At 38.1% G+C, this 57,671-nt stretch carries 53 protein-coding genes; 6 read left to right on the top strand and 47 right to left on the bottom strand.

All coding sequences use genetic code 11. The annotated features are described in order from the left end of the window. Positions 1–144: 144 nt before the first annotated feature. From D3H64_RS05060 to D3H64_RS05020, 9 genes are all read right to left on the bottom strand, one after another. Positions 145–594 carry a hypothetical protein gene (locus D3H64_RS05060; protein WP_121565185.1) on the bottom strand — a complete coding sequence of 150 codons (450 nt, stop codon included), beginning with the start codon at positions 592–594 and terminating at the stop codon, positions 145–147. 163 nt (positions 595–757) lie between these two features. Then, the gene (locus tag D3H64_RS05055; RefSeq protein WP_121565184.1) at positions 758–1,174 is read right to left on the bottom strand and encodes a hypothetical protein; all 417 of its coding nucleotides are present in this window, start codon (positions 1,172–1,174) and stop codon (positions 758–760) included. A gap of 406 nt (positions 1,175–1,580) precedes the next feature. Next, positions 1,581–2,300 (bottom strand): transaldolase, encoded by a 720-nt coding sequence (locus tag D3H64_RS05050; protein ID WP_199700140.1) that lies wholly within the window; start codon positions 2,298–2,300, stop codon positions 1,581–1,583. Positions 2,301–2,665: 365 nt separating this feature from the next. Further along, the gene (locus D3H64_RS05045) at positions 2,666–3,565 is read right to left on the bottom strand and encodes a 3D domain-containing protein (RefSeq protein ID WP_121565182.1); all 900 of its coding nucleotides are present in this window, start codon (positions 3,563–3,565) and stop codon (positions 2,666–2,668) included. Positions 3,566–3,680: 115 nt separating this feature from the next. Next, a complete protein-coding gene (locus tag D3H64_RS05040) occupies positions 3,681–4,883 on the bottom strand; it encodes a hydroxymethylglutaryl-CoA synthase (protein ID WP_121565181.1) in 1,203 nt (400 codons plus the stop codon). Positions 4,884–5,149: 266 nt separating this feature from the next. After that, complete coding sequence (locus tag D3H64_RS05035; RefSeq protein WP_121565180.1) at positions 5,150–5,857, bottom strand: 5'-methylthioadenosine/adenosylhomocysteine nucleosidase; 708 nt, start codon at positions 5,855–5,857, stop codon at positions 5,150–5,152. A 58-nt stretch (positions 5,858–5,915) separates the two neighbouring features. After that, positions 5,916–6,569, bottom strand: a complete 654-nt coding sequence (locus D3H64_RS05030; RefSeq protein ID WP_121565179.1) for a metal-dependent transcriptional regulator — start codon at positions 6,567–6,569, stop codon at positions 5,916–5,918. Between the two features lies 1 nt (position 6,570). Beyond that, positions 6,571–7,338 carry an ABC transporter permease gene (locus D3H64_RS05025; protein ID WP_121565178.1) on the bottom strand — a complete coding sequence of 256 codons (768 nt, stop codon included), beginning with the start codon at positions 7,336–7,338 and terminating at the stop codon, positions 6,571–6,573. Next, positions 7,328–8,050: an ATP-binding cassette domain-containing protein gene (locus D3H64_RS05020; protein ID WP_121565177.1), complete on the bottom strand. Its 723-nt coding sequence runs from the start codon at positions 8,048–8,050 to the stop codon at positions 7,328–7,330. Before D3H64_RS05020 ends, D3H64_RS05025 begins: the two co-directional genes overlap by 11 nt. Before the next feature lie 291 nt (positions 8,051–8,341). On the opposite strand from D3H64_RS05020, the gene D3H64_RS05015 reads away from it, so the two are divergent. Further along, on the top strand, positions 8,342–10,027 hold the full coding sequence (locus D3H64_RS05015) for a hypothetical protein (protein WP_121565176.1): 1,686 nt from the start codon (positions 8,342–8,344) through the stop codon (positions 10,025–10,027). A 182-nt stretch (positions 10,028–10,209) separates the two neighbouring features. On the opposite strand, the gene D3H64_RS05010 is transcribed toward D3H64_RS05015, so the two are convergent. The 10 genes from D3H64_RS05010 to folB form a co-directional block, all read right to left on the bottom strand. Further along, positions 10,210–10,962 carry an aminotransferase class IV gene (locus D3H64_RS05010; protein WP_121565175.1) on the bottom strand — a complete coding sequence of 251 codons (753 nt, stop codon included), beginning with the start codon at positions 10,960–10,962 and terminating at the stop codon, positions 10,210–10,212. Positions 10,963–11,039: 77 nt separating this feature from the next. Continuing rightward, positions 11,040–12,416, bottom strand: coding sequence for an aminodeoxychorismate synthase component I (gene pabB / locus D3H64_RS05005; RefSeq protein ID WP_121565174.1), 1,377 nt, complete (start codon positions 12,414–12,416; stop codon positions 11,040–11,042). Continuing rightward, positions 12,403–12,999 (bottom strand): aminodeoxychorismate/anthranilate synthase component II, encoded by a 597-nt coding sequence (locus D3H64_RS05000; protein ID WP_121565173.1) that lies wholly within the window; start codon positions 12,997–12,999, stop codon positions 12,403–12,405. Before D3H64_RS05000 ends, pabB begins: the two co-directional genes overlap by 14 nt. 391 nt (positions 13,000–13,390) lie before the next feature. Further along, the gene (locus D3H64_RS04995) at positions 13,391–13,987 is read right to left on the bottom strand and encodes a DJ-1 family glyoxalase III (protein ID WP_158589226.1); all 597 of its coding nucleotides are present in this window, start codon (positions 13,985–13,987) and stop codon (positions 13,391–13,393) included. Positions 13,988–14,098: 111 nt separating this feature from the next. Beyond that, positions 14,099–15,505, bottom strand: coding sequence for a gluconokinase (locus tag D3H64_RS04990; protein ID WP_147429895.1), 1,407 nt, complete (start codon positions 15,503–15,505; stop codon positions 14,099–14,101). A 300-nt stretch (positions 15,506–15,805) separates the two neighbouring features. Further along, positions 15,806–16,534 carry a peptidoglycan editing factor PgeF gene (pgeF, locus tag D3H64_RS04985; RefSeq protein WP_121565170.1) on the bottom strand — a complete coding sequence of 243 codons (729 nt, stop codon included), beginning with the start codon at positions 16,532–16,534 and terminating at the stop codon, positions 15,806–15,808. A gap of 15 nt (positions 16,535–16,549) precedes the next feature. After that, positions 16,550–17,071: an NUDIX domain-containing protein gene (locus D3H64_RS04980; RefSeq protein WP_121565169.1), complete on the bottom strand. Its 522-nt coding sequence runs from the start codon at positions 17,069–17,071 to the stop codon at positions 16,550–16,552. 27 nt (positions 17,072–17,098) lie between these two features. Next, positions 17,099–18,478 (bottom strand): folylpolyglutamate synthase/dihydrofolate synthase family protein, encoded by a 1,380-nt coding sequence (locus D3H64_RS04975; protein WP_121565168.1) that lies wholly within the window; start codon positions 18,476–18,478, stop codon positions 17,099–17,101. A gap of 95 nt (positions 18,479–18,573) precedes the next feature. After that, entirely contained in the window at positions 18,574–19,644 is a 1,071-nt protein-coding gene (gene folE / locus D3H64_RS04970; protein WP_121565167.1) for a GTP cyclohydrolase I FolE, read from the bottom strand. Beyond that, the gene (gene folB / locus D3H64_RS04965; RefSeq protein WP_121565166.1) at positions 19,637–20,002 is read right to left on the bottom strand and encodes a dihydroneopterin aldolase; all 366 of its coding nucleotides are present in this window, start codon (positions 20,000–20,002) and stop codon (positions 19,637–19,639) included. The genes folE and folB overlap by 8 nt, the downstream gene beginning before the upstream one ends. Positions 20,003–20,766: 764 nt before the next feature. Here folB and D3H64_RS04960 point away from each other — a divergent pair. Together D3H64_RS04960 and tyrS are read left to right on the top strand one after the other, a co-directional pair. Further along, positions 20,767–21,933, top strand: coding sequence for a YSIRK-targeted surface antigen transcriptional regulator (locus D3H64_RS04960; protein WP_121565165.1), 1,167 nt, complete (start codon positions 20,767–20,769; stop codon positions 21,931–21,933). A gap of 716 nt (positions 21,934–22,649) precedes the next feature. Further along, positions 22,650–23,903 (top strand): tyrosine--tRNA ligase, encoded by a 1,254-nt coding sequence (gene tyrS, locus D3H64_RS04955; RefSeq protein WP_121565164.1) that lies wholly within the window; start codon positions 22,650–22,652, stop codon positions 23,901–23,903. Between the two features lie 157 nt (positions 23,904–24,060). Here the strand turns inward: tyrS and D3H64_RS04950 are convergent, their stop codons facing one another. From D3H64_RS04950 to D3H64_RS04925, 6 genes are all read right to left on the bottom strand, one after another. Beyond that, positions 24,061–25,134 (bottom strand): ABC transporter ATP-binding protein, encoded by a 1,074-nt coding sequence (locus tag D3H64_RS04950; protein WP_121565163.1) that lies wholly within the window; start codon positions 25,132–25,134, stop codon positions 24,061–24,063. 246 nt (positions 25,135–25,380) lie between these two features. Next, a complete protein-coding gene (locus tag D3H64_RS04945) occupies positions 25,381–26,271 on the bottom strand; it encodes an acyltransferase domain-containing protein (RefSeq protein WP_121565162.1) in 891 nt (296 codons plus the stop codon). Positions 26,272–26,431: 160 nt separating this feature from the next. Then, positions 26,432–27,277 carry a carbohydrate ABC transporter permease gene (locus D3H64_RS04940; protein WP_121565161.1) on the bottom strand — a complete coding sequence of 282 codons (846 nt, stop codon included), beginning with the start codon at positions 27,275–27,277 and terminating at the stop codon, positions 26,432–26,434. A 187-nt stretch (positions 27,278–27,464) separates the two neighbouring features. Then, positions 27,465–28,322, bottom strand: a complete 858-nt coding sequence (locus D3H64_RS04935; protein ID WP_121565160.1) for a carbohydrate ABC transporter permease — start codon at positions 28,320–28,322, stop codon at positions 27,465–27,467. 161 nt (positions 28,323–28,483) lie between these two features. Beyond that, positions 28,484–29,752: an extracellular solute-binding protein gene (locus D3H64_RS04930; RefSeq protein WP_121565159.1), complete on the bottom strand. Its 1,269-nt coding sequence runs from the start codon at positions 29,750–29,752 to the stop codon at positions 28,484–28,486. A 288-nt stretch (positions 29,753–30,040) separates the two neighbouring features. Next, positions 30,041–31,738: a DUF4091 domain-containing protein gene (locus tag D3H64_RS04925; protein WP_158589225.1), complete on the bottom strand. Its 1,698-nt coding sequence runs from the start codon at positions 31,736–31,738 to the stop codon at positions 30,041–30,043. 205 nt (positions 31,739–31,943) lie between these two features. Here D3H64_RS04925 and D3H64_RS04920 point away from each other — a divergent pair, with 205 nt between their 5' ends. Continuing rightward, positions 31,944–32,408 carry a DUF441 domain-containing protein gene (locus D3H64_RS04920; protein WP_121565157.1) on the top strand — a complete coding sequence of 155 codons (465 nt, stop codon included), beginning with the start codon at positions 31,944–31,946 and terminating at the stop codon, positions 32,406–32,408. A gap of 100 nt (positions 32,409–32,508) precedes the next feature. Here the strand turns inward: D3H64_RS04920 and D3H64_RS04915 are convergent, their stop codons facing one another. The 19 genes from D3H64_RS04915 to D3H64_RS04820 all read right to left on the bottom strand — a co-directional run bounded on the left by D3H64_RS04915 (position 32,509) and on the right by D3H64_RS04820 (position 51,214). Next, positions 32,509–34,197, bottom strand: coding sequence for an ABC transporter ATP-binding protein (locus tag D3H64_RS04915; RefSeq protein ID WP_233554889.1), 1,689 nt, complete (start codon positions 34,195–34,197; stop codon positions 32,509–32,511). A 120-nt stretch (positions 34,198–34,317) separates the two neighbouring features. Further along, positions 34,318–34,506, bottom strand: a complete 189-nt coding sequence (locus D3H64_RS04910) for a hypothetical protein (RefSeq protein ID WP_121565155.1) — start codon at positions 34,504–34,506, stop codon at positions 34,318–34,320. Between the two features lie 593 nt (positions 34,507–35,099). After that, a complete protein-coding gene (locus D3H64_RS04905; protein ID WP_233554888.1) occupies positions 35,100–36,059 on the bottom strand; it encodes a DUF1002 domain-containing protein in 960 nt (319 codons plus the stop codon). Between the two features lie 562 nt (positions 36,060–36,621). Then, complete coding sequence (locus tag D3H64_RS04900) at positions 36,622–36,906, bottom strand: PTS sugar transporter subunit IIB (RefSeq protein ID WP_121565154.1); 285 nt, start codon at positions 36,904–36,906, stop codon at positions 36,622–36,624. Between the two features lie 96 nt (positions 36,907–37,002). Continuing rightward, entirely contained in the window at positions 37,003–38,322 is a 1,320-nt protein-coding gene (locus D3H64_RS04895) for a PTS galactitol transporter subunit IIC (protein ID WP_121565153.1), read from the bottom strand. Positions 38,323–38,335: 13 nt separating this feature from the next. After that, positions 38,336–38,806: a PTS sugar transporter subunit IIA gene (locus tag D3H64_RS04890; protein WP_121565152.1), complete on the bottom strand. Its 471-nt coding sequence runs from the start codon at positions 38,804–38,806 to the stop codon at positions 38,336–38,338. Between the two features lie 204 nt (positions 38,807–39,010). Continuing rightward, complete coding sequence (locus D3H64_RS04885) at positions 39,011–39,652, bottom strand: triose-phosphate isomerase (protein WP_121565214.1); 642 nt, start codon at positions 39,650–39,652, stop codon at positions 39,011–39,013. 185 nt (positions 39,653–39,837) lie between these two features. After that, positions 39,838–40,680: a class II fructose-bisphosphate aldolase gene (locus D3H64_RS04880; RefSeq protein WP_121565151.1), complete on the bottom strand. Its 843-nt coding sequence runs from the start codon at positions 40,678–40,680 to the stop codon at positions 39,838–39,840. 14 nt (positions 40,681–40,694) lie between these two features. Beyond that, the gene (locus D3H64_RS04875; protein WP_121565150.1) at positions 40,695–41,219 is read right to left on the bottom strand and encodes a YjbQ family protein; all 525 of its coding nucleotides are present in this window, start codon (positions 41,217–41,219) and stop codon (positions 40,695–40,697) included. A 57-nt stretch (positions 41,220–41,276) separates the two neighbouring features. Then, the gene (locus D3H64_RS04870; RefSeq protein WP_121565149.1) at positions 41,277–41,720 is read right to left on the bottom strand and encodes a PTS sugar transporter subunit IIA; all 444 of its coding nucleotides are present in this window, start codon (positions 41,718–41,720) and stop codon (positions 41,277–41,279) included. Continuing rightward, complete coding sequence (locus D3H64_RS04865; protein WP_121565148.1) at positions 41,720–43,201, bottom strand: PRD domain-containing protein; 1,482 nt, start codon at positions 43,199–43,201, stop codon at positions 41,720–41,722. The genes D3H64_RS04870 and D3H64_RS04865 overlap by 1 nt, the downstream gene beginning before the upstream one ends. Before the next feature lie 1,018 nt (positions 43,202–44,219). After that, positions 44,220–44,708 carry a hypothetical protein gene (locus tag D3H64_RS04855; RefSeq protein ID WP_121565146.1) on the bottom strand — a complete coding sequence of 163 codons (489 nt, stop codon included), beginning with the start codon at positions 44,706–44,708 and terminating at the stop codon, positions 44,220–44,222. Further along, entirely contained in the window at positions 44,695–45,297 is a 603-nt protein-coding gene (locus D3H64_RS04850) for an ATP-binding cassette domain-containing protein (RefSeq protein WP_121565145.1), read from the bottom strand. Before D3H64_RS04850 ends, D3H64_RS04855 begins: the two co-directional genes overlap by 14 nt. A gap of 116 nt (positions 45,298–45,413) precedes the next feature. Beyond that, positions 45,414–45,767 carry a hypothetical protein gene (locus D3H64_RS10130; protein WP_147429894.1) on the bottom strand — a complete coding sequence of 118 codons (354 nt, stop codon included), beginning with the start codon at positions 45,765–45,767 and terminating at the stop codon, positions 45,414–45,416. A 1,224-nt stretch (positions 45,768–46,991) separates the two neighbouring features. Then, the gene (nth, locus tag D3H64_RS04840; protein WP_121565143.1) at positions 46,992–47,678 is read right to left on the bottom strand and encodes an endonuclease III; all 687 of its coding nucleotides are present in this window, start codon (positions 47,676–47,678) and stop codon (positions 46,992–46,994) included. 72 nt (positions 47,679–47,750) lie between these two features. Further along, entirely contained in the window at positions 47,751–48,113 is a 363-nt protein-coding gene (locus tag D3H64_RS04835) for an arsenate reductase family protein (protein ID WP_121565142.1), read from the bottom strand. A gap of 197 nt (positions 48,114–48,310) precedes the next feature. Next, complete coding sequence (gene pepI / locus D3H64_RS04830) at positions 48,311–49,198, bottom strand: proline iminopeptidase (RefSeq protein WP_121565141.1); 888 nt, start codon at positions 49,196–49,198, stop codon at positions 48,311–48,313. Positions 49,199–49,498: 300 nt separating this feature from the next. After that, the gene (locus D3H64_RS04825; protein ID WP_121565140.1) at positions 49,499–50,125 is read right to left on the bottom strand and encodes a hypothetical protein; all 627 of its coding nucleotides are present in this window, start codon (positions 50,123–50,125) and stop codon (positions 49,499–49,501) included. A gap of 285 nt (positions 50,126–50,410) precedes the next feature. Then, entirely contained in the window at positions 50,411–51,214 is an 804-nt protein-coding gene (locus tag D3H64_RS04820; RefSeq protein ID WP_121565139.1) for a MerR family transcriptional regulator, read from the bottom strand. A 133-nt stretch (positions 51,215–51,347) separates the two neighbouring features. On the opposite strand from D3H64_RS04820, the gene D3H64_RS04815 reads away from it, so the two are divergent. After that, on the top strand, positions 51,348–52,703 hold the full coding sequence (locus tag D3H64_RS04815; RefSeq protein WP_121565138.1) for an MATE family efflux transporter: 1,356 nt from the start codon (positions 51,348–51,350) through the stop codon (positions 52,701–52,703). 330 nt (positions 52,704–53,033) lie between these two features. Here D3H64_RS04815 and D3H64_RS04810 read toward each other — a convergent pair whose 3' ends face one another. From D3H64_RS04810 to D3H64_RS04800, 3 genes are all read right to left on the bottom strand, one after another. Next, positions 53,034–53,714, bottom strand: coding sequence for a phosphoribosylaminoimidazolesuccinocarboxamide synthase (locus D3H64_RS04810; protein WP_121565137.1), 681 nt, complete (start codon positions 53,712–53,714; stop codon positions 53,034–53,036). Positions 53,715–54,183: 469 nt separating this feature from the next. Continuing rightward, on the bottom strand, positions 54,184–55,371 hold the full coding sequence (locus D3H64_RS04805) for a phosphopentomutase (RefSeq protein ID WP_121565136.1): 1,188 nt from the start codon (positions 55,369–55,371) through the stop codon (positions 54,184–54,186). A gap of 499 nt (positions 55,372–55,870) precedes the next feature. After that, complete coding sequence (locus D3H64_RS04800) at positions 55,871–56,410, bottom strand: hypothetical protein (protein ID WP_121565135.1); 540 nt, start codon at positions 56,408–56,410, stop codon at positions 55,871–55,873. 507 nt (positions 56,411–56,917) lie between these two features. Between D3H64_RS04800 and D3H64_RS04795 the strand changes: the two genes are divergently transcribed. Beyond that, positions 56,918–57,529 (top strand): sigma-70 family RNA polymerase sigma factor, encoded by a 612-nt coding sequence (locus D3H64_RS04795; protein WP_121565134.1) that lies wholly within the window; start codon positions 56,918–56,920, stop codon positions 57,527–57,529. Positions 57,530–57,671 lie beyond the last annotated feature (142 nt).

Genomic DNA, 57,671 nt, shown 5'->3' with positions numbered 1-57,671 from the left:
GCTTTTGTCCCTAACACATGGTCTAAGCTCTAAAAAAATCTTTGTCCCAATGGTTGCTTGAATACCTTTTGTCCCTATCTCATGGCCTAAGCTATAAAGTAGTATAGGAGAGAAAACACTTTTTTTAAGCTCTTAGCTAGCTAACTAGCCCTTTAAAAGCAAAGGCTTTACTGGACGCCCCCTATGATCGTAAAGCAAATTTAAGATTTTCTTCCCATCATTCATCGCTAAAGTTAAACGATCTTGATAAGGCTCAGCTAGTTCTTCATAAAGATATAATTCTTCTGACACATCATATTTTTTCCGCAAGCTTTCAACTTCCGCTTGGCTACGTTTTTTAGCATGAGCAGCTGGTAACTTACCGTCTAGTCTTCTTTCTTCAATACGGTAGTAATAGTAATCTTCACCATAATAAATCTCTAAAGCTCCTGTATTCGTACGTAGCTTTTCCACATGATGAGGTTTCTCTTGATGGATTTCCCACCAAGCCTCTATACCCTTAACGGCTTCCTCTTCGCTAGCATATGTCCCGTGCTCTTTACGAACATCATCGCGTCTATTAACCCAATAAGTTGTATAAGCTTTTGTACTCATGACATCGCTCCTTTACCTTTTGTATAGATTTTACCCCATGAAGCACTAACGACAGAGCTTTAAAAATACTACGTTATTTCCTATCCACTTTCACATTTAGCAGCATCATTATTTATTATCCACTTTCACATTTATCGGCTTATGCTTCAGATGGACTTTATCTTTAAAATTCATCAAAATACGTCGTGTCCTCACAAGCTTCATCATCAAAAAGCCCTCGATCCCCTAATGTCAAACAATCTCCCTCTTCATCCGCCTCACTGGAACTTAGCTTGACAAATCGTTTGTTCCATCTCCAATAGTCCAAAAATCGATCCTTTAGCCAATCCGTCAGCTTTAGCATGGGATAAATACTACAGAAACCAATTCCGCCCAAAAGAAGAGATACGATCAAACTAGGTAAAGAGAAGTGCTCCCCAATAACCTCAAAAACAGACAATGCGTATATAAAAGGCGTGGCCAAAAAAGAACCGACAAGTAACCAAGCGCCCGCTAATAAGCTCATCAAGGTTAAGATAATCCACCAGGAAAAGAAGACATTAAGCGATAGGCAAAAACACCATCTTAAGAATCTATCCATCCACTTGTCGCCTCCTTTTTTAAGAAATCTTAACTATTATTAGTTTAATATACTTGGCGGATAAAGACCATAAGCCTTTAGTCTGAAGATCAAAAAATACCAATCTTCTTGAGCAAAAGCTATGTTCTCTAGGCCTATGAATCTCCATTAGTTCATCTCTATTACTTTCGTTTTAGACAATGCCCAAAAATAAGCCCACATTTTCCTTAAAAGTAAATCTCCTTTAACAAAAACTAGCTCTTTGAAATCAGATAAAAAACTGACTTTATAGAGGCATCTCATATAGCCGTCTTAAAAAAAGAAAATTGCCTTTAATAATAGGCTAAAAAAGCCCAAAGATTTGGTCACTATAAACCACCAAACCATTGGACTTTTCCTATTGTTAATTGTTAATGCAATGCTTCTATTACAAAATACTGAAGCCTAGAGACTTTATATCTTTCATGAAGCCTTGGACGGTTTCTAAAGAACCTTCTAGGGCTGTTTTCCCTTGATTTTGTTCATATTTTTTAATCACAGCTGGAGGGCAAGTGATGATATCTACCCCTAATTGTTCGGCTTGATAGATATTATACACTTCTCTAGTGCTGGCCCATAAGAGTTGACAACCCTTCTTTTCACGACAAATGGCTAAAGCTTCTTTCATCACTGGAATAGGATCGATCCCTGCATCCGCCAAGCGACCAGCGAATACGGACACAATGCTATCCACGCCATCTGTCAAATGATCCACCACTTCACGCACTTGTTCTACCGTAAAAATAGCCGTCACATTTAATTTGACCCCTTCTTGGCTCAATTCCTTGATCAAGCTAGCAGTAGATTCTCCCTTGGAATTGATCACTGGAATCTTAACATACACATTTGACCCTAAGCTAGAAATCTTTAACGCTTCTTGTCGCATGCCTTCCAAATCATCTTTAAAGACTTCAAAAGAGACGGGATAGTCCGTTATTTGTCGTACCACTTCACTAGCAAAATCGGTGTAAGAAGTCACTCCTGACTTTTTCATCAAGGACGGATTGGTTGTAAAGCCTGTCACTGTCCCTTGTGCGAGTGCTTCCAACATATCGTCTATACTTGCTCCATCTGAATAAATGGCCGTTGCTAATTCTGTCATTTCCATCTCTCCTTATGCCTATGACCTAAAAATTTCCCTTCAAGCCAAGCTAAGTTTGTATAAGAGCTTTTCTTAACTTATCCTCTTATCTCTATTGACTAACTTAGGGGCTTCCCTAGATCATAATTTGTATTTTTTGAACTATTCCCATGAACATTTTGAATATATATTTTTCATTTAGGGATTGTTTCTATTATAAGCTTATTTAAAAAGGGGGTAAAGCCTTCCAGACTTACTTTTTTGTCCATAGAAATGGTCATTTAGTTCTATTTCAATTCTCTTAGGACTTTTCATGCATTTCTAGCTTATAAAAAAGCCAGTTGACCCTTAGATCAACTGACTCCTGTTTTATTCACTATCACAAGAATAATTTAGTTTAAGACTGTAATTTGAAGCGTCCGACGTCCAAATGCTTGACAGTCTGCTATGCTTTCCATATGGATGTCAATGCGGTTCCCTTTAATCGCTCCCCCCGTATCCGCGGCTAAAAATTCTCCGTAGCCTTCAATATAGACACGAGATCCCAATGGAATCAACTGAGGATCCACTGCGATAACACGAGGATTTTTAGAAAGATCCACTCCACTGGCTGTCATATTGGATAAACCTGCTTGATGACGACTGTAAGCAGTCGCTTCAACAGTGATCACCCGCCCTTGTGGCTTACTTTTTTCTTCAGCTGTAGCATTAGTTTGAGGACTTACCGTTTCCTTTACTTCCTCTTTAGCTTCACTGTTTTTATTATCAGATTTTGCCTCTTGTTTTTCTGTTGCAGGAGCTTCTGTTGCAGGCTCTTGTCCTTGAGGAGCTACTTGATCCGCTTCAGAAGTTTTTGCTGATTGCTCCTCAGATTTTGGGGCAAGCTTACTTTGCTTCACTTCTGTTTGACCTTGTGTAGGGTCTGGTAGATTATATGTCGCCTTATCTCCATCTTTTTCTTCAACTGTCACGGTATGTGCTTCCTTATTATAAGTCAAAACCGTAGCTGGATGAATGATATCCTTATTTTGGATAGAATTGATTTGGGCTAAATGATCGACATCAACCCCCATTGCTTCTGCAATTTGAGATAAGGTGTCTCCCCAAACAATTGTATAACTTAGCTCTTTACCATTCGCGCCTTTTTTCAAAGACTTAGTAATCTCTTCACTCGTCCGAGGGGTCCAATGAACCGATTGACTTGACGCATCGGCTGTTGTTGGCACTTGAAGGACTAAAGCTCCTAAGAGTAGGCTCCCTACAAGCCCCTTAACCATTTTCGTGTTCATCATGATCTTCTCTTCCTTTCTTTGTGACAAGATCACTTTAACACGGATTAAGATTCAAAAAGGCTTTTTCATTCTCTAATAATTGACTAGTAAGATCCTTGTAACTTCTTGAGACATTTTAACAGATCTTGTTATCTTCTGGTAAAACCGTATAGATTCTATGCCCATTTTCGATTCCTTCAAAACGGAATAAAGCTGAATCGTAATAGACCTTTAATTGCTCTAAATCCCCATCCATCAACCTTTCCGAAGCTTTATACATAGCTTCATAAGCGGGCATGGAAAGAATGATACGCATTTGTAACATTTCGTCCAATTTTTCTTGGTGAAGATGTTCTTTATAGCCCTCAACCACTGTCATGGTAAAGAATTCGCCTACAGCTCCAGATCCATAACTAAACAGCCCAATCTCATCTCCTGCTTTCAATTGGTGGGACTTCACTAGCAAACTAAAGAAAGCAAGATAAAGTGAACCAGTATAGATATTCCCCACTTTTCGGCCATAGTAGGTTGAATATTCATACAATTCTTTTAATTCTTCTTCTCGTTTATTCCCTTCAATGAGCGGAAAGAGCGCTTTTTTCCCCATTTTGCTATAAGGAAGATGGCAACAAATAGCCTTAAGATCTTCATAGCCTTGCCCTGTCATCTCTAGATAGTCTTGACTAGTTCTCTTAAAGAAATCTATATAAGCTTCATTAGAAAACTTTCCATCGACTAAGGGATATTTACAATCCAAGGGGCGCCAGAAATCAGCAATATCATCTGCATAACAAGCTGAATTTTCCGAAATATAGGCCAGACGAGGGTCAGCTGAAATCAGCATAGCCACACTTCCAGCACCTTGTGTGGGCTCACCACCAGAATTTAAACCATATTTGGCAACATCAGATGCAATAACCAGAGCAGTAGCTTCAGGATGGCGAGAAATTTCTGCAACAGCAGCCTGCAAACCAGCTGTTGCCCCATAACAAGCTTGTTTGATTTCCATTGTCCGCACATTCTTCTTTAGACCCAAACTCTTTATCAAGAAAAGAGACCCTGCCTTCGAATGGTCCACTCCTGTTTCAGAAGCAAAAATCAGCAAGCGCAAGCGGGATAGTTTATTTTGTGTAACAGGATCAGGAGAAGAGATAATTTGCCAAGCGCTATTCATCGCTAAGGACACACTATCTTGACTCGGTGGAGTCACTGACATTTCATCCTGTCCAATCCCAATATGAAATTTAGCTGGATCTTGCCCCCTATCATGGGCTAAATCATCCATCTTTAACATATAAGATGGTATATACACAGACATTTGATCAATTCCGATTCGCATAGATCCTCCTACTTTCTAAAGAGCCGGCAAAGATAGCCACCCTTAATTCGCGGTTTTCATAACTAGATATTATCATAACACTACTATATACGATAAAGAACTAAAAAGAAAGCACCACCACTATGTGCGACCGAGAGCGTTTAGGAGAAAACCACTGGAGCCCTTTGACTCAGGACAAAAAGTCCTGAAAGGCAAAGGGCGAAGTGGACCTTTCTCCTGCTCAAGGAAGCACCACCACTATGTGCGACCGTGAGCGTTCAGGTCAGCTATTCACCATATATCTCAATAGTCTTCAAGACTAGTTCAGCCGCCAAATGTCCTACTTCTGCTACAAAGCGATCAAAATCCATACTGGTATTTTCTTCAGAATCGGCCCCAGCACTGTCAGAAATCGACCGAATCACTAATACAGGAATCTTGTACATATAGGCTATTTGAGCAATCGCACAGCCTTCCATTTCACAGGCTAAAGTTTCTGGGAAATGCTTTGTTATATTGGCTCTTTGTGTGTCACGACAAACAAAGGTATCACTTGTGACGATTAATCCGACATGATAGGCCCAAGCCATTTCTTTTGCAGCTTTTTCAGCAGCTTCTATCCAAATTGGATCACTTGGATAGTATACAGGCAAATCAGGTAATTGGCCATAAGGTCGACCAAAACTTGTAATATCTACATCAGCATAGGCCAAAGTATCCGCAATGACTAAATCTTTGATCTTCACATCTTTCATCACGCCTCCACTAGACCCAGTATTGATCAAATGATCTACCCCGAATTGTGTGATCAAAACTGTGGCTACAGCGCCCGCTGCAACCTTCCCTACGCCACATTGGACAACAACACAATCTTTTCCTTTTAATTGCCCCTCATAAAATACATGTGGCCCCACACTAATTTGCTTTGCATCAACCATTTCATCCAATAAAGTCCGACATTCTACATCCAAAGCTGCAATAATCCCTATTTTCATTGTCAATTCCTTTCTTTTCTCAGCTCTACTTCTCCTAACGACTAGTAACGAGATAAAACTAATGCTCTAAACGATCAACAAAAATATTATCTGCCGCTTGAGCACTTAAGGTAATCACATGGTCGCCTCTCTGGATCGTCAGTCGATTCTTTAAAGGAATATTTTCAACCACTCGGTAAATTTCTCCAAGTGAAATTTGTTGCACCTCTACTGCCATCAAAATATCAGGGTCATCAAGGAAGCGATGGATTCTCACTTGTTTACCCTCTTTAACCTCTGACAAAGGATGTAATTCCTCTTTGCGATACAGGCCATCCCTATCTGGAATAGCTCCTCCATGTGGACATTGTGTGGGAAAATTCAAAAAAGCTTCTAACTTATCAATGAACTGATCAGAGCAAGCATGTTCTAATACTTCTGCATCTTGATGAACTTCTGATAAACTATAAGCCAATTTTTCTACCAAGAAAACTTCTAAAATACGATGTTTTCTAATTAAAGCTGAGGCCACCAACTGACCTTCTTTTGATAAACGAAAACCACGTGACCGTTCTTTTAATACGAAGCCCTCTTTCACTAACTTGTTCATCATATCAGTCACGCCTGGAGGGGAAATTTGCAAGGTCTCTGCAATAAGTTTATTGGTCACTTTTTCATGGACTTCACTTAACTCCATCATGACTTTTAAATAATCTTCTTTACTTGGGGTCATACTACTTCTCCTTCTTTTTCATCCGCCAGCTAAAAGGGCTCAATGGGGTTAGCCATTCCATATTTCGCTGTTTAATCCACTCGATCATCAAAGCAATTATAGCATTTAAGGAAAGGATTAACAGTAGGGCTGCGTAAAGGCCTTTATATTGCCCCTTCACATAAGATTGGAGCAGGTATTTCCCTATCCCTAAATGCGTTCTGTAGTTTTCTGTCACAAAAATAATCATTAGCGTCATTCCTACTAACTGCCTTGCCATGAAAATCAAACGAGGTAAAACAGCTGGAAAGGCTACTCTCTTAACCCACATACCCGTTGAAAAATCTAGAGATCTAGCAATCCAAAAATAGCGTTCTGGCAACTCAACCAAGGATTCATAGAGAGGCATCCCCACATAAAATATACTCACAAAAACCAAAACAAGTAGTTGAGCTATAAAAGGATTTTTAATAAACAGGTAAAACAAAGGGAAAAAAGCAATACGGGGTAAATCATATAAGGTCTGCCCTATTGGCAAAAGATAGCGTCTAGCACGATAGGAAGTTGCCATCCAAAGCGCCATCAAGCTCCCCAGTGTATAGGAAATAAAAGAAGCAAGCAAGAGTCTCAAACAAGTCATCCCAAAATGTTTCCAAATAATCTGCTGGGTGAAAAGATAGGTCAATACGGTAAAAGGCTGAGGTAAGCACTCATTTTTATAGAGGATGGCAACTATAAACCAAGCAAAAATAAGCCATACTGTTCCATAGACGCAACGTTTAACAGTCATGAGTCGCCCCTCCTAAATATTTTTCTATTTTCCTATAGTATTGACGATAAGCCGGAGCATCCTCCTGCCTTTCCTCATCTCTTAAAGGATTTTCTTCAAAGGTCAAGAGCCGTCCCTTCCTTAATACGGCTACATAATCTGCCATAACAAGCGCTTCATGGATTCGGTGAGTCGCAAGTATTATAGTCGCGCCTTGTTCTTCCTTGATCTTTTCTAATTCTTTCCAGGTTTTTTTGGCTTCTTCAGGAGAAAGCACTCCTGTAGGTTCATCTAAAAAGATATACGGGGGATGCTTGACTAAAATCCGAGCAAGCGCTACAGCTTGTTCCTGACCTAGACTTAACTGATGGGGATAGCGATCCTTGTATCGAAGTAAATCTAATCTTTCCAAAGCTTCAAACAAGAGCCTATCCACTTCCCTTTTATCCAAAAATTGTTTATGAAAACCTAATCGTATGTTTTCTTCAACAGTCATCCAAGGAAATAAACTAGATTCTTGAAACAAAAAACCGATTTGATGAGGGTAAATTGTGGGGCTAATGTCTCCAGCTTCATGAGGCAATAAGCCCGCTAAAGATAAAAGAAGAGTAGATTTACCGACCCCTGTTGGACCAAGAATGGCCAAAAGCTTCCCTTTAGCTAGTTGAAAGCTCAAATGATCTAACACCAGACTATTCTCTTGACAAACCGTCCAGTCACTGACCTGTAACATGTTCTCCCTCCTTTATAGCTTGCTTGTTCTTCCGCAAAATTGCTGACACTTATCGTTACAAATGAGATTCTCTCCTATTTTAGCATTCTTTTGAAAGAAATGACTCTAATTTAACGCTTTCCTTCTGCTTTTATCTTTCACTTCAAAGCTCCACACAAGAAAATCTAAAGCTCTCCTCTCTAATGATTGAATCAGTAGCATTATGCTATACTATACTTATAAAGATAGGGCAAAATAAGCTTATTTTTAAAGCCAAGTATATTTTTAGCCACACCCAAAAGGAGGTTTTTTATGACTATCAACGATTTTTTCCAATCTCTCAATAGAAATTTTCAAGCACAAGGGGCAGTTTACCAAAGAAAAGTTGCTAAGCCTATCAAATCCTTGCCTAAAAAGCTCTGGCCTAGTTTTTATATCCTACTGACTTTGGCCTGGGCAATGGCCTACTTCGTCAGTTTGCCTCCTTTAAACTGGCAATCTTTGGATACTTGGGGCTTCTTTATTCCACTTGTCGGGAGCTATATTTTTCTCCATTATTTACACCGTACCATCACACATCCTTATCTCCCAGCTAAACAAGTTTTCAAACCTGTAAAACTCTATCTTAAAGCTGTTGCCATCCTATTTTTCATTGGCCTCCTAGTTCTTTTCTTCACTTCCCCTATTTTCAATGCCAAGGCTTACAGTCGGCTTATAACACCTCATGAGGGGAAATTTGAAAAAGCCATCACGGAAACCAAAATTGAACAAGTCCCAATCATCGATCGTGGAACAGCACAACGCTTAGGGAATAGGAAATTAGGAACCATTACTGACTTAGTTTCGCAATTTGAACCTAGCCCAGCTTATACCCAAATCAACGTCGCTAACAAACCCGTTCGAGTGAGTCCTTTACGCTACGCCGGTTTCTTTAAATGGTTAGCCAATTCCAAGCAAGGGATTCCTAATTACCTTTCTGTCGATATGACTGACGGAGAAGTGAAATTAATGAAACCAAGGCAAGCCATGAAATATACAGAATCAGAATATTTCTTCCGCCAAATTGATCGCTATCTTCGTTTCAATTATCCAACAAAAATTTTCGGCCATCCAAGTTTTGAAGTAGATGATAAGGGTGATCCTTACTATATTGCTACAACTTACCGGAAAAATTTCCTTCTCAGATCCATGGAGCCAAACGGAGCTGTCCTAGTTAACGCCATGGACGGTAGCCATCATTTCTATAACTTAAAGGATATTCCAAACTGGGTGGATCGTGTCTATTCGTCTAAAATAGTTGTCAATCAATTAAATCAACATGGCCTATTTAAAAATGGCTTCTTCAATAGCATACTAGCTAAGAAAGGAGCCACAAAAACAACTAAAGGATATAACTATATCGTTTTAAACGATGATGTTTGGCTTTACACTGGGATTACTTCTGTCACCAGTGATGATTCTAACATTGGCTTTGTCCTCACTAATATGCGGACAAAAGAAACGAAGCAATTTAACGTACCTGCTGCAGAAGAATACTCTGCCATGCAGTCTGCTCAAGGTGCCGTTCAAGAGAAATCTTACAAATCCACCTTCCCTATTTTAATCAATAAAAATAATCGACCAACCTACATCATGTCCCTAAAGGATAAAGCAGGACTAGTAAAAATGTATGCTATGGTCGATGCGCAAGATTATCAAAAAGTAGCTACCGGAAGTTCCCTTCAAGCCGTCATGGCCAACTACGACCAATCTCATCTTGCTAACTCCTCTGATGAAGATGAGAAAGAAGAACAAAAAACGATCACAGGTATCTTAGAAGATAAACAGTCTGTTGTCATAGATGGTAAAACAGTCTACTATCTCTTAATTGATGGAGAGGTTTACTACGCTCCTGTATCAATTAACGATCGACTTCCATTTGTCCAAAAAGGGCAAAAACTCAGCCTTAAAGTTGATCATAAGAAAAAGGCTCATGAAGTAAAACTAGAGACTAACTAAGGGAATTGGGGCAATTACTGTCACTCATCCTTCCATTTTTAATGGCATAAATCAAAGGAACAATTCCATTCTTCTATTGACAAGGCGAAAGTACTAAAGCCAGTAGCCTGACTTTGATACTTAACACATAATAAAGCGAGTATGAATGTTGATTAAGCAACATTCATACTCGCTTTTTACCTTTAACCTATCAAAATATTTCTTCCTTCTATAATCTTTAAAATAGTTTCATGATAGTGCTCTTGACACATTTGTGTTATCTCTCGCCTTTTATAACTGATATTATTTACATGATTCACAGGCATAATCCCCATCAGAGAATTCGTTACAAAACATTCGTCCATTTCTTCCAGATCTTCTCTTTTGATGATCTCTTCTCTAACTGAAAAATTTTCTAAAAGGTATCTTCTGACAATTCCTGGCAATAAGCCACAAGATACTGGCGGAGTAATGACTTGACTATCCTTCACAAAAAACACATTGCTAACTGTCCCTTCACAGACTTGTCCCTTACTGTTAAATAATAACAACTCATCTACGGCAAGATCTTTAGCATGCCTTTTTTCTAGAATAGAATCCCCATAATTCAAAGTTTTATGTCTAGTTAAAAAGGAGGTCTCATTTCTATAAACCTGACTAAAATCAAGAGAAAAGCCCTTAATGTACCGTTCTTTTGTATAGGGATTATCCCGTAATATCATCACTGTATTTTGAGAAGATATAATAATCTTTAGCGCATGCTCACTGCATTCATTTTTAGCCAAATAGTCCCTGATTTCTTCTTTTGTGACAGAACGCTTTATCCCCAAAGCCTTTAAGGACTGATTCATCCGTTGTAAGTGCCAATCTAAAAATAGAGGAATCCCTTTTTTAACAGCAATTGTTTCAAATACACCTAGGCCAAATTGATAGCCTTCATCCATAGTGATCTGCATATCTTCCTCCTTATTGCTATCCTTTCCTCCTAGTACTTGAAGTAAGTTATTTTAAACTCTTGTTCATTTTCTCTTCTCTAATCCTTTTCTTCTAGTACTTGAAGTAAGGCCTTTGCTTTTTGTAGAGTTTCCTCATATTCGAATGTCGGATCCGATTCACAAGTGATCCCACCACCTACACCCAAATAATAGTTTTGATCTTTATATAAGGCGGTTCGAATGATGATATTAAAGTCGCAAGAGCCATCCAAGGACAGATAGCCCAAAGAACCGGTGTAAATATTCCTGCGACTATGTTCCAACTCATCAATAATTTCCATTGCCCGAACTTTTGGTGCTCCTGTAATAGACCCACCAGGAAAAGTCGCATCCAAAAGGTCCATCACTGTCAGATCTTTACGCAGTTGCCCCTCTATATTAGCGACTAAATGAAAAACTGTCGCATAACTCTCTATTTTAAATAATTCGGTGACTTTGACTGATCCTGGCAAGCACACACGGTTAAGATCATTGCGTTCTAAATCAACGATCATTAATAATTCACTTTGATCCTTTTTGGATTCTGCTAAGTCTTTTTTCATTAGATCGTCTTCTTCTTTCGTAGCGCCTCTCTTCCTTGTCCCCTTAATTGGACGTGTCACAATCTTTCCTTTTTTCATCTGAAGGAAACGCTCAGGAGAGGAAGAGACAATCTTAAAATCTCCATAATTGCAATAAGCTCCGAATGGCGACGGATTTTCTTTTCTTAACTTTTCAAACATTTCATATGGTGATAGGCAACTTTTTACCTTTAACTGCTGGGTTAAATTTGCAACACAAATATCCCCTTCGACAATATAATCCATCACTTGACTTACCGCATTCATATAGTCTTGCTTTTCAAAATTGGCCGTAACTTGCTCTGCTTTTTTCAAAGACTTTCTATCTTTTACTAAGAGTGTATCCCTTTGAACTAGGCTTTGACTTCTTTGAATAAGTTCTTTTAATTCTTCTATTCCCGACTGAGCATCCTGTAAATGATCATTGGCAACAAGCCATAATTTCTTTTCTTGGTGATCTTCAATAATAAAATGATCATAAAATATCAATATACAATCAGGAATATCGACATCCTTTTTGCAATGAGCCTTGACATTTTCCTTTTTTCTTCCATAATCATAGGAAAAATAGCCAATTGCTCCCGAAGTTATGGGCAAATGAGTCTGATTGATTTCTTTATGTTCTTGCAAATACTTTTTCACATATACTTCAAAAGGGATTTCAGATAATTTCCCGTTAACTGTAAAACTCGTCCCATTGACTAGCTTCAAATATGGCTTTAGTCCAATAATGGAATAGCGCCCTAAATGATTTTGTAAAGAGGAATCTAAAAACACAGCATCTTTTTCCTCATGAAGTAGGCTAAAAATCTGATGAATCGGTGGGTACTGTTCCATTTGCTCAATCAACTGCATGATATTTCCTCCAAGACTTACAAATCAGTTGAAAATTCGCCAAAAGTTCATGCCCATATTCAGTTAAAATAGCTTCTGGATGAAACTGAACTCCATAAATGGGTAAATGGCGATGCTGTAGCCCCATAACACTTCCATCCTCACTAAAAGCTGTTACTTTTAAACTTTCTGGCAAAGATTCTTCTAAAACGACCAGTGAATGATAATGGGTTATCTGATAATTTTGCGGTAGATCGCGAAACAATCCTTTACCATCGTGCTTTAGTCTTGTTATCTTCCCATGTAAAGGCCGACTCCCCTTAACAACATCTGCTCCAAAGAAAAGCCCGATCGTTTGGTGCCCTAAACATACGCCCAATATTGGGATCTTATTTTTAAATTTTTCAATGACTTTTTGGGATTCTATGGCATCTTCCGGTCGTTTAGGTCCTGGTGACAAGATAATCCCTTCTGGTTTTAAGGTCTCAATCTCAGTTAAATCCATTTCATCTGCTCGCTTGACGAGAACTTCCTGACCTAATTCTTGCATATAAGCGGATAGATTGTATACAAATGAATCATAATTATCCAATATATAATACATAAAAAGGACCTTCCTCTCTTTCATTCAAACATTTACAGTCGTTATCCTAAAATGAGCCTAGGTCCGTAACCTGCATACATCGTATTATAAAGAGCCTATCCTAAAAATACAATGTGCTAAAGAAATGAATACAGATCTCCTCTTTCTCAAAGAAACATTCGTTTAAGCCCAATTAAAAATAGGCCTTTACGCTACACTTCCCCCTATTAAATAAGAATCCCCCAACTCATCAAAAGGCTAGAGTTTGGGGGATTTGGTTTAGATAAGATGCGCTGTAAAACTATGGGAGAAGTTCAGCACTTAAGGCATACTTTTGCTCATTTTATCGCACTAGGTCAGTTTTTTTTCAAAGCTTCTATCCTACTAAAAGATATGAGCTTGCTTTTTCTCCTTAGTCTATTGAAATATTTTTCCATTTCTCTGCAGGGAAAACCATTGGCCCCTGCATAGCTTGATAAATAGCTTCCGCTTTTATAGGAGAAGATACCGTAGCTAGAAGGGCTAAAGCAAATGGGAAAGCTGGAGCTGGTCCACGACTAGTCAGTATTCTCTTATCTAAAACAACTAATTGATCTTCTGGTTTTAAACCTTCAAAATACTTTTCTTCTAAACCTGGGAAAGCTGTAAAGTGTGTCTCTTTCAATAGTCCTGCCTTCTCTAAAACAATCGGTCCTGCACAAATAGCGGCTACAAGTCCTTCGTTAGCGTAAACCTCTTGGATAAATTCACGAGCCTTTAGATTGTCACGTAAGCTTTCAGCGCCTCCCATCCCACCTGGAAGGAAAACTGCTTTTAAGTCTTTTGGATCGAGCTCTTCCATTAACGCATCTGTTTTAATCGTAACCCCTTGTGCAGACAAGACTTCTTTCTTTCCATTTGTACTCAACAAGACTACTTTTTCACCTGCACGGCGGAAAACATCCACTGGTAATAAAGCTTCAATCGTTTCAAAACCATCCGCTAATAAAACCCCTAAACTATATACCATCCTATTCATCCTTTCCATAACATTTTTAGTCAACTATAGCTATTGCCCTATACTTCTTGACCTAGGGCGATTTTTTATTCATCTTGGCTATTTTAGCTAAGCCAGTTTATTTTAAGGTAGTTTCCCTAATCTACAATAGCTTTCATGAGCTTCTAAGTTAGGGTGCGTGCTTAACTGGCAAGCTGATTGTTTTCTCCACTTATCCAAACCTTCTGTATAAGCATAGAAAAATTTTGCTGCCCCATAAGCTGATGAATCTTCTTGAATTCTTTCAATTAATGGGCGATTTAATAAGTCTGCTAGGATCTGCTTTAAAGGTTGAAATCGCATAGCGCCACCAGAAATAACGAGTTGATCAGACTTTTCTCCCACTTCTTCAGTTAAGGCAACCAAGCGAGCAAGATTCATCATAAGACCTTCTCCGATAGCTCGCATAAAATCTTCAATCTGATGCTGCATCGAGACATGTAAAAATTCTCCCTTAACCATTTCATCCATCACTAAAGATCTCTCGCCTAATAAATAAGGCGTAAAGCTCAGTCCATGAGCGCCAATTTCTCCCTTTTTCATCAATTGACATAAGTCAGTAAAATCTCGATTAAAGAGTTTTCTAGCCCATTGGAGGACATTTCCTCCATTATTCGAAGCCGCCCCAATGACATATAGTCCTTGAGTTAACTCATAACAAAAAGTCCGACCTTTGTCATCTAAGGCAATTCGTGAGGACATTTGTCTCACAGCTGCTGAAGTGCCTACCGTAAGACTTGTCTCTACTTGACCGTTGTAACTGGCAAAAGTGGCTAAGCAGCCATCACTAGCTCCTACCATTACAGGTATGGACTCCCACTCAGGTAAATCGGGGCAAGATAAGGGATAAACCTTTGTTGAATCTACTAATCTTGGTAGTGAGTCTATATCCATATCCACTTCCGCCAAAATAGCTTTATCCCATTGCCTTTGATAAAGATTTCGTAAGCCAGTTGCTCCAGCACAAGCTTGGTCTACCACAAAATACCCAGTAAGGTATTCCATTAAAAAGGACTTGATCCCTGCTAGATAACGATAGTGTTGAAAAGCCTGTTTATACTGATCCTTAGCCCAAATAAACTTAATCATTGGAGACATGGCATGAATAGGCATACCCGTTTGCCTATAGAATTGTCGCCCAATAGCTGATTTTCGCATGGCTTTAGCCACTTCTTTGGAACGACTATCTGACCAGAGTAAAAGAGGAGTCAAGGGTTTAAAGTTTTCATCTAAAAGCATCCCCGAATGCATGGCAGAAGATAAGCTCAATCCCTTAATAGATTGAGTCGGGCAAAAATGACCTATCCCCTTCAACACATCCACCACTGCTTCTAAGAGTTGATAAGGCTCTGCTATACAAGATCCTCCTTCTCCATAAACAGCAGAAATAGTTTTAGCATAGCTAGCCGTCACTTCCCCCTCATCTGTCACCGCAAGGGCTTTAACAGTCGTTGTCCCTATATCTAGACCAATCACTACTTCCTCTTTCACTCCACTTCCCCCTCTCCTCTTCAAAATGCAAGATATAAATAGCCCAACAGCTATCCTTCTTTGGATCAGCCCTTTTCTTTCTAAGGCAATCCCTTCTGACTTGGATCAGCCCTATTCTGTCTAAGGCAATCCCTTCTGACTTGATCAGACATTTTCATATCAAATAAATTAGGCCTAGTTCATGCCCTTTTCTTTCTAGGGCAAATCACTTCCGATTTAATCAGACATTTTCATATCAAATCAACTGAGTCAAATTCAAGCCCCTCTTCTTTCTTAGACAATCTCTTCTAAAAAGAAAAATTAAACCATCATCACTAATAAACCATTCAAGCCATATGATGGCCCTTCTTTTCTGGCTGAATGCAATCGAGGATCTGTATAGGTCGATTCTTTGCAAGAAGAAATTTGCTCTTCTTTTAATCCCGCTTCTTTTAAAATGATCTTGTTCGCATGAGCCATCTGCAAGAAATATTTACCCGGCTCATTTTTTGCCAAGAAGAATTCATCACGGCTAGGAAAATCCTTGAAAGCTTCATAGACAGGTTGATCTACCTCATATATTTTAGGATCAATACAAGGGCCAATGTAGGCGAATAGGTCTCCCCTCTTGCTCCCAACTTCTTTTCCCATCAGTCGAATAGCTTCTAGACTAATCCGCTGCTGAGTCCCCCGCCAACCAGAATGGACAACAGCCAAAGCTCTTTTAACCGGGTCATAGAGAACAACTGGGGTGCAGTCGGCAAATTTTACCAAAAGCGCCTGACCTTTTTCACTGGTCATCAAGCCGTCCGTTTCTTCAAATTGTGGGTAGCCCATAAAATCTGTTGCTACTTTTCCATCCACTCTTACTACCCTGCTGCTATGAGTTTGTTGACAGGTATAGACTTGTTCAACATTCCCTTGCAGAGAATTTTTCATTGCTTCTAATGACTCCTGATAAGCGATGGGTTCTTTCTGCCCTCGTAAGTTATAATCTACTCCAGCTAAAGCTAAAGTTAATCCTTCTTTAGACCATTGTATTGGAAACATTCAACTTCCTCCTTTTTAATTGAGCCTATAACGTAAATAAGGCCGAAATTCTTCTGGGACTTCCTCATCAGGAACCAAGCGGCAGATGAGTTCTTTTTCTTTTAACTCTATACAATTCCCCTTGAAAATATAACGGCAATCCAAATGATAATGAAAAGGCTCATCTTTACTAGGGTTGGCTTGAATAGGGATCAGATTAAGGTCAATCAGTTCCAGATCTTTTACATCTTGGGGGACAATTTTTCTCCCTGTTTCTTCAGCCAACTCTCGGCAAGCTGTTTCAAAGGGCCATTCCCCCTGTTCAACATGTCCAGCCGGCAAGAGCCACTCCTTTTGGTAGGGATGAAAAACCATTAACAATTTCCCTTCAACAAAGGTCACCACACTTGCAGAAAGATGATAACTAGTCTTTCGATCGACCCACAATTCATCCCTTTGACTTGGCAATTGTGCTTTCAACACTTCTCCTTTTTTGACCTTGTCTAGGCTAAACTGATCTAAGCACTTATCGATCCATGTTTGATAGGCTTTTCCCACATCACCACCCCTTTTACCCTTTAAGCATTAAATCAAGCGTGTCTTTCCATCTTGCCTTTTATGAAATTTCATGACCAGTGGACGAATTTTCTTCAGTAAATGGAAGGAGCCGAATACGACAAGAACAACCCTTTTCTCTTTCTCTATTTGCTCGGCTAACTGATAGGCTGAAAGAATTGCCTCTTCTGGATCCTTGATGACTTGTTGACTTAAGTTAGGGAAAACTTCCTTATACAAAGCCCCCAGTTCATCAGCTTTCATGGCTCTTTCTGGATGAAATGCTTGGGTCACAATAAGCTGATCCAAAAAATCAAGATAAGGCAAGGACTCTAGCACTTGCTTATCCTTCAAAAAAGCAGAAACACCGATAATCGTGCATCCTTTGAACCATTCCTTCACACTAAGAGATAATTCCTTGATTCCTGCTACATTATGCCCGCCATCTAAAATGGTCAAAACAGGCCCGTCTAGGCATTCAAATCGACCTCTTAGAGTCAAATGACTAAAAGCTTTCTCAAAATCCCTATGAGATAATTCTAAAGACTTTATATCCGCATAATCCTTTAAGAAACAGGCGACCGTCCGTAAATTTTGCAATTGATAATGACCTAGTAAAGAAAAATGAAACTGATAAGAAGACCAATCCGGATAACGCAGGTCAATTTTTCTAAGTGGCCGCTTCTCTCCATTTGAAATCCACTCATCACTATAGTCCTCTACTCTTATCTCAATAGCTGATCCATCCGTCAGATAAGCTACTCTTTCTTGACAAATTCTTTCAAGAACTGCTTGAGTTTCAGCTTTTTGAGGGTAGGCAGATATCACCCGATCTCCTTGCCTAATCATTCCTGCCTTATTCTCTGCAATTTCCTTGACAGTTCTTCCTAATATATTCATATGATCCAAACTAATAGGCGTAAATATCGAGTAATTTACCCGATCAACGGCATTAGTCGCATCTAAACTACCGCCCAAGCCACATTCCAAAACTAGAGTATCCACAGCCTGGTCTTTAAAGTAAAGAAGAGCGATACAAACAGCTACTTCAAACTCTGATAAAGCCGTTTGATCGCCCAATAGCTTCTCCACTAGCCCTAAAATTTGTTTTTCATAGCGCTCGAAACTTTCTAAACTTATCCATTCCCCATTCATTTGAATCATTTCTCTTGGATGATCAAAGTAGGGACTCGTAAAATAGCCTACTTTCTGTCCCTTTACTTCCAAAAAGGCCCCGATCATACTTGCCGTAGACCCTTTTCCATTAGTTCCACTCAAATGAATGATCTCATAGGCATGATCTGGATGATTCAAGGCTTCTAAAACCTTTTTCATCGAAGATAAACGATCTCCTTCTCCATACCTCGTCTCGACTAAATGGATGCTAGTCCTAGCTCTTCTATCGACCATTTCTCTCCTTCTTTCTCGCGCTAGTCTCTATAAGTTCCTCTTACTAGGCTCTATAGCATTTTACTCACTCTCGTTTTACTAACAAGCGATTAATCCTAGTCCCTATAACGGTTGACGGTTTGAAGAAACTCCTTGCGCAAGTCCCTATCCCGATCAAATTCTCCGGTAAAGAAAGTGGTTCGAGTCACTGAATTGGTTTTCTTCACGCCTCTCATTTCCACACACATATGTCTGGCATCTACCACTACGGCCACACCGTAAGGGTCTAAAATATCTTCTAAAGTATCGGCAATATCCTTGGTAATCCGTTCTTGTAAATTCAACTGACGAGAGACATGGTCAACTAAACGTGGTATTTTACTCAAGCCAATGATCCGCCCAGCCTTAGGAATATAGGCCACATGAACCTTCCCAAAGAAAGGTAGCATATGATGTTCACACATGGAATAAAAAGGAATATCATTCACTGATACCATTTGCGCATTTTGTGCTGTTTCAGATTCAAATAGCTTGTAGTTGGTAAATTCCTTTTCAGTCGTGCTGGCTAAAATTTCATCATACATTTTAGCCACCCGTTTAGGCGTTTCAAGTAAACCTTCCCGATTAGGATCTTCGCCAACTGCTGATAATATCTCTCTAACCGCCGCTTCAATACGCTCCTGCTTTGTTTTTTCCATCGTCCATTCTCCTATACACTGTATTTCTTGCTTCTCACCCTTGAGCTGAATAATAGTGTTTAAAACCTCTTCTTGACAAAAAAATTCGTCTGTCCATACATCCGTCAAAGGCACTAATACAAATAAACGTTTATACATTTCCTTATGTGGAACAATTAGCCGTTCATGCTCTATAGTTTGATCTCCATAATATAACATATCTAAATCAATCGTTCTAGGACCCCAATGAACTAATCTCTCACGCTTTAAGTCCTGCTCAATTTTTTGCATCCTATCCAACAAATCTAGTGGCGGTAAAAGCGTTGATAGGCGTACAGCGATATTCAAGAAAGCTCCTTGTTCTACCCCTCCAACTGGACTGGTCTCATAAACACGAGACACTTTTTCGACTTCAATCTGTGGATCTTCAGCTAATCGCTTCACAGCTTCTTTCAGATAGGCTAAGCGATTCCCCAAATTAGAACCAAGAGAAAGATAGACCTTAATCATTGAGGTCATCCCCCATTTCAACTTGCACGTAATCTAAAATGCCATCAATAGGCAAAGCGATTTTACGCAACTTGACATTCACCTTGCTCAATTGACCTTTTGTATCCCATGCCTTAATGGCCTCTACTATTGACTGGGCCAATGTCTCAATTAAATCCGCCCGACTGTTTTCGACCTCTTCTTTTATAATGTCATAAAAATCTGCATAGGAAACAGTATCCTCAATAGAATCACATTTAGGTGTCTTTTTGACTTCTACAAGTAAGTCCAATTCTATGGCTTGACCTAATTTCTTTTCTTCTTCAAAGACCCCAATATGCGAATGGAACTTCATGTTTTTCATCAAAATCCGATACATCCTCAATCGCCTCACTTTCGCTCTTCTTTTTCATTTTTCATTCAAATCTAAAAAAGCCTCATCCTCCCTTGATTATACAAGTCCATAAAAAGCATAGCAACAATAGAAATTTCAAATACATCCCTTAAAATAGATACTTGCTCCAGGACATAGCTTAACGATCAAACGGCTTTATTAAGCTCCCTTATCTGTTCCTGAAAATTCTTGCATTTCTTTCTGAAATATGCCAAGTGCTTTCTTCCATAAGTTAAAAATTTGTTGACAAAACGATTTTTATCCATCACTTTCCGCCTCTTTTTTTGAGTCTATCTAGGATAGTCCATTAAGATATGCTATACTTTATAGGAGAAAAAGTGCGAACGTTTGCTCTACTGGGGGACGAACTCTTGCAACCATTTTCTTTCAAACAAGTCTCTCCCTTCTTCTTCAATTAAGCACGTCTTACTTTTGTACTCTACTGGTTCCTATACAGAAAGAAGGGCTCATTTGCTGGATAAATGATCATCCCCTCTTAGATCGAAAAGGAGAACTTCTCATAGAGATAGACCTTTATCTCTATTGGTCATTTTCATTCACTCAAATAAACGAATTAAAAAAACTTTTTTTAGAATGATTCAAAAATATTTCTTCTGTCGTATAGTTTATGACAATAATACAGTCAAGTAAGAGTATCCTTATTTGTATTTTCTCAAAAGGGATAATTGGGAACCATTTTACATTCATCACTCGCATCAACATTTTCAACAAAGGAAGGATAACCGCCGATGAATTTTATTTTCTTTAACGCTTTACAGGCCATCCTACCCGTAGCTTTAACACTTCACCCAGACCCTAACAACGAGTCCGCACCTTCTAAAAATACTTTCCCTGCCGCAGATTTGTATAACTTCGACCTCCTTGCCGATTATGGTAGAGAAAACCAAAATACCCTACAATTTGTTCCTGGCTTCTACAACGAGTGGTTTGCCATAGCTCATTATAATATGGACACTGTCATTGTTGGCCCTTTCCTCTTATCGCCATTAGAAGGCCGACCAATCACCAAATCCTTTAACCACCTTTTATCCAAAGAGGACGCCAAACGACTCAAACACGAATTGTTGGCTTTGCCTTTACTCTCTCTTGAAGGTCTTTCTGAAATGCTCATCCTCATCAACTTCTGTATGACAGAAAAACTATCTAACTTATTGCCGAGCCAAATCAAAAAATATTCTGATCTCATTCAATGGGAACATATCCAACAAACCTTGGATAGCTTTGATCATCCTCGTTGCAATCAAACCCAACAATTTTACCAATTCGAAATTAACCTCGTGCGCTATTTGCAAGGTAAAACTGATGTTCTAACAGAAGGTACTCCATGCCCAAACAAGCGCCCTGTAAAATCACTCAAACGCCACCAAAACTACACCACTTTTCTTCTTGAATTGATGAACAGAGTGGCTTTAGCTGAAGGTGTATCGGCCAAAAAAAGTTATGCTCTACGTACAAACACATTAAAGGCTAATGCTGCCAGTAAAAGTCCGGAAGAAAGCGTGAAAATTCGTTTTCAAGCCGCAAAAGATTATCGTGATTTAATCGAAGAACTCGCACCAGATCACAGTGATTGCTTGGTGGATCATATTACCAATTACATCCACTCCCACTTGACTGATTCTTTAAAAGTCTCTGAAATCGCTCGCCATTTCTACATTAGCGAGTCCCAACTCCGTAAACGATTTAGAGATGAAATGGGACTTTCCGTCTCTGAATATATTGGTCAAGAAAAAATCAAATGCGCCAAAAAACTTCTCACTCAAGCCACTAGCTTAAGCCTGAAAGATATTGCCAAACAGCTAGGTTATTTTGACCAATCTCACTTTTCCAGATCTTTCCGATCAGCAACCGGACTTTCGCCTAGTGAGTATAAACGGTCTAAGGTCACTTTCTAAGTTTTTATTGGCTCTATTCTCTCCCCGCACAGCTGACTTTCTTTTTTTAGGGGAAGAGAACGAGCCTAAGTCTATCTCTGGGCAAGGGAAAATAGACTAACCTTCCCCCTAGCGCTCTTTTCAAGCGTCAACAGGTTCTATTTAAGCTGGATAGGGTTTCAGCTCTTCTTTCAGCTTGGCAAGGCTCTAAATTCTCCCTTGCTTTCCCTACAAGTCCGTGCTACAATCAACACAAAACATAGCTTATTGATCGATTCTTTAGTGAAGCTTCTCAGCGTTCAGAGAACTGGCGGAGGGTGCAAGCCAGACAGGGAGCTACATCAATTACAAATCTAACTAGTATCAATCGTCCGCCTAGCGTTAATAGGCCTTGAGTGCAAGCTATTTTGGCTTGAATTTGGGTGGTACCGCGTCTTGACGTCCCTAGCATATGCAGGGGCTTTTTTTATTGATTAAAAATCTTTTTAGCACTGCCCTCTAAGCCCTAGCGACAAAAAATCATACCCCACAACTTCTTTAGCTTTTTCCTTAGATCTAGCTCAATTTTTTAAGACGCACAAGCTGTATTCGCTTTTCTGGATCTTATAAAAGAAGATTCCTACTATAAAAATCGTTTAAGCTTATCTCTATCTCTTGCCTAAGTTATGGCAGACTTCTGATCCCATTCAGATGATCATTTATTCCACTTCATTTATACACAAAAAGGAGAGAAACTTATGGATATTATTGAAGAACTCACATGGCGTGGCGCCATCAACCAACAAACTGACGCTGAAGGCCTAAAGGAATTGTTAAATGAAAAAAGTGTGGGCTTGTACTGCGGAGCCGATCCAACTGGTGATAGTCTCCACATTGGCCACCTCATTCCTTTCATGATGATGAAACGTTTTGAACTAGCCGGCCACAGACCACACATCTTGATTGGTGGTGCAACTGGTTCTATCGGAGATCCTTCTGGTCGCAAGTCAGAACGCCAACTACAAACCATGGAAGTGGTCAAACACAACGTCAAGTGTCTAACAGAACAAATGCAAAAACTATTCGGCGACAGTGCCCAAGTAACTTTCGTCAATAACTATGACTGGTTATCCAAGATCTCTCTTTTAGACTTCCTGCGTGACTACGGCAAATTTGTCAACGTCAACACCATGTTAGCCAAAGACATCGTGGCCAGTCGTTTAGAAACTGGGATTTCTTACACAGAATTCACCTACCAAATTCTCCAATCTATTGACTTTTTGACCCTCTACCGCGAAAAAGATATCCAACTTCAAATAGGTGGTGGAGATCAATGGGGAAATATTACTGCTGGAATCGATCTTATCCACCGCATTGAAGGCTCTGACGTCAAAGTTTACGGCCTAACTATCCCACTCATGCTCAAAGCAGACGGCACAAAATTTGGTAAATCAGCTGGTGGAGCTGTTTGGTTAGATCCAAAGAAAACTTCTCCTTACGAATTCTACCAATTCTGGATCAACCAAGACGATAGAGATGTCATCAAATATCTAAAATACTTTACTTTCTTGACAAAAGAAGAGATAGCCGAATTAGAAGAAGAAGTGGCTAAACGTCCTGAAAAACGTCTAGCTCAACGTCGATTAGCTGAAGAAGTCACTCGATTTGTCCACGGAGAAACTGCTCTTTTAAGTGCACAAAAGATTACTGAAAAACTCTTCTCAGGAGAAATTCGTGATCTCAGCGCTGATGAAATTGCTGAAGCTTTTGATAAAATGCCTCATACAGAAATTTCTTCAGAAGCTACTAACATTGTCGACTTCCTCGTCAACAATGGCTTTGAGTCTTCCAAACGACAAGCCCGTGAAGACATCAAGAATGGCGCCATCACCATCAATGGCGAACGCCGTCGTGAACTCGATATCATTATTGATCCAAACGAAGCCTTTGACGGTAAATTTGTGGTTATTCGTCGTGGGAAGAAAAAATACTTCCTTGCTGTTGTCAAATAACCCCTTTTGCTGGAGGCTAAATTCCGCAACAACTTAACCTATATTCAAAAAAAATGATCAAAAACCTTTACTCCAAAAGGCTTTTGATCATTTTTATTATTTGACCCTATACTTTTTGTTCTTGTGAAATGTGGAACGCTCCTCTTCCCCCTCAACCTTATACCTCTCTTAATTGTCCCGCCAACCGTTCTTCATTTTGGGCATCAAACAAGAGAACGCTTCTTAAGTCTCTTATCCCTAAATCAAAAACTTGCTTCATCTTGACTATCTGCCCTGCTTCCACTTGAACACGGACTGCTTGCCCACTAGAATCTTCTAAAAAGACTACTTGATGATCCCCATAATTTTCAATCAATTGTACTTGCCAATGGTCTCCATCTTTTAATAGGAGTTGATCTGGTCTAATCCCAATAATCACTTGGTCTAGACCATTCATCACCATTCCTGTCAACTGATAACTTTTTCCCAATATATCTACTCGCCCTTGTTTTATGGGACAAGTCAAGCAGTTAATCTGAGGTAGGCCAATAAATTCAGCTACAAAGCGATTCGAAGGATTGGAGTAAATCTCTCTAGGACTACCAATTTGTTGAATTTTCCCTTCGTTCATCACCAACAATTTATCCGCTAAAGTCATCGCCTCTATTTGATCATGGGTAACATAGACCATAGTTGCGCCAGATGCTTGCTTTAACTTCGCTAACTCTACTCGCATTTTCGCCCGCAAAATGGCATCTAAATTAGATAGGGGTTCATCAAGTAAAAAGGCAGCTGGTTTTCTTGAAAGAGCTCTTCCAACAGACACTCTCTGCTGTTGTCCTCCTGAAAGATCTCTTGGCTTTCTATGACATATTTCCTTTAATCCCAAGACATCCAAGACTTGCCCTATTCTGTCTTTGATTCGTTTGGGATCCATTTTTTTCAATTGAAGAGGAAAGGCCAAATTTCCTTCAACTGTCAAATGGGGATAGAGGGCATAATTTTGAAAGACCATCGCCATCTCCCGATCTTTCGGATCCATCGCCTTTATAGAGCGCCCATTCACTCGAATATCTCCATCTGTCAAGTCTTCTAGGCCTGCTATTAAGCGTAAGACAGTTGATTTTCCGCAACCACTTGGACCAACTAAAACCACCAATTCTCCATCTTCAATCCTTAAATTGAAGTTATCAACCGCTGAAGTCCCATCTTTATATAGCTTTTTCAGTCCAATCAACTCAATACAAGACATGCTCTCCCTCCTTTTCCTATCATTTCTTCCTTTACTGAATGGGTAAAAATTTATATAAACCCTAAGCCTATAGTCGCCACTAAACAGAATAGCTAGCAACTTTATCTGCCTTTATTCCAATAGCCACAGCCTAGCTAAAAACTAAAAATTATATGTTCGTCTTAAAGCTATCGCTACTCCAAAGCCTATACTGAAAAATCACAGTTAGCTTAAGCCTATAGTTAACCTATACCCAATACTGAAAAATTATATTCGCCTTATTCCAATAGCTGCACCTAGAATCTCCCTATCTTCTTTAGCCAACCTTTGCAGGCTCGAATCCCGCATGCTAATTGGGGACTCTTCAAAGAGACGTTTCAAGGCCATATCAGGCCAAGCTGTTTGAGCAAAGATTTGAAATAAACTTTGAAAAGCGATAATCCGAGAATTCTTCCCTAAAGCTTTAGTTAAGCCAGGATACAATAGCCAAGAGAAACAATAAAATTCTTTAGCAGGGAAATCTGGAAAATAGTGAGGGAAAAATCTCTTAGCTTGATCAAAAGAAGCTTTCGCTGAGGGCAATGAAATATCTTCTTCTTGCATAATATGCGTTGCTAAAACAGGTCGTCCTTCTCCTATGAATTCCCTTTGTTCTTTTGTGAAATCGATATGATAATAAGCCTGATCTGCCTGCCATTGGAACAATTCAAACTGTAAGGCTCCCAACTTAAAAATTTTCAAGGCAAAGATACGCAAAAGCCACTGGGCATCATCAAAGCTTAATCCCACTTGAGCGTGTCTTTCCCAATATAAACGCTCTCTCAAGTAAAAATCTTTTAGACTCTCCTCTAAAATCTCTAAGGGGATGCCCTTTTGCTGGTAAGCCAAAACTGTGGCTGGGAAATACATCAAAAGAGTCAATAATCGGTCTTCTGCTGACATGCTTTCCAATTCGAAGCTTCTTTTCGTTAAACCATGAGGCCACCCTTCTTTCATGACTCTCAAAGCTAGCTCTTGACGTTTTTCATAAGAGCTTTCTAATTGTCTCAACCATACATTAGCTCGTGGGCTTTTTCCTTCTATTATTTCTTTTAGATCCCTCAAAAAGCTAGCTGAATCATTCTTATCAAAGTATTGTTTTAGATAGGCTAGACACATTTTATTTCCTCCATTTGTCTGCATAAAAATCATTCAAGTTTTCTAAAAGAGAGAATTTATTCTAGTTCCAAGCTTACGCAAGAAGATCAGTCAAACTTTCTGAAAAAAGGCATTGATTCGATCTAGGTCAATCCATTGCGAAAAGCTCTCTCCCTTTCATTTAACTTTTCACTGACCCACTGGTAAGACCGGATATTAAAAATCGTCTAAATACTAGGGCAAAAAAAGCTGGAGGTATAATGGCTAAAATTCCAGCAGTAGCCACCATGCCGTAATGAATCGTATCCCGAGTCATGAATTCTGACATCACCAAGGTCACCACTTTATTTTCTTGTGAGCTAGTTAAAATCATCGGAATTTGGTACTGGCTCCAGCTCATTAAAAATAACATCAAAACTGCCGCAAGCACTATGGGATAGGCATTCGGTAAAATAACCTTAAAGAAAGCTTGATTTTCACTACATCCGTCTGTCCGAGCGGCCTCCCAAAGTTCTTTTGGCATAGCCTTGAGATAGCTATAGATCATCCAAGTACTAATCGGTAAAAAAGACGAAATATAGATCAAGCTGATCCAAAAATGGTTATCTAACCAACCATAATGGGCAAACATCGCATAGATAGGAATAATCGTCGTCATCACTGGAATGACAATCGTCAACAAGAGCCCCTTTAACAAAATCTTCCTTCCCCAAAAACGGAAACGGGAAAAACTATAAGCTGTCATTAAAGCAACCGGCAGGCCAATACAAACAGTCAAGAAAGCCATCGATAAAGAATTAACCATTCCTTGACTCACATTCCTAAAAGCATTTGATTGTGGGTTGAGTATTTCTTGATAATTCCCCCAGTAGACTTGACTAGGAAAAATTTGACTCGTTTCTTGAAGCATTTCACGTTCAGGCGTCACACTTAAAATAAAGGCCCACACAAAAGGAAGCAGGTTAAATAACAAAAATAAAAGCACTGTCAGCCAATACAAACCATTGATCAACTTTCCTTCTTTCATAACATCCCCCTTTACACTCCCAAAATAAGGCAATTCAAATTCTTAGGAAGACTAGCTACTCACTTTAAGTTAGTGAAAATAGTGTAGTGATCAGCTTAGCGAAGATTCTCTTTTATACACAAGTCTAAGCCGAATACATCTTCTAGAAAACTAACAGAAAGCTAGCCTTAATCAGCAGTCAAGTTATCTAATCTTCTCCAGCCATTGATTTTATGTATATAAAACCTATCAAACCAGACAAGATCATAATCAAATAGGTAATGGCTGATCCGTAACCAAAGTTCAAGAAAGAAAAAGTATTCATATAGTTATAGACCAAGAGAGTCTGGCTCTCCAAGCGGTAACCAGATAAAGCAACCATCTCATCAAAAATATTTAACCCAGCCATCGTAAGCTGAATCAAGACAACAGTCAAATGTGGAAGGAGGAGAGGCAAGGTAATATAAGTAAAGTTTTGCCTAGTATTAGCCCCATCTACTCGAGAGGCTTCATATAGTTCATGAGGGATTGCTTGAAGACCAGCTAACAATAAAATAGCACAAAAAGGAACCACTCGAAAAACAAGAACCAATGCCGCTATTGCCATTAAAGTTAGCCTTTGATTCGTCAACGCTAGAGGATGTGTTATAAAGCCAAAAGAGAGCAAAAGTTTATTTAACAAACCATAGCCAGGATAAAAAATAAACTGCCATATAATCCCATTCACTATAGGCGGTAAAGCCCATGGAATAATGGCTATGGCGGTTAAGATAGGACTCAATCGGGACTGTCGATTCAGCATCAGAGCAACCACCAAACTTGCCCCTAAACCCAAAATAAGAACGAAAGCCAATATATAGGCACTATTAGCTAAAGCTCTATAAAAATCAGCGGAATGAAGAATGACCCTATAATTTTCCCATCCGATATATCTGACATTGGTAGGATCTGTCAATTTCAAACGGTAAAAACTATACAACAAGGTTCGAATAATTGGGTAAACAACAAAAACTCCCATAATGACTAACATAGGTGAAAGAAAGAGATAGGGTTTAGCTTTTTTCATAAAAGGCCTCCTTTTCATTAAGCATTGCGTTTCTTTTTGACTAGTTATGTTTCCTCTTTTGAAAAAGGGTTAGTCAAGCTACTAGTCCTCTTTCAAAAAAAGGTCGACCCCTCAACAAGCAAACGCATTATTGAGCGATCGACCAGCTTTATCTGTTCATTCTATTTTTGTTTCACTAAAGCATCGATCTTTTCAACCATCTTATCAGCAGCTTGTTCTGGGGTCAATTTCCCATTAGCCATTTCATTGATCGTATTAAAGATGGTTGTAGACATTTCTGTGTAATATTTTGGTACACCATGTGGGAATGGCGTTTGAACCCGTTGCGCCATTTCTAGCATGGCTTTAGATTCACGAATTTCGCCCTTAGCTACTACTGCTTCCAAAGCAGATGTCCGTGTTGGCAATATTTCTACCACTTTAAACAATTGTTCTTGTGTCTTCTTTTGTGTATACCATTGAACAAATTTCTTCGCAGCTTCCTTATTCTTACTGTAAGGAGAAACCCCAACAGCTTCTACATAAGAGACCGTCTTATCCGATAGGCCTTCTTTACCTGGCAATTGTGCCACGTTTACTTGGCCGACTACTGAAGAATTTTCTTTGCTATCACAACGAATAGCATAGAAAGAAGGAGCTACTGCATAAACTGCTTCCCCCTTTTGCAGGTATTGGTATTTGCCTTCGTTCGTTGTCCGATAAGATGGGTTAATTAATTCTGCTTTGTTCAAGGCATCGATGTAACGCAAAGTATCCAAAGCATTTTCTTTGTTCAAAGTGTTATCATCGTTAAACACTTTCCCATTGCGGGCATAATTTAAAGTAAAGAAAGATGTCGAAGTATTTTCATCTGCCGCCATTGGCAAAGCTACAGGATATTCTACTCCTGCTTTTTCTTTTAAGGCCTTAGCATCTGCTAAAACTTCTTTAAAAGTGCTAGGGGCTTTATCCAATCCCGCTGCTTTAAAGCTTTTTGTATTGTAATACGCCATACGGTATTCGTTTGAGTAAGGAATAGCATAATAGTCCTTCCCTACTTTGAAAGTTTCAAGGGATGGAATATCTTTTTGAGTTTCAGCATCCACCTCTAATTTATCTAACCAACCAGCAGCTTGGAATTCCCCTACCCATGACCAGTCTACTTCATAGACATCTGCTGCTGCTTTTTTACCAACTGCAGCGGTAGAAATCTTATCACGAATATCATCCCAACTTGTTTTCATGACCTTAACCTTGATACCCGATTCTTTTTCAAATGCTGTGAGCATTTCATCACTAGGGGCACCATATTCTGGGATCATAAAGGAAATTTCAGGTTTATCTTTCCCCTTATTATCCGTTTTTGCCTGTTGACCTGCTCCAGAAGAACAAGCAGTTAACAATGTAGCAGACATAGCTAGAGACAACAAACTTTTGACAAATTTCTTCATCCTATTCGCTCCTCGATTGATTTATTTTTTCTTCCTCTATTGTTTTATCATTGATGGAACTTTTCGACAATACAAGCGCTCACTTTTTCCTTCAATTCTCATCAAATCCGTTCCCTACTGCCACTATTCCTTAAATCCAGTCCCTTTCCCTTACTGGCAAAATTTCTCTCACCCACTTCCTTTGTTGCTCCTTTTAATGCACAGGCAGCAAAGAGAGCAACGATCTAAAAAAGTCATTCTTGCTGATTTTGTTTCCTAAAATTAGCCCTACTAACTTACTTTACTGTCTTATCTCCTTAATATATCCAGGCAAGCCCTCTTGAGTTGAGTCACTGCCTTATAATCCTCATTATAGGTAAAATTGATCCTATCCTCTTTCTCATCATAAGTCATTTGGTCAGCATCCCCAATTAAAGGTTTTAAGAGAGTTAAGACATAGGCTCTCCCTTTTTTAGCTTCTACCGCCTTCAATAATTGCCAATCTTCTATACCCATTTTCATATTTTTAAAGCGAAGGCTAAATTCAGGTCTCCCATCTCTAGCTGGATAAACAAAGAACATATCTCCTGCAGCCCATTTATAACTTTTATAAGTAATATCCTTATTGGGATCCTCTGTCCATAAACAATAATTCCAACGTAAAAATCCCTTCACTTCAAAAGCATAGGTGAAATAGCCAATCAGGTAGCTTTCCATCAAATGACTTCGAATAAAGACATTGAGATTTTGAGGGAAGCAACAATTGTACCAGGTCATTTCCTTACGATGTTTAAAAATTGCTGAGTCTTCCTGTCCCATCCGTTCAATTAAAACAGATGATATGACTGAATTGGAATCAAAATTTCCCTCATAGTTCTCCAAAAACTCTCCATGTAAACAGGCATGCTTAAAGACAATGGCTTGATCGGAACAGGATGTTAGGAAAGCTTCAAAGGTCGCAAAAATTTCAGGATTGTTCGGTTCATCCGCAATGACTTTTACCCTATCCCAAAGGCCTAATTCCTGCAAATGCGCAAAAACTTGTCTTAAATATTCCTTTAGTTCCGCCTTACTTGTGACAAAGTTATAGTGCCCCTTATCCAGATCATAAACTTGTAAACGAATAGGATCTAAATAATCTTCAATAGGTTTACCAAAGCTTCTGCCATCCCAATTCCCTAAAATACCAAATAAATTAATTTCTTCGGCCATCCCTAGACGTTCGCACAGGCTTAAATAGCGATCCATTGCCTTAAAGTCTAATTGTAATTGTCCAGACTGACGACTAAGCCCCACAATATTGTACTCAAATAAACTAGAAGGATTATCCAGCACATGGTAACAATCTTGCCCCGCCCAGGAATAATCCGAAATAATCAGATCACAAACCTTTTGACCTGCTTCAGCCAGAGCCTCCATAAAAGTTTCTATCAAACGGAAATGCTCGTCAGACCATAAATCTAGCTGATAATATCTCGCTAAAGAAGAGGGGTGTTGCCATAAATCTAAAAAGAAGCTTTCCTGCTGAGATTTATCCTTTAAATCGTCTAAATCAAACTCTGCTATTTCAACTAACAAGGAACAACTATCGACTAGTTCTTCTTCTTCGTAGCCTTTGCGTTGAAGCAATTGAGCCGTTAACAGGTATTTCCCTGCTGTAGCCCCCTTTACATCAATCCAAAAAAAATGTTCTCCCTTTGGTAAAAATCCAGCACTTTGGTGAAGAATGCGATCCTTCTTCTTTTGACCATCATCATCTTCCACATCTCCCTCAAAGGAAACTCTGGCATCTAGGCCATCAGCTACTAAACGGATACGGAAGCGTTCGATCAAACCGCTCCAAGGCAAGCTAGTGTCCTCATTCAAATTCACCCAGGATTTACAGTCAAAGGAAAGAGACAACTGTAACCCCAATTCCTGATTTTGTAAGGCAAGGACATCTTCCAATAGCTCTGCCCCCATTGCCTGATGGGCTGTTTGTCGACAAGTTGGTGATACAAATTTCATACTCATTCCCCCTCTATAGTTGATCTAGGACTAAATCCCCTAGTCGGCCTTCCTATAATGAAAGGCCTTTCTCTTTTTACATTATCATTCTATCATAGATCGAAAAAAAGATGGACGCCATTCAGGCTCCCTTTTTAATAGCTTGTGATTCATGATACAATGGGAGTACTTATTCAAACTAGTCAAACTATTCGAGGAGGAACTTATGGAATCTTATCTTTTCCTATTCTTAATCTTGCTCATAGCTTATCTTTCCAAAAACAATTCCCTTATTATAGCGACACTTGTCATTGTTTTTCTCAAATTATTGCCTTTTTCACAACGTATTTTTTCTATTTTACAAGCTAAAGGCATCCATTGGGGTGTCACCTTTATTACCATTACTATTTTAGTGCCTATCGCTACAGGAGAAATCGGTCTAAAAGACCTCCTCGAGTGTTTCAAGAGCCCTATTGGTTGGATAGCGATTACATGTGGGATTGCGGTCGCCATCTTTTCCTACCATGGCGTGAATCTAATCGCTCAAAGTCCTCAAGTCTCTGTTGCCCTAGTCATTGGCACCATCATCGGAGTCGTTTGCTTCAAAGGATTAGCAGCTGGTCCCATCATCGCAGCTGGTATCACTTACTATCTCTATAGCGGTCTAATGTTCTTGATGCATTTAAAATAAGTCTAAGAAGAAAACAGTCTCAATCCGGCAAAAAAGCCTTAGATAATGAGCTACCCCCCTAAAAATGGAGGTTAAGTTCCATCTTTAGGGGGGTAGTTCTTTATGCTTCTTCCTCAGCGTACATTGACGATTGCATGATATATAACTCTCTATAGTACTCATCCTTCTTCATCAACTCATTATGTGTGCCAAATGAGTGGATTTTCCCTGATTTAAGCACCAAAATTTTATCCGCAAATTTTACACTAGCCAATCTATGGGTAATATAAAAGACGGTTTTTCCTTGCGTCAAATGCTGAAAATCTTGAAATAGTTCATACTCTGCTTTGGCATCAATTGAAGCTGTCGGTTCATCTAAAATTAGGATAGGTGCGTTAGAGAAGAAGGCTCTAGATAGGGCAACTTTCTGCCACTCTCCTCCTGATAATTCTTTTCCTCCCTCAAATTTTCGACCGAGCATTTGATCTAATGGCATATTATTTAAATTAAATCGCCCTTTATCAAGCGCTTCAACAATATCCTCATCATTAGATAATCTTGTTAGATCTGACAAGGCTACATTTTCCCTTAGTGAGATATCAAATTTAGAAAAATCTTGGAAAATGGATGTCATCTGTTTTCTATAGTCTGTCCACTCATATTCTCTAAGGGACTTCCCATTCACTAGGATATCCCCGGAATAGTTAGGATAGAAGGCACACAACAACTTAACCAAAGTTGTTTTCCCAGCTCCATTTTCACCCACTATCGCAATTTTTTCTCCTTCAGCTACTTTAAAGTTGATGTCGCTTAATACTACATCAGACGTATTGGCATAAGAAAAGTTAACATGTCTAAATTCTATAATGTCGTCACTAGAATGTTCTTCAGCATTAGTAAACGTTAAACCTTGATCCATCCCATCATCTATTTCAATAAATTTAAAAAACTTTTCCATATAGAGCAATGTATCATAGAGGAGCGAACTATCTTCTACAAGTCTAGCCATACTATTTATAGCATATACGATACCAGTAGAAAAGACAACAATAACACCTAGGTTTAAAACCCCTTTTTTAATTTGCATCATCATATACCAAAATATCGAAATGATGATTAGACTATTCAAGCTTATAAATACAGCTGAATTCGTAAATTTCTTTTTCCGATCACCCTGCAATTTCCCAGTGATTGATGTAAAGACATCTGTGTATTTCCCTATAAAAAATGCATACAGATTATAAAGTCGAATATCTTTAATGTGGTTATTACTCAAAAGGACCTGACTATAATAATCTAACTGACGAGATTCTTCACTATTTGACACCAATGTTTCAAATGCCTGTTGTTGGATGCGATAAGCTATAATTCCTTGGGGCACTAACACCAGCAGCATGAGTATACTTACCAATATATTGACAGAGCTAAGCATGATTAGCATAGAAATAAATACAATAGCATTGGATATTAAACTCGTTCCAAACACCAATAAATTAACTGGCCGCCAACTGGCTTCTGAACTAAGCAGTTGTATATCATTGTAAAATTCACTATCTTCAAAATAACTGATGCTCTGAAGTCTCTCAGATTTACGCATCAATTCCGTATTTAATTGATAGGTTAATAAATCTGTCATACGACCTTGTATCATCACCAGCAAGGGAGAAATGAGATTGTTCAGAAAGAACGTCAAGCCCCAAACTGAAACTAATAGAGTAAGATGGATAGCATTCAAAGAGACTATTTTATTGACAATAACATTTGTGACATAAAGACTAACAGAAGGGAGAACAGATTGTATAGGGATCATTAAAATCATCCATACCATGACAGCTTTTGAACTTTTCCATACAAACTTTAAACTTTTTAAATACAAACTAAGATAATTAAGTATTTTTTCGTCATAACCCATCCACCTTTTTCTAAAAATTTAGGCTAGAACCATTCCTGCTTCAAGTGAATAGAGTTTATCTTGATATTGCACAGTTGCGCCAGTATCTGACACATACCTCACAATACAAGGTTTGTTTCCTTTTTGGAAATCTCCAAGTTTTGTATAGTGGCGCTCATGATTTCCGATATCATCGAGACTAGTATATAAACCAACAGTATTATCCATTATGATCCCTCCTAAATGATAGAATATAGTATGTTCCCATTATAAAAATTAATGCCCTAAGAAGATCAAGCCTTAAAGAACTATTCTATGTTCACAGCTTTACTTTATATGGGTGAACTAAGTATTTTGAAAGAAGCTACTGTTTGCTAGTAAGGGTATTGATAGAAAATACTTACTGATTGAGAAAATATTCCTCACGCATGCTGCAAGGCTTCGCATCATTATTTACTTAATTCTTAATTTTTATTTTGATTTAATATATGTTAAGTTAAGATACTCTTTATGTCAAGTATTATTTTAAATAAAGTGCCAAAAATTTAACTTGGCATGGACCTCTGCATTTCTGTTTTGCCTCCATTACAGTTTATCAATGTCATGTATTTTTTCAGTCATCGTCGCATTTCATTTTACAGTTCAGCTGAGTTTTAGCTTGAAGCTAGATATCCCAGCCTATAGAAACACCCCCTAAAGTTGAATGTTGGATTCACCTTTAGGGGGTAGTTTTGCTCGTTAGAAAGTTATTTTGCTCTAAATAGCCAACACTATCTAACACAATATTCATTGTTAAGTACTCTATACGTATATTATTTTATTTAACGGAAAAATTCTCGAATGGCGTTGATGAGATCCTTCCAAAGCTTTCTCAAGAAGTTTTGAGTTTCTTCTTTCTTTTTAGGGTCTACCTTATCCCATTTTTTCTTGGCTTCCTTGATCAATTCTCCACCCTTATCTTTCAAAGATTGGGTTAAATTTTTCAATTGGCGAATTTGGGCATCGGATAATTGAAGTTGACTAAATTGATTCATTTGCCCTACAATTTGTTGAATGTTTTCTTGGCTCAACACATCTCCTAAATGGTAGTTGTTAATGATGTTGACCACAATTTGCTTGACTTGATCCTGATCAATTTGACCGTCATTTTTCTCTTTTTCTGCTTGGATTTGTCGTTTAATCTCAGCAATAGCTGCATTAAGCTCTTTATCAGAGAAGCCTTCTTTGCCCTTATTTTCTTTCGAAATAGCTGACAAAGTATTTAATTCGTTTTGCGCTACTTGGACATTTTGACTATTTAAAGTATAGCCAGCAGCTTGGAAAGATTTATACACCCCAGCAAGCGCCCCTGAGCCGTCTACAGCTTTGACAGACGCCACTTTAATATTAACATCTACTGCCCCTGCTGTAATCGCAGCATTTTGGTACTGAGCCTCTGTGATAGCTGTAATTGTTTTTGGAGTCACGATTTCAACCGTAACCTTCCCATTATTTTTAGCTGGTGTAATGTAGGTTGACGAATAAACTTGACTATAAGGGTAGTCATCTTGCAAAAGACTGTTCAACTCATTGATGTAAACTGGGACTTCCTTTGCCCCATCTTTCACACCAAGTGCAGACTTAGTTTGGGCTAATTCTTCTTGATTTAATGACTCGCCATAAGTCATCATAGGCTCAATGTCTACTTTATCAGCAAGAACTGGTGTTGCCTGTAAGAGTACGGCACTAGCTACAAAAGCAATTGAGCTGGTCAGTAAACTTTTCCAGGACTTTTTCATCATACTATCCTCTCCTTTACTTGGTCATTATAGCACACTATCCCCCTAATCTTGATAAGGAAAGAAGCCCGCTGTCTTTTTTTAGTCCAATCTTTACCTTTCTCCCATCTGTATCTTAAGAAAGCAAGACTAAAGACGAACTGTTAAGATGAACCGATCGGCTAAACTAGACAAGCCAATAAGCTCATTAGATGTCAAATACTCTAGAAATACCAAATTTTCCTTGAATAGATTATGGATTAACATCAATTTTATCAAATAATAGAATACGAGTGAAAATCCACAATCGAACACTCATCTATCCCAATTCTCCTCCATACAAAGGACAAGCTATTCAATAAAGTGCGTCATATTCTTGCCCAAGCACAAGAATATGACGCACTTTTCTTTTTCGGCTATTTGCTCACTAGACTTTTATCCCCAATTTCCTAAAATTTCTCCATCTCCCTATTTGAAAGAACTTCTCTTCTTCATAGGTCTTCAATCAATAGGGCAAAGACTTTTTACTCACTTGCCTTTTGATACGCTTTGTCTTTACTCCTTAACTAGGAATAAGTTTAAAAGACTATTGGCGAAGGACAGATTCTAGTTGCTCAAAAACTTTTTCTTTCCCAACACCCGTTAAAATAGGGATCCCCATGATCACCTTGTCTTTGATCTTATCCGGAACAGCAGTTGTCGAGATAACCACATCATAGTCATCAATATGATTAACCTCAGAAGCAACTTTGGATTGAGTAATGGCCACTTCTTTGTCCAATCCCTTTTCTAGCAACCATTTTTTAACAGCAGCTACAACTACTGTAGAAGTCGCAATACCAGATCCACACATAATCAATAATTTTTTCATTGCTAATCCTCCTCACCAGTCAGCACTTTTCTGCTTGAAAGACTTCGCTCATCAGATTTTTTTCTATCAGGAAAACTCCCTCTACATCAAGATCCGCTAAGCCTTCTTTTTATTAGTATAGTACAAACCTACCAAGCTTCCTACAAAGATCAAGCCTATAATCACCCATGGCAAGCTCTTAGCAGCAAAGACAAATAGCCAAGTTGGCCATAAGCCCCCTTCAACCAAAGCTGTAATAGAATTATTCCCACCCAAGTCAAAGTTAGCTGCTTTAGCTGCACTTGTTACTAAAGGAGCTACCCATGAGGTGATGTAGAAAATAGAGGCAATATAAGCCGTCCCTGCAACAACTGTACGGACGATATTTCCTTTAAATACAGCCGCCATCAAACAAACGGCAAATGGAATAGTCGCTAAATCCCCAAATGGTAAGGTCTTATTCCCCGGTAAGATAAAGGCCAAGGCAATCGTAATTGGCACTAAAATCAAAGAACTGGACAAAACAGCTGGATGGCCTACAGATAAAGCAGAGTCCATCCCAATATTTAATTCGCGACCTGGGAAACGTTTTTGAATAAAGGCATTAGCCGCTTCAGAAATAGGCGTCAAACCTTCCATTAACAAGGCCACCATTCTTGGCAAGAGAACCATCACCCCGGCTAAAGTAACCCCTAGTTGTAAAGTCTTTCCGATAGGGAATCCAGCTAATAAGCCCATCACAATACCAATGATCAAGCCCATCACAGTAGTTTCTCCGAAAATGCCAAATTTTTCTTGAATAGATTCAGGATTAGCATCAATTTTGTTGAATCCTGGAATACGATCGAATAACCAGTTCAAAGGAATAGCAATTAAGAAACCAGGCGCAGACGTCCCATGTGGAAATGTAATATTTGGAAAACCGTAAAATTCACCAATTGTTGGCGCAATGATATCTCCCAATAGATACATGAGTAATAAATAAGTAACCATCGCAAATAAACTTAATGGGTATTGATGTGTCACGGCAAAGACAAGTGAAGCTACAAAGGCAGCATGCCAGAAATTCCAGATATCCACCATCAAAGTCTTCGTCCAACCCATCACTAACAAGACTAAATTCACCGCTATACCAATTGGAATAGCAAGACTTCCTAGCAAAGTCCCATAAGAAATAGCAGAAGCAGCAGGCCATCCCACATCAACAGTATTCAAATGCAAACCAAAACGCTTAACCATTTCTTGAGCAGCAGGGCCTAAATTTCCACCTAAAAGACCGATGACTAAATTTAACCCAATAAATCCAATCCCTACTGTAATACCTGCATTAAAAGCTTGACGAGGTTTCGTCCCTAAAGCTAATCCAAATATAAATATTAAAATAGGTAAGACAATTGTAGGACCTAAGTCTATAAACTTTTGTACAACATTTAACATTATCGATCACTCCTTACAAGAAAATACCATGACTGATTAATAAGTGCTTTAATTCTTCTTTTCCGTCCTCTGTTGCTTCTATTGTTAATAGTTCTTTTACGGCTTTTTGATCTTGGAAAAATTCCATTAACTTACTTAACATTTCTAAATGGCCATGGGCGTCTTCTAGGGCTAACATAAAGATTACTTTCACTGGAACTGTTTCTGTTAAAGAACCCATTTGCAAAAATTCAACAGGTTCTTTTAAGGTCATTACCGCAATTTTTGAATGAATCACATGTTGATTATCCGTATGAGGAATGGCTACACCAATTCCATTAATCGCTAATCCAGTCGCAAAGTGCTCTTCTCTATCCAAAATAGCTTCAGAAAAACTTTCTTTGACATCCCCCCTTTTATAAAGACTATCTGCTAAATAGCTTAAAGCTTGCTTGCGGTCGGTTATGTCTGCTTTTTGTAAAGCTAGTACAAATTGATCTTCCATGACATAACCCCCTTTCTATAAAAATTACTCGCTGGGAAAAAATTTCCTGTATTTTCCTCTTAAAACAATAAACTGATATTCTTCACTTAAAACGATAAACTAATATTCTTTTCTTAAAACGATAAACTGATATTCTTCACTTAAAACAATAAAGCAAAGACTGGACACAAGAGAGTATTCCATTAAAATTCCCTTTGCCACTAGCTATCTCAAACTAGCTAGCATGGCTCTTAACATAGCTTTTGGATTTTCAGCTTTAACAATACCGCTAGTACAACCAGTCCCATCAGCACCTAAATCCATCACATAACGGACATCTTCAGGGCTTTTAATTCCAGCAGCCTGCATGATAAGAATATTGGGATCAATAGAACGAATGGCGTTTATTGTTTCTTGTACATATGCCACCGGACTCACTTGTCCTGTACCAATCTGACCTGTTTCTTCACATAACAAAATATCAGGGTGCAAGATAGCAATAGCTCGAGCTTCCTCCAAACTATCCGCACAAACAATGGAGATCATGCCTAACGCTCGTGTTTTGTGAATACTTTTGACTAATTGATGTAACGTCAAAGGACATTCCGCATGATTTAAAAAACTAGCTCTTGCTCCTGCTTCGTATAGGGATTCTCCTAAAACTGCGCCCATCCCTCTTCCGGGATCAAGTCCATCCATATGTTGAGCTGTGACGATTATATTTTTAGTATGACTAGCAATTAAATGAATATCCGCATAAGGCGCCGTAAAGTATATTTGTATGTCTTTATCCTCTGCCAAGCGATCTGCTTCTAGGGCTAAATCCAGTAGAGCTTCCCCGTACAGATAAGACTTTGGATTCACCATAAAAAATGGCTTAGTTGCTTTTACACTTTTCTCCACTTGTATCCTCCTTTCTTGATAAAAATGGGAATAATCCAGATGATCCCCTTAACAGTATTCACACTATTCTACAACTAGCTTTCAAATTAAAAGCTTCTATAAAATGTTTCAATCTTTAGCTATCTCACTGCTTTCGACACGTTGACTTTCTACTCCTTATAAATTTTTGTATGGAAAACTTCATAATAATGCCTCAGTGTATTTTCCATGGCTAACTGCCCTGTTCTCTTTAAATCGATCCAATTATTAACTTCTGCATCCTTTTGAACGCTTGTAAAAGCAGCCGTAATAAAGTCAGTGTAGATATTAATCTTAGAAATTCCAGATATTGCACAGCGACTCAAATTATCATCGCCACTGGAAGAACCTCCATGGAGTACTAAAGGGATTGAACAAACTTTTCGAATTTTATCCAAAGCTTCAAAACTGATTTTAGGAGTCCCCTTATATAAACCATGTGCTGTACCAATAGAAACAGCCAATGAATCCACCTGAGTCAAATCAACGAAACGTTTAACACTTTCAGCTTCCGTATAAATGGATCCTGTACTCCCAGTCTTATCCACTAATTCATTCGCCCCAACGTGTCCTAATTCTGCCTCCACTTGTACCCCTTTGCTCTTCGCTAAATCGACAATTTCCTTTGTTAAACGAACGTTTTCTTCAAAACTTTGACTTGAAGCATCGATCATGACCGAATTAAAGCCCAGTTCGATCGCTCGTTTAATGAAATCTTTATCTTCTCCATGATCTAAATGAAGAACAATCGCTGCTTGAGAATGCTCTTGAAAATAGTTTCCAATCATCGCAGCTTCTTCTAAAGATATAATGCCCTGATGCTTTTCTGCATAAGAAAGAATCAGAGGCTTTTTTTCTTTCTCTGCTACACGACAATAAGCTCTGGCAGAATCACTATCAATAAAGTTACAAGCAGGAATAGCATAGTTTCCTATTTTAGCTTCATAAAGCAATTTTTTAGCATCAACTCTCATGCTTTAAACCTCCATTATTTTTCCCCAATAATGATCACACAATAATGGCGCTCTCTTTCTCTTGTTTGATCAAAATCGACAAAATACACATATCCCGTTTTTCCGAGCCCTAGTTTCCCATCTTTCAGATCCAGGTTTACACTTGACCCTAGCAAGGTCGCTCTTAGATGACCATCGCCATTAAATAAATCACTGATCTCATCATGTGGTAAATAAGCCTGATGATTCGGCCAAGAGCGCACGGCAGCTAAATGTTTTGGCCCTGGATATTGATATTGATAAGACCGACTATGCATCGGTATGAGGCGATCCAAGACACGATTTAAATCCGCTTGGAGAAAATCATCACCATCTTCATTTTGATCATGAGCAAATTCTTCTAGAAAGATAGAACAAGTGGTATGAGATGTTAAAATCGTTATAAGCCCTTCTTTTATCCCACTTTTATCTACTATTTCTCTGACTTCCTCAGTAATATCATGGTAGCTAACCTTTCCCTTTGCTGTAACCACTCGACCATAACTTTTATATAATTCCATTTTCTATCCTCCTTTCGTTAAACTTTTCCTAGCAATGTTACATTCTCTGTCAAATAATTAACCTTCATCAAAAACTTGAGATAGATAGGCCTCTAATTCTTCAACATTTCGTAAGGCCAAGACATCTGATTCGATTTCCTCCTCAGCTAACCAATTGATCATACGCAGAAGATCTCTACGTCCAAGATCTCGTCCATCTTTCTTCACTAAAAAGGTAACTATTAGATAAACATCCTGTATGTCCTCGCTCCACATGAGTGGCTTTTGTAAAAGGAGTAGATTGATACGAGACCTCTCTATTCCCTCCACTTCAATATGAGGGAGTAGAGTATGTCGACCTATCTGAAAATTTCCTAGATTTTCTCTTCTATCCAACTCAGCTATCCAATCTTCTTGACTAAATTGACTGGGCAAATATTTTTTCATCGTTTGAAACGCAAAGTTACAATAAGCCAATCTATCCTTTAAGTGGTCTACATAAAAATAATCTAAGCCTTTCATCACTCCCTACGTCCTTCTTTCGTTAAAGCATCTATCATCTCTTGAATCCTCATACAATCTTTCGTTGTTAACATGGCTGATATAAGTAATGTCGGTATGGCAATTTTAGGAGAATAAGCAATCGTGGTTAAGACCAATTCAATATCGGACATTTCTTCTAAAATTTGGTCTATTTCATAGCGAGAAACTACCCTTATAACTTCTAATTCAGGAAATTTCTTTTTAACTTTCACCCGAATCAATTCTGATGTCCCTAGCCCTGTTGTACACATCACAATCGTTCGAATAGCTTGAACACTTGTTTCAACTGCCCTCGCAAAATAAACCGTCAAAAAGCCAATTTCATCTGCTGTAATTTCTGGCAGATGGTATATCATCCTTATTTCTTCTATAACTTCCTGTAGGCATTTAAAAATATCTGGATAGGCCACTTGAATCTGCCCTAATAAAGGATTGTGAATCCGTATCCCATTTACTAAACGATTCCTCAAGGGTTTCATATGTTGGATCAAATCCACTACTAACTTAGTATCATTGAAATGGCGATGCAATTTTTCGCCCATTCGTTTAATTAAATCATTGGTCATTTCCCGCAATTCTTCAGAATAAACTATTGTAGGATCAGGATCCTTTGACAAGCGAGATGAAATCAAGTATTGATACAGATAGAGAACTTCACGTTTACTTAAACTTCTATGGAGATAATTTTCGGTAGTTTGAATAATGGATTCTGCAATATGCAGATATCTCTCATTCGAAAAGTTTGCCTCTTCCACCATCTGATCTAATTCTTGATCGTCATCTTCCGTCTGCCCTCTTCTACTTCTGGCAATCAAAATATATAAGTGAGAAAATATGTTGATGTTATAAGGATAGGGAATAAGCGACCCCATATAGCGCTCAATTTCACGAAGTCTATCCGAAACGAATAAAGCATCATACTTGTTAAAATGATTTGATAAAGAAAATTCTTCCATATCCATAACCTCTAAGGGTTGAATCATCTCTAATAGGGCTCTTCTAACATTCATTTCCTTGCCAATAATGGCTAAACGTTTGTTCTGCCTCAAAAGTTTCAAATCAAAGGATCTTAAGTTTTCAGAAATCATTTTTTCGTCCAAATTAATGGTTGAATCACTAACATAAAAAGTAGAGTAAAGATCAGAGACTTTCACAGCTTGAGGGGAACACAATAATAAGGTTTCCATCACTCGAGTTTGACGAGTTTGTGGATCCATCATATCTTGCTGATCCACCCCTTCTTGGGTCATATAAACATCGTAATCTAACTTATAGCCCTTGCCCCTTTCAGAAACAATCAGAGGCCGATCAACACTCGTTTCATTAATGGTTTTAATCGCCCTATAAATGCTTTTCTTCGAGACATTCATCAGATGACTTAAATCGTCAGCTGTCATGTAATCTCTCTGTTCGGCTAAAATGAATAAGAGCTTATGGAGTCGTTTATCTTGATGATCCAATTTCCTCTCCTCCTATTAATCATATTCTAACTTAAAAAATGATAAGGTTTTCACTAATTAATGGCCATTGCAATGGCCATTAGTTCTTCATACTATTTCTTTGCCCTCTATTTTACTGTAAGCCCCCTTTAATGCAAACGTTAGCATTCGCCTCTTTTACTTTTCTCACCAATAGCTATCTCTTAGCTATAACAAAAAAGACCCAGGATCTGGCAAGTTATGCTTACCAAATTCTAGGTCTTTTTATAGAACTATTTTATTTCTTGATGAACTGTACAAATGATTTAGAAAATAAGCCCTGCTCATAAGAAGTGCCACTTGCCTTAAATGGCGTTGGCTAAGAGTCTTCTTAGGCTTTTTAGTTTATCCAATTATCTTTAGCGACTCGTAAAGAATTTTAGGACATAGGCTATAATTCTCCTAAGGCACTTTAGCTAAAGCCATTCGTTCTTAGCAAGATGACATTTTTAAGACGTATGCCCATGTGATTTTAACTGCCACAAAGAGAATATGTATGTGTTTTATATAAACTATAAAAAGTCATCCCTAAATAAACAATCCCTATAAAAAAAGTGAAGTGGAGGCTGAAATTTAGACTTATACTCGCAAAATCCTTCGCATCAGATAAACTTAAATCTACAATCAGCCGATCAGTATGATAGAGTTTATAAATCTCTTTAATGAAATTCAACACGATATACCCGATATAAAATATGTGAGCAAACACAAATTTATTTTTTATATAGGAAAAGAAGCTTACTGCTAGTAGAAGGAACAGAAATATCAATAGTAATTTATTGCTCGAATTTTGCTGAAATAAAGCTTGTTGATAGGAAAAATGATTACTTTCATTGAGCATTGAATCGATTAAATGATCCCCTGTAGACGGTATATCCATTAACTTTACTTTTTTTAAAAAAGCTTCATAAAAACGATAGCTTAAGACTATCCATGATAATATCATCATACCTATAAGTATTTTAGTCTTTTTCATTTTATCTCCCTCTATATTAGTAGCTTAGACCACAACAAGTAGATTACTTAGATAAAATAAAAAACGAACCAATAGAACTGTTAGGACAAACTTAAAAGAATATTTTTTATTCAATAAGGTAGCTAAGATGATTAGCCCCAATGTCGGAATAATTAATCGTATGCTATTTATATCAATGTGTCGAATAAGAAATAAACTAGTAACGTAACATACAGTTTCACTAATCATTATAGAAACGATAAGTTGCTCGCTATTATAGTTTTTTATATTATCGCATTTAAGAGCAAAAAATTCACCTACTTTATAGTACAACAACAAAGCAATAATTGAATATATAGTAGCAATAAGAAAAACTAACAGGGAGAGTTTAGTGGATGAAATTCCTAATTCTTTCTGAACAAAATTGAGTTGAAGTTTTAAAGTTGTATGAGAGTTAATATATTCAAAAACTAACAGCAAAAAACTAGTGAGGTAACTAGCAAATACCAGATAAATTAATTTACATTTCTTCATCAATTTCCCCCTGCATCATTCGAATGACTTTTAAGCCTTTAAAGAAACTATAACTAGAAAAATTGATTTGATGTTCCACAAATAAAACAATTGTCCCTTCATGGCCCCGTTTCTCAATAGCTAACAAAAATGTTTCTAAAGCATCTGAATCTAGATTGGAAAACGCTTCATCCAAGACGATCAAATCCCAGAAATTTTCAACCAAAGCCAAACTAAGGCCTATTTTCTGCCTAGTTCCCAATGAGGCATTTTTACATAATAAGGATAGATGCTCTTCTGGAATTAAATCTGTACGTATTTCCTCTCTTATTTTAAAAATAAAATGATTTAATTGAAGATTTTCTCTGACCGTTAAGTTAGGTAATGCTATTTCTTCATTGGTTAAATATAAGATCCTTTGACAATTATTTTGAATCATTGAGTGTTTTTCAGGAATTAACTTAGCCAAGTATTTTAAAAAAATACTCTTGCCTGAACCATTTTCTCCTTTAAATTGATAGACTGCTGGTTCAATTTTAAGGTGTTTACAATTAAGAGCAAATTGGTCACTAATATCTTGATAGAAATTAGACACTTGAATCAAATTCATTTATATACCACCTTCAATAACCGCAGAAATAACAAGTAACAAACTAAAAGGAGAGTCCATACCATTAACCATAAGCCATATTTTCTAATCGAAATTTTCATGGCAGAAAATCTCCTTTATAAAAGGTTAATCAATAGAAGCGTACTAGATAGCAATGTAAAGACACTATATTGAACGATTAAGTTGTTTATTTTCTTCTTTTTGCTATACATTTTTTCTTCCATTTTAAAGTAAGTAATGCTCAGTAGTCCTAACAAGGCTACATAGATAAGCAATTTATACACACTAACATTCGTCCCTAGACCGAAAGCAATCATGCACAGAGCAATTTTTACAGCAGAAATAAAGTTATACGATAAGATGTAGCGTTCAAAAAAACTGAGCTGCCCATTATTTAAAAAATAAAACTTTGGAAGGAACTTATAAAGATATTTATATTTTTCATCCATTTGCAATTCGAATTCTAACATAGCATTATATAAAAAAATGCTTGTAAAATCATTAGCAAGAAATCTACTAACTAGCACTCCCAAAAGAAAACTCAGTACAATAAAGAAAACAATTTTATAGCTACCCCTATATATTTGCTTCGCTACCACTTTATAAATAAAAAAAATTCCACTGTAAGAGCTACTAGAATGGACTATTTTATTATTCAGTTGCCTATCTATTGTTATAGGCAACTGAACATACTTCATCAACACAAAATATAGTAGGCCAAGATTCAACAAAAACAATAGTGGAACTATTTTAATTTCATAAAAGCTTATAATGAGTATACAGCTTAACGCTAATAAGCAAGCAATTCTTTGCCTTTCACGGACAATTTGTTGTACAATCAAGCAATGACATATGATACTCAGTGAATACATGAGTAAGAAAATTTTATATGGATCAAAAAAATTAAACAAACTATTGATCAATAAATACACTGGCAACAAGTAGGCAATCGGATTATTGTCAGCGACAAGAACAAAAAGTAATCTTAATCGTACAAACGGATTTGTACAATACGTTAAAAAGCGAGTGTTATTAAATTCTCTTGTGATGAACGGTTGATTATATAAAACAATGAGATATAACACTAGCGAATTGATCAATAAAGTAAATGTATAATTACTGAATTGTACAACTATAGAAAAAAAAGAAAAAATACAGGATGCTAATAAAGTATATATTGTTAATAAAAATGGACTTCCTGCCATTTTTCTGGACGAAGACGCCATCCTAATAGCTAAACAATCCCGCCATCTCATGTTTTTCTCCTTATTCTTTACCAGGCTGCCACAGCTGCTTTCCTATATTTTTAACTGATTTTTTCATCTTCAGTCTCCTCTTTTCTACAAATTTAAAACTTATATAAATATTCTTAAAAGAATAAATTTTGTCATTTATTATAGCATGTGGTTTTCAATACAGTCAAGAATGTATCATAAAATTTATTTACTCTCGGATCTTCCCTACATAGCTCCTGTCAGATCCATCTAACGGTGTAAATTCCCACTATATGCTAGTGATTAAAATATATGCAACTTCCTCATCCCTCAAAAACATATTCTAATCGTTATGCCTTGAAACACCTTGTTCCGGGAATTCAGGCTAAAAATCAACAAAAAAAGCACATCTATCCTACTAAAATAGTAGCGATGATGTGCTTTGCTCATTTAAGAAAGATTAGTTCCCTACCCTTTCTTCTATTCTATCGACCCTAAATAATCTATTGCTTCACTTGCATCTGGGTTTTCTTTTAAGACTTCTGCTAAACGCTTTAAGCATGCCTTGTGATCATGATTTCTAGCTGTACATTGATATCGTCCGAATAGCAAGATAGAATGGTGGGCATCTGTCCACAAGTCTTCTGGTAAAAGACGTGTCATTCGATCTTCCACTTGTCGTACTGTACTAGAAGCTGGAACAAATTTCATCCGTTTAGAGACTCGTTCAATATGCGTATCTACCGCAAAAGCTGGTACCCCAAATCCATTAGATAAGACCACATTAGCTGTCTTTCTTCCCACGCCAGCCAAAGTCACTAAATCTTCCCGACTGCCGGGAACTTGTCCATTAAAATCATCCACCAACTGTTGTGCCATTTTTTTGAGGTGTTTGGCCTTATTTCGATAAAGTCCAATAGTGCTCAAAAGTTCTTCCAAATGCTCTAAAGGGGCATCTTTCATAGCTTCTGGAGTTGGGTATGCTGAAAATAAAGCAGGTGTGACTAAATTGACAGCCTTATCTGTTGTCTGAGCACTTAGGGCTACTGCGCAGACGAGCTCAAAACGGTTCGAAAACATCAACTCCGACCGACTAGCCGGATACAGCTTCATCATAGCTCGAACCAAAGCCTCTACTTCCCTTTGTTTCAACAATCTTCTCCCCACTCCATCGCCTCCTTCAACGATTTCCTATACGATAGTCTAGCTTTCCCTTCTAGATACTCATCATCTTTACATCTACTTTTTCTCTTCCTCTAGACTAGACAAGTATTTTTTCACTTGAGGGCCTACATAAATATCTTGATCAGTCAATAGAATAGGACGTTTAACCAACATCCCATCACTGGCCAACAAGTCATATTTTTCTTCCAAAGTCATAGCTGGAAGCTTGTCCTTTAAACCCAATTCACGATATTTTATTCCCGATGTATTAAAGAATTTTTTTATATCTAACCCAGATTGTTCATGCCAAGTTTTCAATTCTTCAACACTTGGATTTTCTTTTTCAATCGGCCGATAGCTATAGTCTAAGCCCAAAGCTTCTAAGCTTTTTTCTACTCCACGGCAGGTCGAACATTTTTTGTAGCCTACTAAAAGCATTCTCTCATTCCTTCTTTGGATTGTTTTTTTACTATTTCCTCGATAAGTAAGGCGTATTCCTCTTATTTTGGTGAATCAGCTATTTTTTTACCTGTTGTTTGCTGAATCAGCTATTTTTACCTCTTATTTTGGTGAATCAGCTATTTTTTCCCTAATACGCCAAACTCATCAACTCACTCAGCTTTAATTGATCTTCACTAATCGAACTGAGCCAACCACTTCAACAATATGTCATGATATTTTTCTTTCTCATCTATGTATGGCATATGGCGTGAATATTGGAATAATTCCCACTGAGCATTTGGCAAACGATCCAACATAGTTTTCGCAATGAAAGGTGAGCAAAGATCCATCTGCCCACTAGTGATTAAAGTCGGCACAGATATTTCATTTAATCGCTCTGTATAATCAAAGCCGGCCAAGGTTCCTGTTGGCATGCATTCATTTTCTCCCCAAGCCACTACATAAGCTTGACGCCCACCTATTTTCTTTCTTCTCATATACTCTGGATCGTCCTTTTTAGGAGCAGACGCACAATACTTTTCCATAAAACGATCTAAAGCCTCTAAATAAGCTGGATCTTGAAAGTCCCCTGTCTTTTCCGCTCGATAAAAAGCTTCTCTATCTTCCTCATTCAAGTAAGAGATGCGACGGAATTGCTCCTCTTTCCACAGATGTGCAGCTGGTAAAGTTGAAGACAAAATAACTGACTTCACCCCTTTAGGCTTCCGTTCAATCATATAGGCGATTTCTAACATACCACCCCAAGATTGACCAAATAAATGGCAGTTGTCCAAATGTAAATACTCCCTTAAGGCAGCTAATTCATTCATCCACGTTTCCGCATTAAAGAGTTCCGGTCCTCCAGAATAATCGGATAAGCCACAACCAATCTGATCATACATAACGAAAGGTCTGTCTACTATTTCTGCCAGTTCATCAAAACTCTCAAAATAATTATGGGTAGATCCCGGCCCTCCATGAAGGAAAATAAGCGGATCCTTCTTCCCATTTGGATGAACGATACGATAGTAGGTCTTGGCTGTTCCAAATGGCATATAAGCTTCTTCTACTTCTCTTTCCATCTGCTTCCTCCCTTTTTATAAACATATGTAGAACTGATCGCCTTGTGTTTAGCGAAACTATACAAGACAAGTCTGCTCAATTGCTTCACACTAATTTCTATCACAGGCTAGTCTTATCAACTTGTTTCACTCGAATTTCTGTAAAAGACCAGTTTCATCAACTTGTTTCACTCGAATTTCTGTAAAAGACTAGTCTTGTCAACTTGTTTCACACGAGTTTCTGCAAAAGACTAGCCTTATCAACTTCTTCCACACTTGTTCCTATCATAGACTCGCCTTAGTTTAATCCTGCTTAAATTTTTAAGAAGCAACAAAATCGACAGGCCTATTCCCCAATAATTCCGGCCTACGCTCATAAGGATAAAAGTTTGCCACTAACTGATTTAACTCTTCTAAATCGCACATATATTGAGAGGGTTGGGCTTTAACAATCGCCTCACACATAGCTTTAGCACTCATTTTCTTACTGGATATTTTGATCAGTTGCATAGCCTGCATGGTCGATAAATCAAAAGACCGTCTTAAAAAAACTGATAAAGCCCCTAAATAAGGGTTATCCGTATAATCATCATCAGCATATAGCACATATTCAAATGGGTCGGGTAGATAACGGGTATACTGCGCTTGCTTTTGTGCCAATTTATCTATATCCCCTAGTGAATCTCTTAGAGACTTATCCACAATCCAATTTTTATACAGAAAATAGTCTCCCTTTTCTTCCATCCAATTCGACATTAAATAGGAAAATTCATTTTCGTTTATGATGACTCCATGATGTTGTTGAATAATGCGTAGAAAATCTGTCAATTCAATAATCCCATACAAATGTAAGGTTGCAAACAAATAATAATCCAATAATTCACGCAGTTCTTTATCCGATTGCCTTAACCTTTCCTGTGTGGCAACTTTTTCCCCTCTCTTTGCCATTTTAATCCCCCCTTTTTTGAACGATCTTGGCAAAGTCCTAGCGCTTATTTTGACATGACGGATGCAACTGTTATCTATGGAAAAAAATATGTATTGACACTCGTCTTCGTTGACTTCTTTAGCACTTTTAGCTAGTAAAAAAGCGCTCACTATTGCTCTTGTACTGAAAATTTCTTTCTATTTCAAGTAGCTTCTTAGCTTTACTTGCTGCATTCAAAACAAACAAGAGCTCGTCAATCTATCTAACTCTATTATAGCAATAAATACTTGCTAACAACATATCCCCTATTCCACTCGTATCTGGAGTTCCGTGACGTATTCTTCTGGATTGGCGCTATGATTCACATCGATCATATAACGTTCAATGGCATTCCCCACGACTTTCTTACCTGAAGAGTCAATGGCAGACAACAAGTCTTGATAAGCCAGAGCTAGCTTTTCATAGGGTCCTTTTACCCGAAGAATGGCATATTCTCCCTCTTTTAGTTCTCCATCATAAGGTTCTTGATCATCCGCTAACAAAAGAACTGCATGACTATATTGGTTGTATTCTTTACGCAAAAGTTGCTCTAAAGGTAAAATAGTCGCAAAATCTCTATTGTAAATCGGCCATCCCCCAGGCTTTTTATTCATTAATTGACTAAAGGCCATATCTACTTCGTCATCAGAAGAAATAGCTCGCTCAATATAAATCATCTTGCGTTTAGGAAAATGGCAATAGGAAACCTGTCCCATCCTTTTAGGGTTCACTGCATCTTCTAAAATACGCAAACCTTCTTCTATATGATGTAATTGTTCTTGCAAGCTAGCCATTTGTTCTTTTATATACATAGCTTCTTCCTTCAACAATTCTTTCTCTCGATCAACTGATCGTTGATCTAAGAACGCCTTGATTTCCCCTAAAGAGACCCCTAATCGTTTCATCATACTAATGACATTAAGCTTCCAAGTATCAAATAAGGTATATACCCGATACCCATTTTTGGCTCGTTTCGGAATTAAGAGACCCTCTTTTTCATAATAACGTAAGGTATCTGTTGATACATGGTAAAGTTTCGCCATTTCACCAATCGTATATTCAACTTTCATAAATCCTCCTTGATCTGCCCTCTGCTAATAGTCCTTCCTCATGACTTCTCCTCATTTTTTCATTCATTCTTTCTTGACCTTGGAGTCACTCCAAGGTGTACACTAAAATTATAGCATGAATGAGGAGGACTATATGTTAATTAGTGGCAATATCTATCGAACCTACTTGAGATTTTTATTACCCACTCTAGGTTCTATGATTCTTTTTTCCAGTTACACGATGGTAGACGGGATCTTCGTCGGACAAGGTGTTGGGGCAACTGCACTATCTGCCGTGAATGTTTCTTTACCTTTCACAACGGTCATGTTTGCTCTAGCAATGTTAATTTCCATCGGCACCTCGAATATGATCACCTACCAGCTAGGGCAAAAACATCTAGAAAAGGCGAATAAATTTTTCAGTTTAGGCATCGCCATATCTGCCGGCCTGTCTTTCCTTATAGCGGCTTTTTCTTTCTATCACATCGACTTGATCTTATCTATTTTAGGCGCTAAAGAAAGTATTCGCTCTTTGGCACACGACTATCTTCACGTCATTATTCTCTTTAGCCCTTTCTTTGCTTTAACCTATGTCTTTGAAATATTTATCAAAGCGGATGGCCATCCTAAGTTAGCTATTTTCTTAACAAGTCTATCTGCCTTAACCAATATCGCCTTAGATTACATCTTTATCTATATCTTTCATTTGGGAGTGTATGGTGCTGCAGTCGCAACAGGCTTGGCTCAATTAGTGCCCAGTCTAGGTTATTGCCTTCACTTTCTATCCAAACGCTCCAATTTATCCTTCACTCCATTTCGCTTTCACTTCACCGATTTTATCCGCATCGTACGCTTCGGTATTCCTTCTGCCTTAACAGAACTGGCTTCAGGTTTTACTATTCTCTTATTCAACCACTCCATTCTTACTTATTATGGGACAGAAAAAATCGCTAGTTTCTCTGTTATTGTCTACCTGATGACCCTCATCACCAACACTATGATCGCTATCCTCCAAAGTGGACAACCTTTAATCTCTTACTCTTTTGGGGCAGAGGCTTACTTTACGATGAAAAAACTCCGTAGAATGATTTTCCTAACCATTGCCATTTCTTCCATCGTTCTAGTGGCTTTAATCCAGATTTTTCCTCGACAAATCATCGCTGTTTTCTTGAGTCAAGCTGATCCTACTTTCGTTCAATTTACAGTCAAAGCTATTCGTGAATTTAGCCTCGCCTTTCTCCTTCTTGGATTCAACATTGGCATAGGGGGGTATCTGACGGCTGTTCATCGCCCTGACTTTGAATTAATTATTTCCCTCCTCCGAGGTTATGTGGTCATTTGTGCTGTTTTAACACTAGCCCCACGTCTTTTGGGAGCTGGCGCTATCTGGTTCTCTCTCGCCATTTCCGAGGCTATCACCCTAGTATGCTCGTCTTTCCTTTTAAAACGTCGATTATCTTCTCTAAAAGCTCTCGCTGCAAGAAGCAAAGAAGGCGCCAAAATAGCTTAGTCTATTAAAAAAGACTTCCCACACTATATCTACAGTCTTACAAGACAGTTTACACAATTTATTTGACACTACACTCCTTTAGTAAAATTCCAGTCCAGCTATAGAACATTTGAACACTACATTAGGCTATTTTAAGTTCCTTAAACAGCGCCCTTACCTTACCCTTTAAATACCCTCTAAACTCCTTCTCATCTCTTACTGAGGAGGAGTTTTTTCCTTTAGTCCGATCCTCTTCTTAAACGTTAACAAAGGAAAAAGGCTAAGTGACTAGCGACAGGCTTCAAACTGTCCCTAGCTACTTAGCCGATAGCATCATTCAAAAGTTATCTATTATTCCCCTAACAAACGCTTTTCTAAATCGAGTGGTTGGATATATTCACCCTTATGGTAGGCACGCATGTTACCGTCAGAAATTTCATCAATCAAAGCCACTTTCCCATCAATTTCTCCAAATTCGAATTTGATGTCATATAATTCCAAGTCTTTTTTAGCTAATTCAGCTTTGACGACTTCCCCAATCTTACGAGCAAGGTCTTCTAATTCTTTGTATTGATTCTTATCCATAATCGATAAAATCTCTAAAGCATCCGCAGAAATTGGTGGATCGTTGCGTTTGTCATCTTTCAAAGTCACTTCAACGAAACTTGGCAATTCAGCAGCTTCTTCGATATAGGCACCATAACGGCGTAAGAATGACCCCACTGCTCGATAGCGAACGATGACTTCTACACCCTTACCGAATACTTTAGCCTTACGGACAACTGCTTCATTTTTATCCAAGTCAGCAGAAATAAAGTGAGTAAATAGGCCTAAATCGTTTAGTTTTTCATAGAAGAATTTGGTCATTGCAACAGCAGAGTGACCAGCACCTTCAATTTGCAAGCCGACTTGATTTTCACCAGGATCGAAAACTCCATCCTTACCTGTCACATCGTCCTTGAAGTGGAGCAAAACGGACTTGTCGTCGATTTCATAAACGTCTTTGGTTTTTCCAGTGTAAATCTTTTCCATGTGGTCCTCCTCATGTGCTTTGCTTAGTTGATAGTCTTATTATATAGTACTTTTGCACAATGTAAAGTACTCTAACGAATTATTTTATTTATTTTTCTTTAAATGTTCGTGTTTTACTATTTTTTTGCCTACACAAAAAACTTAACATACGCTTTATTTTGTTTTTCCGAACAAATTTACCCTTGATCATGTGAAAAGTCATCAAGGTTATACCCAAACCCTACATGCTATAGCCTCCCCTAAACTTTTACTAGCCCCTTTAAATTTCCTCTCAAAAACAAAATGTCTCCCAAGTATTCCCTACACATTAAGGGACTGGGACAAAAGTCATAAAAAACGAGAAAAGTGCGTCAATCAAGTTTTTCAAGACTTGATATGACGCACTTTCTTATTTGGACTTGCTTAATTATTAGGCTTTTATCCCAGTCCCTTTCTTATATACAAAATTTCCATCCATATTAGAACTGAGTTAGCGAAGTTCATTCAAGAAACTTGTTCCTACATTTTCATGTGGCAAATCAAAATTATGGAGAATAGTTGCCCCCATATCAGCAAAAGTCTTTCGTTGTCCTAAATCAACATTACCCACTAGGCTCTTGGAATAGACCAATAGTGGCACATATTCTCGGGTGTGATCCGTTCCCTTAAAGCAAGGGTCATTCCCATGATCAGCTGTTAGCATTAAGAGATCATCTTCCCTCAAGTTAGCTAAAACATTACCTAAACGATGGTCGAAATCCATTAAAGCTTGTCCATAGCCTTCCGGATTCCTTCTATGGCCGTACATGGCATCAAAATCAACCAAGTTCACAAAGCAAAAACCTGTAAAGTCTTGTCCTAACACCTCATCCACATGATCCATTCCATCCATATTGCTCTCATTATGGTAAACCCGATTTAAACCTTGCCCAGAAAAGATATCGTTGGTTTTCCCAATCCCAATCGTTTCATATCCAGCTGTTTGAATGGCATCAAGAGCAGTTGACCCATAAGGTTTTAAAGAAAAGTCGTGCCGATGACTCGTCCGAACAAAGTGATCCTTATCAGAGCCAACATAAGGTCTTGCAATCACTCGACCTATAGTATGTTCCGGCCCGTTCATCAAACTACGACAATAGCGACAAATCTTGTAGAGTTCTTCAAGAGGAATAATCTCTTCATGAGCTGCAATTTGTAAAACAGAATCTCCTGAAGTATAAACAATCAGATCCCCCGTTTTCATTTGGTGCTCACCAAGTTCCTTGATAATTTCTGTTCCAGAAGCTGGACGATTGGCAACAACCTTGCGTCCGGAGAATTTCTCAATCTTTTCAATGATTTCTTTAGGAAAACCTTCCGGATAAAAACTTAAAGGCTTTGTCACTGGTAAGCCCATCATTTCCCAATGACCATCCATGCTATCTTTCCCAACTGAAACTTCTCCCATTTTTCCAAAAGAGCCTATTGCTGGATTTGCTTTTGGAAGACCCAAAATAGCTTGTTGACGTATATTGGATAAACCTAAGCGAGCAAGATGAGGCAATGATAATTTACCCTTAAAATAGTCTCCTATATGGCCTAATGTATCTGCCCCCTCATCACCAAATTGACTGGCATCGGCTGCAGCCCCTATACCAACAGAGTCTAAAACTATAGCAAATACTCGTTTAAATCGCATCAAAAATCCCCCTTTTAAAACTTACATCCCTTGTTCTCCATACGAGGAGTCGTCCGTCTACTACTCCATCAATTGTCATCAGCTATTTCAAAACTTCCGTTCTTCTAGAAGTCGTCAACTATTTCTTCAATGGAGCCAAGCCTTTCATAAACTCCCTTCCTTACAGGAGTTATCCACTACTCTTCGATGAATTCAAGGCTAAATCCTATCTCCCCTTCATTCTACTCTACTTTTGAAACACAAAAAAGTAGGAGCTAGATTATGCCTTTTTCTTGACATAGCCACTTAAAAAAATAAAAAACACGAGGAAATCGGTCATAGGAAAGTATTATTTTACCTTTTTAGTTACTCAGGGGGTTAAAAAAAGCACGGGGTTAATCCCCGTGCCAACTAGTTGCTCTCCCTATATGTTTAAAATAGCTCTGACCTCTTCTTTGCCCTGCACCTCCCCCAAGGCAAATTTTGCGACACAGACACTATAGGAGCTAGTTCTCTCTTCCTAACGAGCCTGATCCATAATCTCCCGTAAGCGATCCTCTATATAATCCTTCAAAATCTTTCCTTCCACAAAGACATGATCCATATCAGACCAGTCCGCTTCAATCTTGAAGAAATTGAGGGTCAAACTATGCCCATCTATTCGAGAGACCATATCATAGGAAGGAACGACATTGACCTGTAAATCCTCTATGTCACTTTCTTCTTTGTATTCTGCCTTTAAGTCGTCAAAGTTCAAGAGTTTGACTGGTGGCAGCATCATTTCCACATTTCCAGGATCATCTGCATTAAACATATTATATTGGAAAAACTCTTTTTCCTTGTCTGTGGCATCGTTTAAAACTTCTTTATTCATCACAGCTGACAAAACTTTCCTCGCTGATTGAGTATCGAATCCCTCTGTATAGATAGCCTGCATTTCAGGTTTATTGACAATATCCATGATATAAGAATCACTAATCTTGTCGCCTTTTGCCACTGTTTCCCAGAAAAATTGCAAGAGCTCGATCGTTTCAAAATTCACCTTGATATTTTTTAACATCCTAGCACCTCTTTCATTAGTAGAAGCTATAGTGAACCCGCTATTTATAGAATAAGCATCTTCACCCTTGTTGTCAACGGTTTCAAAATCAGCAAATCAGGTCACTTTTGACCCAAACTCAGCAATTTAGTCAGAAAAATTTGAAAACATTCCCTCTAAACTATTTCGAACTATATCTCCCTTAAAAATAATTATCTTTGCTTTTCCCTCTTATGACAAGCTTTCATTGAAAATGAGAAAAAATCCTTCTTCGATAGCTTTTTTCCCGCTTACATCGACATTTTGTAGATATATGATAATCCTCTAATAACTAGTCTCAGAAATTATTCTTTCACAAAGTAGATAATATCCCCTTATAACAAACAAAAATAGAAAATACACTTTTAAAAATGTGAAAATATATGAAAAGCCTTTGGATAATGAGAAATGCATCGATTTTATTTTCATTTCTGTCTGTAACATAGTATAGATGGGCCTAATACAAGGGACGTCCAGAAGGATAAACAAGTGGACAGAAAAAAATCAAGTCATTCACTTCAAGAAAGCATCAGTCTCTCTAGCAAAAACAATTCCTTGCAATCCACTCATCCAAAAAAGTCATTTGATAAAGTATTGACTTCTCTAGACATGGAAAATTTATGGGAACAACATCAAAGAGTCATCTATTATAGCCTAGCTCATCTAGGTATCTTTAAGTCACACGGCGACTTTGAAGACTTTGTTCAAGATGGTTTTCTCAAACTTTGTGATCTCGCTCAACGTTTTAAAGGAGATTGGCTTCTGGAAAATCGCTATCAATTCATCTCTTATGCCAAGATCAGCTTACGGCGTTTTTATCTAGACCTCTTGCATCGAAAAAGCTACCGAAAAGATGACAAAAACGATCCCGCCCTTTTAGATCTTCTAGCTGATGAAAAGCAGAATGATCTAGCCGAAAACCTCTTGATAAGAGACTGCCTGGCACAAATCCGCCCAGAAGATTGTCAACTTTTCCTTGCTCTCTACCATGGCGGAAAAAGCAAGGAAGACTTAGCTCAACAATTTGGTCTCTCCAGACGCACTCTCTACCGTCGCATTGACCGCATAAAAATCGCTTTAGCCCCTCTTTTCAACCGCTAAATTAGATTTTTCAACTTATTCAAAAAAGCAAGCTATCTTGAAAGATAGCTTGCCTTTTTATTTTGGAACAAATAAATAATGGCTCTATACTTTTTGTTGTTGGTGAAAAAGACAGACTGAAGTCTGTCTATGACATATAAAG

The sequence above is a fragment of the Atopobacter sp. AH10 genome (assembly GCF_003664595.1).
Taxonomy (GTDB): Bacteria; Bacillota; Bacilli; order Lactobacillales; family Aerococcaceae; genus Atopobacter.
This window is presented reverse-complemented; position numbering and strand designations above follow the sequence as displayed.

What these genes read in the sequence shown, in the direction of transcription:
- D3H64_RS05040 (WP_121565181.1), bottom strand. Translation starts at nt 4,883, where the DNA reads ATGCGAATCGGAATTGATCAAATGTCTGTGTATATACCATCTTATATG.
- D3H64_RS05025 (WP_121565178.1), bottom strand. Translation starts at nt 7,338, where the DNA reads ATGACTGTTAAACGTTGCGTCTATGGAACAGTATGGCTTATTTTTGCT.
- D3H64_RS05035 (WP_121565180.1), bottom strand. Translation starts at nt 5,857, where the DNA reads ATGAAAATAGGGATTATTGCAGCTTTGGATGTAGAATGTCGGACTTTA.
- D3H64_RS04910 (WP_121565155.1), bottom strand. Translation starts at nt 34,506, where the DNA reads ATGGATAATACTGTTGGTTTATATACTAGTCTCGATGATATCGGAAAT.
- pabB (WP_121565174.1), bottom strand. Translation starts at nt 12,416, where the DNA reads ATGCAGTTGATTGAGCAAATGGAACAGTACCCACCGATTCATCAGATT.
- D3H64_RS04900 (WP_121565154.1), bottom strand. Translation starts at nt 36,906, where the DNA reads ATGAAAAAATTATTGATTATGTGTGGATCTGGTATTGCGACTTCTACA.
- D3H64_RS04810 (WP_121565137.1), bottom strand. Translation starts at nt 53,714, where the DNA reads ATGGAAAAGATTTACACTGGAAAAACCAAAGACGTTTATGAAATCGAC.
- D3H64_RS04855 (WP_121565146.1), bottom strand. Translation starts at nt 44,708, where the DNA reads ATGAAGAAATGTAAATTAATTTATCTGGTATTTGCTAGTTACCTCACT.
- D3H64_RS04920 (WP_121565157.1), top strand. Translation starts at nt 31,944, where the DNA reads ATGGAATCTTATCTTTTCCTATTCTTAATCTTGCTCATAGCTTATCTT.
- D3H64_RS04835 (WP_121565142.1), bottom strand. Translation starts at nt 48,113, where the DNA reads ATGCTTTTAGTAGGCTACAAAAAATGTTCGACCTGCCGTGGAGTAGAA.
- folE (WP_121565167.1), bottom strand. Translation starts at nt 19,644, where the DNA reads ATGATTAAGGTCTATCTTTCTCTTGGTTCTAATTTGGGGAATCGCTTA.
- D3H64_RS04850 (WP_121565145.1), bottom strand. Translation starts at nt 45,297, where the DNA reads ATGAATTTGATTCAAGTGTCTAATTTCTATCAAGATATTAGTGACCAA.
- D3H64_RS04940 (WP_121565161.1), bottom strand. Translation starts at nt 27,277, where the DNA reads ATGAAAGAAGGAAAGTTGATCAATGGTTTGTATTGGCTGACAGTGCTT.
- D3H64_RS04820 (WP_121565139.1), bottom strand. Translation starts at nt 51,214, where the DNA reads ATGAAAGTTGAATATACGATTGGTGAAATGGCGAAACTTTACCATGTA.
- D3H64_RS05000 (WP_121565173.1), bottom strand. Translation starts at nt 12,999, where the DNA reads ATGTATTATATATTGGATAATTATGATTCATTTGTATACAATCTATCC.
- D3H64_RS04825 (WP_121565140.1), bottom strand. Translation starts at nt 50,125, where the DNA reads ATGGCAAAGAGAGGGGAAAAAGTTGCCACACAGGAAAGGTTAAGGCAA.
- pgeF (WP_121565170.1), bottom strand. Translation starts at nt 16,534, where the DNA reads ATGTTTCCAATACAATGGTCTAAAGAAGGATTAACTTTAGCTTTAGCT.
- pepI (WP_121565141.1), bottom strand. Translation starts at nt 49,198, where the DNA reads ATGGAAAGAGAAGTAGAAGAAGCTTATATGCCATTTGGAACAGCCAAG.
- D3H64_RS04935 (WP_121565160.1), bottom strand. Translation starts at nt 28,322, where the DNA reads ATGAAAAAAGCTAAACCCTATCTCTTTCTTTCACCTATGTTAGTCATT.
- D3H64_RS10130 (WP_147429894.1), bottom strand. Translation starts at nt 45,767, where the DNA reads ATGTTAGAATTCGAATTGCAAATGGATGAAAAATATAAATATCTTTAT.
- folB (WP_121565166.1), bottom strand. Translation starts at nt 20,002, where the DNA reads ATGTATCGGATTTTGATGAAAAACATGAAGTTCCATTCGCATATTGGG.
- D3H64_RS05055 (WP_121565184.1), bottom strand. Translation starts at nt 1,174, where the DNA reads ATGGATAGATTCTTAAGATGGTGTTTTTGCCTATCGCTTAATGTCTTC.
- D3H64_RS05020 (WP_121565177.1), bottom strand. Translation starts at nt 8,050, where the DNA reads ATGTTACAGGTCAGTGACTGGACGGTTTGTCAAGAGAATAGTCTGGTG.
- D3H64_RS04890 (WP_121565152.1), bottom strand. Translation starts at nt 38,806, where the DNA reads ATGGAAGATCAATTTGTACTAGCTTTACAAAAAGCAGACATAACCGAC.
- D3H64_RS04915 (WP_233554889.1), bottom strand. Translation starts at nt 34,197, where the DNA reads ATGATCCCTATACAATCTGTTCTCCCTTCTGTTAGTCTTTATGTCACA.
- D3H64_RS04930 (WP_121565159.1), bottom strand. Translation starts at nt 29,752, where the DNA reads ATGAAGAAATTTGTCAAAAGTTTGTTGTCTCTAGCTATGTCTGCTACA.
- D3H64_RS05060 (WP_121565185.1), bottom strand. Translation starts at nt 594, where the DNA reads ATGAGTACAAAAGCTTATACAACTTATTGGGTTAATAGACGCGATGAT.
- D3H64_RS04885 (WP_121565214.1), bottom strand. Translation starts at nt 39,652, where the DNA reads ATGGTGAATCCAAAGTCTTATCTGTACGGGGAAGCTCTACTGGATTTA.
- D3H64_RS05030 (WP_121565179.1), bottom strand. Translation starts at nt 6,569, where the DNA reads ATGACCCCAAGTAAAGAAGATTATTTAAAAGTCATGATGGAGTTAAGT.
- D3H64_RS04945 (WP_121565162.1), bottom strand. Translation starts at nt 26,271, where the DNA reads ATGTGTCTAGCCTATCTAAAACAATACTTTGATAAGAATGATTCAGCT.
- D3H64_RS04880 (WP_121565151.1), bottom strand. Translation starts at nt 40,680, where the DNA reads ATGAGAGTTGATGCTAAAAAATTGCTTTATGAAGCTAAAATAGGAAAC.
- D3H64_RS04925 (WP_158589225.1), bottom strand. Translation starts at nt 31,738, where the DNA reads ATGAAATTTGTATCACCAACTTGTCGACAAACAGCCCATCAGGCAATG.
- D3H64_RS04875 (WP_121565150.1), bottom strand. Translation starts at nt 41,219, where the DNA reads ATGGAATTATATAAAAGTTATGGTCGAGTGGTTACAGCAAAGGGAAAG.
- D3H64_RS04960 (WP_121565165.1), top strand. Translation starts at nt 20,767, where the DNA reads ATGAATTTTATTTTCTTTAACGCTTTACAGGCCATCCTACCCGTAGCT.
- tyrS (WP_121565164.1), top strand. Translation starts at nt 22,650, where the DNA reads ATGGATATTATTGAAGAACTCACATGGCGTGGCGCCATCAACCAACAA.
- D3H64_RS04870 (WP_121565149.1), bottom strand. Translation starts at nt 41,720, where the DNA reads ATGAAAGGCTTAGATTATTTTTATGTAGACCACTTAAAGGATAGATTG.
- D3H64_RS05045 (WP_121565182.1), bottom strand. Translation starts at nt 3,565, where the DNA reads ATGATGAACACGAAAATGGTTAAGGGGCTTGTAGGGAGCCTACTCTTA.
- D3H64_RS05015 (WP_121565176.1), top strand. Translation starts at nt 8,342, where the DNA reads ATGACTATCAACGATTTTTTCCAATCTCTCAATAGAAATTTTCAAGCA.
- D3H64_RS04805 (WP_121565136.1), bottom strand. Translation starts at nt 55,371, where the DNA reads ATGCGATTTAAACGAGTATTTGCTATAGTTTTAGACTCTGTTGGTATA.
- D3H64_RS04800 (WP_121565135.1), bottom strand. Translation starts at nt 56,410, where the DNA reads ATGTTAAAAAATATCAAGGTGAATTTTGAAACGATCGAGCTCTTGCAA.
- D3H64_RS04815 (WP_121565138.1), top strand. Translation starts at nt 51,348, where the DNA reads ATGTTAATTAGTGGCAATATCTATCGAACCTACTTGAGATTTTTATTA.
- D3H64_RS04895 (WP_121565153.1), bottom strand. Translation starts at nt 38,322, where the DNA reads ATGTTAAATGTTGTACAAAAGTTTATAGACTTAGGTCCTACAATTGTC.
- D3H64_RS05050 (WP_199700140.1), bottom strand. Translation starts at nt 2,300, where the DNA reads ATGGAAATGACAGAATTAGCAACGGCCATTTATTCAGATGGAGCAAGT.
- D3H64_RS05010 (WP_121565175.1), bottom strand. Translation starts at nt 10,962, where the DNA reads ATGCAGATCACTATGGATGAAGGCTATCAATTTGGCCTAGGTGTATTT.
- D3H64_RS04950 (WP_121565163.1), bottom strand. Translation starts at nt 25,134, where the DNA reads ATGTCTTGTATTGAGTTGATTGGACTGAAAAAGCTATATAAAGATGGG.
- D3H64_RS04995 (WP_158589226.1), bottom strand. Translation starts at nt 13,987, where the DNA reads ATGGTATATAGTTTAGGGGTTTTATTAGCGGATGGTTTTGAAACGATT.
- D3H64_RS04905 (WP_233554888.1), bottom strand. Translation starts at nt 36,059, where the DNA reads ATGATGAAAAAGTCCTGGAAAAGTTTACTGACCAGCTCAATTGCTTTT.
- D3H64_RS04975 (WP_121565168.1), bottom strand. Translation starts at nt 18,478, where the DNA reads ATGGTCGATAGAAGAGCTAGGACTAGCATCCATTTAGTCGAGACGAGG.